This is a genomic window from Pseudoalteromonas sp. CO109Y (assembly GCF_004208935.1).
Lineage (GTDB): Bacteria > Pseudomonadota > Gammaproteobacteria > Enterobacterales > Alteromonadaceae > Pseudoalteromonas > Pseudoalteromonas shioyasakiensis.
Genome location: NZ_SGPD01000004.1, coordinates 1 through 57,671 on the forward strand (window position 1 = coordinate 1; position 57,671 = coordinate 57,671).

Annotated in this window: 58 protein-coding genes (1 of these 58 running past the window's edge); 32 read left to right on the forward strand and 26 right to left on the reverse strand. The window is 41.6% G+C overall.

Annotated elements, in window-relative coordinates:
- Positions 1 to 367: 367 nt before the first annotated feature.
- Complete coding sequence (locus EXT43_RS00330) at positions 368 to 901, forward strand: gamma carbonic anhydrase family protein (RefSeq protein ID WP_063529972.1); 534 nt, start codon at positions 368 to 370, stop codon at positions 899 to 901.
- Here the strand turns inward: EXT43_RS00330 and EXT43_RS00335 are convergent.
- Together EXT43_RS00335 and aroE are read right to left on the reverse strand one after the other, a co-directional pair.
- Positions 898 to 1,152, reverse strand: coding sequence for a DUF1488 domain-containing protein (locus tag EXT43_RS00335; protein WP_054563787.1), 255 nt, complete (start codon positions 1,150 to 1,152; stop codon positions 898 to 900). The genes EXT43_RS00330 and EXT43_RS00335 overlap by 4 nt on opposite strands.
- Positions 1,149 to 1,973 (reverse strand): shikimate dehydrogenase, encoded by an 825-nt coding sequence (gene aroE, locus EXT43_RS00340; RefSeq protein ID WP_063530508.1) that lies wholly within the window; start codon positions 1,971 to 1,973, stop codon positions 1,149 to 1,151. The genes EXT43_RS00335 and aroE overlap by 4 nt, the downstream gene beginning before the upstream one ends.
- A 41-nt stretch (positions 1,974 to 2,014) precedes the next feature.
- On the opposite strand from aroE, the gene EXT43_RS00345 reads away from it, so the two are divergent.
- The 3 genes from EXT43_RS00345 to EXT43_RS00355 all read left to right on the forward strand — a co-directional run bounded on the left by EXT43_RS00345 (position 2,015) and on the right by EXT43_RS00355 (position 4,642).
- Positions 2,015 to 2,446, forward strand: coding sequence for a group II truncated hemoglobin (locus EXT43_RS00345; RefSeq protein ID WP_054554758.1), 432 nt, complete (start codon positions 2,015 to 2,017; stop codon positions 2,444 to 2,446).
- 81 nt (positions 2,447 to 2,527) lie between these two features.
- Entirely contained in the window at positions 2,528 to 4,123 is a 1,596-nt protein-coding gene (locus EXT43_RS00350; RefSeq protein ID WP_063529457.1) for a methyl-accepting chemotaxis protein, read from the forward strand.
- A gap of 66 nt (positions 4,124 to 4,189) precedes the next feature.
- Positions 4,190 to 4,642, forward strand: coding sequence for a hypothetical protein (locus EXT43_RS00355; protein ID WP_130166132.1), 453 nt, complete (start codon positions 4,190 to 4,192; stop codon positions 4,640 to 4,642).
- Here the strand turns inward: EXT43_RS00355 and hemF are convergent.
- The 6 genes from hemF to EXT43_RS00385 all read right to left on the reverse strand — a co-directional run bounded on the left by hemF (position 4,639) and on the right by EXT43_RS00385 (position 9,546).
- Entirely contained in the window at positions 4,639 to 5,589 is a 951-nt protein-coding gene (gene hemF / locus EXT43_RS00360) for an oxygen-dependent coproporphyrinogen oxidase (RefSeq protein ID WP_130166133.1), read from the reverse strand. The genes EXT43_RS00355 and hemF overlap by 4 nt on opposite strands.
- A gap of 2 nt (positions 5,590 to 5,591) precedes the next feature.
- Positions 5,592 to 6,158 carry an L-threonylcarbamoyladenylate synthase gene (locus tag EXT43_RS00365; protein WP_062564610.1) on the reverse strand — a complete coding sequence of 189 codons (567 nt, stop codon included), beginning with the start codon at positions 6,156 to 6,158 and terminating at the stop codon, positions 5,592 to 5,594.
- A 34-nt stretch (positions 6,159 to 6,192) separates the two neighbouring features.
- Positions 6,193 to 6,762 (reverse strand): type I DNA topoisomerase, encoded by a 570-nt coding sequence (locus tag EXT43_RS00370; RefSeq protein WP_130166134.1) that lies wholly within the window; start codon positions 6,760 to 6,762, stop codon positions 6,193 to 6,195.
- Between the two features lie 71 nt (positions 6,763 to 6,833).
- Positions 6,834 to 7,307 (reverse strand): DUF494 family protein, encoded by a 474-nt coding sequence (locus tag EXT43_RS00375; RefSeq protein WP_054563780.1) that lies wholly within the window; start codon positions 7,305 to 7,307, stop codon positions 6,834 to 6,836.
- A complete protein-coding gene (dprA, locus tag EXT43_RS00380) occupies positions 7,300 to 8,397 on the reverse strand; it encodes a DNA-processing protein DprA (RefSeq protein WP_130166135.1) in 1,098 nt (365 codons plus the stop codon). Before dprA ends, EXT43_RS00375 begins: the two co-directional genes overlap by 8 nt.
- A gap of 30 nt (positions 8,398 to 8,427) precedes the next feature.
- On the reverse strand, positions 8,428 to 9,546 hold the full coding sequence (locus EXT43_RS00385) for a LysM peptidoglycan-binding domain-containing protein (protein ID WP_054563778.1): 1,119 nt from the start codon (positions 9,544 to 9,546) through the stop codon (positions 8,428 to 8,430).
- A gap of 118 nt (positions 9,547 to 9,664) precedes the next feature.
- Here EXT43_RS00385 and def point away from each other — a divergent pair, with 118 nt between their 5' ends.
- Genes def through trkA form a run of 4 tightly spaced genes read left to right on the forward strand, consistent with a single transcriptional unit; the run spans position 9,665 to position 13,816 of the window.
- Entirely contained in the window at positions 9,665 to 10,174 is a 510-nt protein-coding gene (gene def / locus EXT43_RS00390) for a peptide deformylase (RefSeq protein ID WP_054554770.1), read from the forward strand.
- 20 nt (positions 10,175 to 10,194) lie between these two features.
- Positions 10,195 to 11,148, forward strand: coding sequence for a methionyl-tRNA formyltransferase (fmt, locus tag EXT43_RS00395; RefSeq protein ID WP_055199321.1), 954 nt, complete (start codon positions 10,195 to 10,197; stop codon positions 11,146 to 11,148).
- Entirely contained in the window at positions 11,141 to 12,427 is a 1,287-nt protein-coding gene (gene rsmB / locus EXT43_RS00400; RefSeq protein WP_130166136.1) for a 16S rRNA (cytosine(967)-C(5))-methyltransferase RsmB, read from the forward strand. Before fmt ends, rsmB begins: the two co-directional genes overlap by 8 nt.
- Positions 12,428 to 12,439: 12 nt before the next feature.
- Positions 12,440 to 13,816 (forward strand): Trk system potassium transporter TrkA, encoded by a 1,377-nt coding sequence (gene trkA / locus EXT43_RS00405; protein ID WP_054563775.1) that lies wholly within the window; start codon positions 12,440 to 12,442, stop codon positions 13,814 to 13,816.
- An 82-nt stretch (positions 13,817 to 13,898) separates the two neighbouring features.
- Here trkA and EXT43_RS00410 read toward each other — a convergent pair whose 3' ends face one another.
- The 9 genes from EXT43_RS00410 to EXT43_RS00450 all read right to left on the reverse strand — a co-directional run bounded on the left by EXT43_RS00410 (position 13,899) and on the right by EXT43_RS00450 (position 21,737).
- Positions 13,899 to 14,117: an EF-hand domain-containing protein gene (locus tag EXT43_RS00410; RefSeq protein WP_054563774.1), complete on the reverse strand. Its 219-nt coding sequence runs from the start codon at positions 14,115 to 14,117 to the stop codon at positions 13,899 to 13,901.
- Between the two features lie 86 nt (positions 14,118 to 14,203).
- Positions 14,204 to 14,419, reverse strand: a complete 216-nt coding sequence (locus tag EXT43_RS00415; protein WP_055022185.1) for a calmodulin — start codon at positions 14,417 to 14,419, stop codon at positions 14,204 to 14,206.
- 140 nt (positions 14,420 to 14,559) lie between these two features.
- Positions 14,560 to 14,772, reverse strand: coding sequence for a calmodulin (locus tag EXT43_RS00420; protein WP_054554776.1), 213 nt, complete (start codon positions 14,770 to 14,772; stop codon positions 14,560 to 14,562).
- A gap of 67 nt (positions 14,773 to 14,839) precedes the next feature.
- Entirely contained in the window at positions 14,840 to 15,049 is a 210-nt protein-coding gene (locus EXT43_RS00425) for a calmodulin (protein ID WP_054563772.1), read from the reverse strand.
- 468 nt (positions 15,050 to 15,517) lie between these two features.
- Entirely contained in the window at positions 15,518 to 16,174 is a 657-nt protein-coding gene (locus tag EXT43_RS00430) for a flagellar brake protein (protein WP_130166137.1), read from the reverse strand.
- Between the two features lie 38 nt (positions 16,175 to 16,212).
- On the reverse strand, positions 16,213 to 17,664 hold the full coding sequence (locus EXT43_RS00435; RefSeq protein WP_054563770.1) for a TrkH family potassium uptake protein: 1,452 nt from the start codon (positions 17,662 to 17,664) through the stop codon (positions 16,213 to 16,215).
- A 95-nt stretch (positions 17,665 to 17,759) separates the two neighbouring features.
- Positions 17,760 to 18,377, reverse strand: coding sequence for a YigZ family protein (locus EXT43_RS00440; protein ID WP_062564605.1), 618 nt, complete (start codon positions 18,375 to 18,377; stop codon positions 17,760 to 17,762).
- Between the two features lie 57 nt (positions 18,378 to 18,434).
- The gene (pepQ, locus tag EXT43_RS00445; protein ID WP_130166138.1) at positions 18,435 to 19,757 is read right to left on the reverse strand and encodes a Xaa-Pro dipeptidase; all 1,323 of its coding nucleotides are present in this window, start codon (positions 19,755 to 19,757) and stop codon (positions 18,435 to 18,437) included.
- Positions 19,758 to 19,850: 93 nt separating this feature from the next.
- Entirely contained in the window at positions 19,851 to 21,737 is a 1,887-nt protein-coding gene (locus tag EXT43_RS00450) for a transglycosylase SLT domain-containing protein (RefSeq protein ID WP_130166139.1), read from the reverse strand.
- A gap of 195 nt (positions 21,738 to 21,932) precedes the next feature.
- Here EXT43_RS00450 and fadB point away from each other — a divergent pair, with 195 nt between their 5' ends.
- The 3 genes from fadB to tusA all read left to right on the forward strand — a co-directional run bounded on the left by fadB (position 21,933) and on the right by tusA (position 25,657).
- The gene (gene fadB, locus EXT43_RS00455) at positions 21,933 to 24,092 is read left to right on the forward strand and encodes a fatty acid oxidation complex subunit alpha FadB (protein ID WP_054554783.1); all 2,160 of its coding nucleotides are present in this window, start codon (positions 21,933 to 21,935) and stop codon (positions 24,090 to 24,092) included.
- Positions 24,093 to 24,097: 5 nt separating this feature from the next.
- Positions 24,098 to 25,264 (forward strand): acetyl-CoA C-acyltransferase FadA, encoded by a 1,167-nt coding sequence (gene fadA, locus EXT43_RS00460; RefSeq protein WP_054554784.1) that lies wholly within the window; start codon positions 24,098 to 24,100, stop codon positions 25,262 to 25,264.
- 153 nt (positions 25,265 to 25,417) lie between these two features.
- On the forward strand, positions 25,418 to 25,657 hold the full coding sequence (tusA, locus tag EXT43_RS00465) for a sulfurtransferase TusA (RefSeq protein ID WP_054554785.1): 240 nt from the start codon (positions 25,418 to 25,420) through the stop codon (positions 25,655 to 25,657).
- A gap of 162 nt (positions 25,658 to 25,819) precedes the next feature.
- Here the strand turns inward: tusA and EXT43_RS00470 are convergent, their stop codons facing one another.
- From EXT43_RS00470 to dnaA, 7 genes are all read right to left on the reverse strand, one after another.
- On the reverse strand, positions 25,820 to 26,269 hold the full coding sequence (locus tag EXT43_RS00470) for a hypothetical protein (RefSeq protein ID WP_054563764.1): 450 nt from the start codon (positions 26,267 to 26,269) through the stop codon (positions 25,820 to 25,822).
- Positions 26,270 to 26,330: 61 nt separating this feature from the next.
- Positions 26,331 to 28,400 (reverse strand): glycine--tRNA ligase subunit beta, encoded by a 2,070-nt coding sequence (gene glyS / locus EXT43_RS00475; protein ID WP_130166140.1) that lies wholly within the window; start codon positions 28,398 to 28,400, stop codon positions 26,331 to 26,333.
- Positions 28,401 to 28,408: 8 nt separating this feature from the next.
- Complete coding sequence (gene glyQ / locus EXT43_RS00480; protein ID WP_054554789.1) at positions 28,409 to 29,308, reverse strand: glycine--tRNA ligase subunit alpha; 900 nt, start codon at positions 29,306 to 29,308, stop codon at positions 28,409 to 28,411.
- 141 nt (positions 29,309 to 29,449) lie between these two features.
- A complete protein-coding gene (gene gyrB, locus EXT43_RS00485; RefSeq protein ID WP_054563762.1) occupies positions 29,450 to 31,876 on the reverse strand; it encodes a DNA topoisomerase (ATP-hydrolyzing) subunit B in 2,427 nt (808 codons plus the stop codon).
- A gap of 12 nt (positions 31,877 to 31,888) precedes the next feature.
- Positions 31,889 to 32,983, reverse strand: coding sequence for a DNA replication/repair protein RecF (gene recF, locus EXT43_RS00490; RefSeq protein WP_054563761.1), 1,095 nt, complete (start codon positions 32,981 to 32,983; stop codon positions 31,889 to 31,891).
- A gap of 6 nt (positions 32,984 to 32,989) precedes the next feature.
- On the reverse strand, positions 32,990 to 34,093 hold the full coding sequence (dnaN, locus tag EXT43_RS00495) for a DNA polymerase III subunit beta (RefSeq protein WP_054563760.1): 1,104 nt from the start codon (positions 34,091 to 34,093) through the stop codon (positions 32,990 to 32,992).
- A gap of 13 nt (positions 34,094 to 34,106) precedes the next feature.
- Positions 34,107 to 35,504 (reverse strand): chromosomal replication initiator protein DnaA, encoded by a 1,398-nt coding sequence (gene dnaA, locus EXT43_RS00500; protein WP_058583674.1) that lies wholly within the window; start codon positions 35,502 to 35,504, stop codon positions 34,107 to 34,109.
- A gap of 506 nt (positions 35,505 to 36,010) precedes the next feature.
- Here dnaA and rpmH point away from each other — a divergent pair.
- The 4 genes from rpmH (at position 36,011) to yidC (ending at position 38,616) form a co-directional block, all read left to right on the forward strand.
- Positions 36,011 to 36,145, forward strand: a complete 135-nt coding sequence (rpmH, locus tag EXT43_RS00505) for a 50S ribosomal protein L34 (RefSeq protein WP_008488847.1) — start codon at positions 36,011 to 36,013, stop codon at positions 36,143 to 36,145.
- A gap of 7 nt (positions 36,146 to 36,152) precedes the next feature.
- A complete protein-coding gene (gene rnpA, locus EXT43_RS00510; RefSeq protein ID WP_058583673.1) occupies positions 36,153 to 36,575 on the forward strand; it encodes a ribonuclease P protein component in 423 nt (140 codons plus the stop codon).
- A 128-nt stretch (positions 36,576 to 36,703) separates the two neighbouring features.
- Positions 36,704 to 36,976, forward strand: coding sequence for a membrane protein insertion efficiency factor YidD (gene yidD / locus EXT43_RS00515; protein WP_054563758.1), 273 nt, complete (start codon positions 36,704 to 36,706; stop codon positions 36,974 to 36,976).
- An 8-nt stretch (positions 36,977 to 36,984) separates the two neighbouring features.
- Positions 36,985 to 38,616 (forward strand): membrane protein insertase YidC, encoded by a 1,632-nt coding sequence (gene yidC, locus EXT43_RS00520; RefSeq protein ID WP_130166141.1) that lies wholly within the window; start codon positions 36,985 to 36,987, stop codon positions 38,614 to 38,616.
- 56 nt (positions 38,617 to 38,672) lie between these two features.
- Here the strand turns inward: yidC and EXT43_RS00525 are convergent, their stop codons facing one another.
- Positions 38,673 to 39,878 (reverse strand): PepSY-associated TM helix domain-containing protein, encoded by a 1,206-nt coding sequence (locus tag EXT43_RS00525; protein ID WP_062564599.1) that lies wholly within the window; start codon positions 39,876 to 39,878, stop codon positions 38,673 to 38,675.
- Positions 39,879 to 39,887: 9 nt separating this feature from the next.
- Positions 39,888 to 42,035, reverse strand: coding sequence for a TonB-dependent siderophore receptor (locus tag EXT43_RS00530; protein ID WP_130166142.1), 2,148 nt, complete (start codon positions 42,033 to 42,035; stop codon positions 39,888 to 39,890).
- 209 nt (positions 42,036 to 42,244) lie between these two features.
- Here EXT43_RS00530 and mnmE point away from each other — a divergent pair, with 209 nt between their 5' ends.
- From mnmE to glmU, 17 genes are all read left to right on the forward strand, one after another.
- Positions 42,245 to 43,609 carry a tRNA uridine-5-carboxymethylaminomethyl(34) synthesis GTPase MnmE gene (gene mnmE / locus EXT43_RS00535; RefSeq protein ID WP_130166143.1) on the forward strand — a complete coding sequence of 455 codons (1,365 nt, stop codon included), beginning with the start codon at positions 42,245 to 42,247 and terminating at the stop codon, positions 43,607 to 43,609.
- Positions 43,610 to 43,754: 145 nt separating this feature from the next.
- Positions 43,755 to 44,495 (forward strand): isocitrate lyase/phosphoenolpyruvate mutase family protein, encoded by a 741-nt coding sequence (locus EXT43_RS00540; RefSeq protein ID WP_062564596.1) that lies wholly within the window; start codon positions 43,755 to 43,757, stop codon positions 44,493 to 44,495.
- A 585-nt stretch (positions 44,496 to 45,080) separates the two neighbouring features.
- Positions 45,081 to 45,530 (forward strand): FMN-binding protein MioC, encoded by a 450-nt coding sequence (gene mioC, locus EXT43_RS00545; RefSeq protein WP_054554800.1) that lies wholly within the window; start codon positions 45,081 to 45,083, stop codon positions 45,528 to 45,530.
- Between the two features lie 429 nt (positions 45,531 to 45,959).
- Positions 45,960 to 47,849: a tRNA uridine-5-carboxymethylaminomethyl(34) synthesis enzyme MnmG gene (mnmG, locus tag EXT43_RS00550; RefSeq protein WP_054554801.1), complete on the forward strand. Its 1,890-nt coding sequence runs from the start codon at positions 45,960 to 45,962 to the stop codon at positions 47,847 to 47,849.
- Between the two features lie 15 nt (positions 47,850 to 47,864).
- Entirely contained in the window at positions 47,865 to 48,485 is a 621-nt protein-coding gene (rsmG, locus tag EXT43_RS00555) for a 16S rRNA (guanine(527)-N(7))-methyltransferase RsmG (protein ID WP_054554802.1), read from the forward strand.
- Between the two features lie 13 nt (positions 48,486 to 48,498).
- On the forward strand, positions 48,499 to 49,284 hold the full coding sequence (locus EXT43_RS00560; RefSeq protein ID WP_054554803.1) for a ParA family protein: 786 nt from the start codon (positions 48,499 to 48,501) through the stop codon (positions 49,282 to 49,284).
- Between the two features lie 20 nt (positions 49,285 to 49,304).
- Complete coding sequence (locus EXT43_RS00565; RefSeq protein ID WP_054554804.1) at positions 49,305 to 50,216, forward strand: ParB/RepB/Spo0J family partition protein; 912 nt, start codon at positions 49,305 to 49,307, stop codon at positions 50,214 to 50,216.
- Between the two features lie 159 nt (positions 50,217 to 50,375).
- On the forward strand, positions 50,376 to 50,756 hold the full coding sequence (locus tag EXT43_RS00570; protein ID WP_054554805.1) for an ATP synthase subunit I: 381 nt from the start codon (positions 50,376 to 50,378) through the stop codon (positions 50,754 to 50,756).
- Between the two features lie 15 nt (positions 50,757 to 50,771).
- Positions 50,772 to 51,629, forward strand: a complete 858-nt coding sequence (gene atpB / locus EXT43_RS00575; RefSeq protein ID WP_054554806.1) for a F0F1 ATP synthase subunit A — start codon at positions 50,772 to 50,774, stop codon at positions 51,627 to 51,629.
- Between the two features lie 56 nt (positions 51,630 to 51,685).
- Positions 51,686 to 51,919: a F0F1 ATP synthase subunit C gene (gene atpE / locus EXT43_RS00580; protein WP_004335261.1), complete on the forward strand. Its 234-nt coding sequence runs from the start codon at positions 51,686 to 51,688 to the stop codon at positions 51,917 to 51,919.
- Between the two features lie 42 nt (positions 51,920 to 51,961).
- On the forward strand, positions 51,962 to 52,432 hold the full coding sequence (gene atpF / locus EXT43_RS00585) for a F0F1 ATP synthase subunit B (RefSeq protein ID WP_054554807.1): 471 nt from the start codon (positions 51,962 to 51,964) through the stop codon (positions 52,430 to 52,432).
- A 16-nt stretch (positions 52,433 to 52,448) separates the two neighbouring features.
- Entirely contained in the window at positions 52,449 to 52,982 is a 534-nt protein-coding gene (gene atpH, locus EXT43_RS00590) for a F0F1 ATP synthase subunit delta (RefSeq protein ID WP_054554808.1), read from the forward strand.
- A 14-nt stretch (positions 52,983 to 52,996) separates the two neighbouring features.
- Complete coding sequence (gene atpA, locus EXT43_RS00595) at positions 52,997 to 54,538, forward strand: F0F1 ATP synthase subunit alpha (protein WP_054554809.1); 1,542 nt, start codon at positions 52,997 to 52,999, stop codon at positions 54,536 to 54,538.
- A 59-nt stretch (positions 54,539 to 54,597) separates the two neighbouring features.
- Positions 54,598 to 55,458 carry a F0F1 ATP synthase subunit gamma gene (gene atpG, locus EXT43_RS00600; RefSeq protein ID WP_054554810.1) on the forward strand — a complete coding sequence of 287 codons (861 nt, stop codon included), beginning with the start codon at positions 54,598 to 54,600 and terminating at the stop codon, positions 55,456 to 55,458.
- Between the two features lie 32 nt (positions 55,459 to 55,490).
- Positions 55,491 to 56,876 (forward strand): F0F1 ATP synthase subunit beta, encoded by a 1,386-nt coding sequence (gene atpD / locus EXT43_RS00605; RefSeq protein ID WP_054554811.1) that lies wholly within the window; start codon positions 55,491 to 55,493, stop codon positions 56,874 to 56,876.
- Positions 56,877 to 56,889: 13 nt separating this feature from the next.
- The gene (locus EXT43_RS00610; RefSeq protein WP_054554812.1) at positions 56,890 to 57,312 is read left to right on the forward strand and encodes a F0F1 ATP synthase subunit epsilon; all 423 of its coding nucleotides are present in this window, start codon (positions 56,890 to 56,892) and stop codon (positions 57,310 to 57,312) included.
- A 269-nt stretch (positions 57,313 to 57,581) separates the two neighbouring features.
- Positions 57,582 to 57,671, forward strand: the start of a protein-coding gene (glmU, locus tag EXT43_RS00615; protein WP_130166144.1) for a bifunctional UDP-N-acetylglucosamine diphosphorylase/glucosamine-1-phosphate N-acetyltransferase GlmU. 1,269 nt of this gene lie beyond the right edge of the window; only the first 90 of its 1,359 coding nucleotides appear in the window; its start codon is at positions 57,582 to 57,584; the stop codon falls past the right edge of the window.

Here is a 57,671-nt window from a genome sequence, read left to right on the forward strand (position 1 = left end):
TTGTTAAAGAACGTTGCGACGTTGTCGCTAGGGATGCGTATAATACATCCTTAATTTTTCGAGTCAACACTTAATTTCAAACTTTCTTTCGATTATTTGAAACTGAAGTTTCACTTAACTCTCTGCTACGTTGTTCAGCGTCTTTCGTTGCTGCCCGCCGTGTCAGTGGGGTCGCATTATAGGGAGATGGATTTTTTACGCAAGCACTTTTTTCAATAAAATTTAAAAAAACGTACTGTTCGCTCACCTTTTGAACTAAACACCCTAAAACTGGGTGTTTTGCAGTCAATTTAGGCCTGTTTTGGTGTATTTATTTGCTTCGCTGTTACACTAGACTGAGCGCATTTTAAAATTAAAAGGTGAATTTATGACTATCCGTTCTTATAAAGGGATCACTCCGACATACGATAATAGTGTTTATATTGATGAGTCATCGGTTTTAGTGGGTGATATTACGCTTGGTAAAGATTCAAGTGTATGGCCTCTTGTTGCTGCGCGAGGTGATGTTAACTATATACGTATTGGTGAACGTACGAACATTCAAGATGGCAGTGTTTTACATTTAACTCGTGCCTCTAAGTCAAACCCCGATGGCTACCCTCTTATTATTGGTGATGATGTCACTGTTGGTCATAAGGTTATGCTACACGGTTGCCAACTTGGTAATCGTATACTTGTTGGTATGGGCGCAATAGTAATGGATAACGCAGTTGTTGAAGATGATGTGATCATTGGTGGTGGTTCACTGGTACCACCTAACAAGCGTTTAGAGTCTGGTTACCTTTATGTAGGTAGCCCTGTTAAACAGGCTCGCCCTTTAACAGAGCAAGAGCGCGCCTTTTTAAAAATCTCTGCTGATAATTATGTTCAGCTTAAAGATGAATACTTAGCTGAGGGCTAAAACACTTCGGTTAATTCAATTTGTCCTGCCGAGTTATACTGCTCATCTTCGATCAGTTGCTCGGCGAGCTCTTCGTAATCGAAACGATAAGATTCAAAGTAATTAACCGCACTGCTTTGATCTGCAAAATCATACTTGCTGGTATCAATAACACACTCCACCATCAAACCACTTACTTGGGCAAAAAATACCAACTGCTTTTCTTCAGGCTTAAATTCGAGTCTGTCTATAAATTGGATAGCTTGATTCACGCAATTTCTCCTGCTTTAAGCGCGGTAACAACGGGAATAATTTCTGGCATTTTATTGCGCCATACAAAATAAGCTTGTGCTGCTTGACCAACTAGCATGCCACAACCATCGAGTGTTAAACATGTTGGGTTATTCGACTTAACCCAACTGATAAATGCGGTATCGTCATTGGCGTAAAACATATCGTAAGCGCACAGACACTTAGCAACATGGTCTTCAGCTATACCCGGCAGGTCTCCTGTTACACTACTTGAGGTTGAATTAATCACCACATCATAGTTGTTTGCTGGGATATCATTTAAAGCAAAGCCCTGCACATTTATTTCACCATTAAAATGACTCGCTAGCGCCTTTGCTTTTTCGGCGGTACGGTTGGCTATTGTTAAGCTTTCTATATGCTCATTCAATAATGGCTGAATGACACCTCGCGCTGCACCACCGGCGCCAATAAGAAGTACTCGCTGCCCTTTTAAGGTGACATTATTAGCTAAAAGATCTTTAACAAGTCCTACACCATCGGTGTTATCACCCAGTAGGCTGCCATCGTCAAGCTGTTTAATAGTGTTAACGGCTCCAGCAATTTTCGCTTGCTCTGTTAGTTCATCGACCATGGCAAACGCTTGCTCTTTAAACGGCAAAGTGACATTAGCCCCTTTACCACCAGCAGCGAAAAACTCAGCGACAGTTTTTTCAAATGCATCTGTTGGTGCTAAAATGGCGCTGTATTGTATTTGCTCGTTTAATGATGCAGCAAATTGTGCGTGTATTGCGGGTGATTTCGAATGTTTTATTGGATTTCCAAAAACCGCGTATTTGTCCATAGTGAAGCAACCTCTTCGCCCTGTAGAGCTTTATTAATATTATGATTAAACGACTTTTTTCTAAATCGAAACCAACGCCTGAAACACCTACCCCAGAAAAAACACCTTACGAAATTATTGGCGGTGAAGCAGGAGCTCGAGCAATTGCAAATCGATTTTACGACATAATGGCCACAGATGAATACGCCAAACCATTATATGATATGCATCCGCAGCCTTTAGATAGAATTCGCCAAGTCTTCTTTGAGTTTTTATCTGGCTGGCTGGGCGGTCCTGACCTATTCGTTGAAAAATATGGTCACCCAATGCTAAGAAAGCGTCACATGCCTTTCCCTATTGATCAAGACTTACGTGACCAATGGATGCACTGTATGAATAAAACGCTTGATATCGAGATTGATAACCCACTACTTCGCGAAGGGTTAAGACAGTCGTTATCGCAACTCGCCAGCCATATGATCAATCAAAACTAACTAAGCTTTGCGCTATATCAATGTACGCTTTTTCTAAATAAAGATAATAAATTTTCCTTAATTTAGAAAAAGCGTCGTCGAATGAAGTCTATCCAATTTAAAATTTATGCCTTGTTAGCACTAACAGGCGTATTGGTATTATTTGCCAGTATATTTAGTAGTGCCCAGCAACAACATGAATTAGCAAGAGATACCGTTGAAAGTAACATAAAACTGCTTGCCGATAATTACTTTGATTCTATTAATACCATGATGCTGACAGGCACTATGGCTAATCGCGAAATTCTAAGTACTAAATTAAGAAGTCATCCTAATATTGAAGACGCTCATATCATACGTAGTCCAATCGTTAATAAAATTTATGGGCCAGGAAATGCCAACCAAGTTGCGACTAACGATGCTGAGCGAAATGCACTAACAGGCACTGAAGCACTATTTATTGATAATCAAAAAAGTACGATGACTTATCTAAAGCCTATGTTTGCTCGCAGTGATTATAAAGGAACAAACTGCTTAGGCTGCCATCAAGCACAAGAAGGCGATGTGTTAGGTGTAGTAAAAATTAGTTATTCGCTGGCTGATATTGAGCAAGAAGTATCGCAAAACACCTTAATGAACACGCTACTATTAGCGGCTATTTTCATTTCGGCTTTCTCACTACTAGCAGTGATGTTTAGAAAAATTTTCATCAAACGCTTAAAAGTCATTAGCCATACCATGCACTTGGCAACCACCAATAAAGATTTAAGCCTCACGGTAGATGACAGTAATAATGACGAGCTTAGCTCTCTTGCCACCAGCTTTAATCACATGATTGGTGCGTTTAAAGATAATATTGCTCAAGTTTCTCATTCTTCTAAGGTATTGATCCACTCTGCCGAAAGCATTTATGCCTCAGCGGATGCAACCGAGCAAGCGATCTTAAAGCAAAAGCAAGGGACAGATTCGGTCGCTGCCGCCATCAATGAACTAGAAAGCTCATCAAGCGAAGTTAAAAACACCACCCATTTTGCATCTGAAAAGTCAGAGCACAGTAATCAACTTGCACAACAAAGCTTACATGTTGCTGAGCACACTGAGCAAAGTATTAATCAACTTGCGGCAGATGTTAGAGCAGCTGCCGAGCAAGTAAGTCAACTGCAAACCCAAACGTTAGACGTTGGTAAAGTACTCGAGGTGATCAGTAGCATTGCCGAACAAACAAACTTACTTGCACTTAATGCAGCCATTGAGGCGGCTCGTGCTGGTGAAGCTGGCCGAGGCTTTGCTGTGGTAGCCGATGAAGTACGTACTTTAGCGACCCGCACCCATGACTCAACCGACGAAATTCGCCGCACTATCGACAAGCTACAAAGTGAAGCAGCACAAACCGTTAATACCATGAATAACTCTTGCGAAGAAGCAGACGAAAGAGCAGTTCAAGTTAAGCAAGTAGCTAAAGCATTACGTGATATTTCTTCACAAATGAGTGAGATAAACCAACTTAACGTGCAAATTGCTGATGCTACTGAACAGCAAAACCTCGCGGCTGAAGAAATTAACCAAAGTGTTATTGCAATTAGTGACAATGCCGAGCACTCATTAGTCGATGCCCATGAAAACCAAAAAGTCAGTGAAGAGCTGTTGTCGTTAGCTCGTTCACTTGATGAGCAAGTAAGACGCTTTAAATTAAGCTAAATTGCGCGCTTTTCGTGCAACTGCTAGAGTTGTTATATGCATTTCATAGTAAATAAGGATGTTTAAATGAAATTTTTAACAACTCTTTTAGTCTGTATTGGGGTTATTGCGGCGTTACTATTTACCTATCAACACAGCGTGAATGAATCTGCTGATCAAATAAGCACTGTTAATGAATATATACATCGTGATGATATTCAACAGATTGCTCAATCTCTTCTCAGCCAAGATAAAACCTCACAAAGCGATAAGTATGAACAAAGTATTGTTGGTGGTTTTGATAAGCTTATTCAGCACCCTGAATATTTTGAGGTGAAACTTGATTTCTATGCCTGTGATATCAGTCAATGCTTAACACAGGTTAGCGCACCTATTGATACAACACCTGATAAGCTAAAAATATTAAAAGCAGAAGTGCTATTTAGTGTCTTGGCAGAGCTGCCAAGCAGTGACAGTGTTGCCACCCTCGTAGAGGGTGACAACACAATGTTGGTTCGAGTGGTTTCAATACTTGATTAAAGCTGCCATTGACGTGCAACTAAATCAGGTTCTTTGCTATTTAACCAATCTTGCGGGCGTAAATAGTACTGATATAGCTTAGCTTCTGGACTATCTGCAGCAGGTACATAGTTATATTCCCAACGAGCTAATGGTGGCATCGACATCAAAATTGATTCAGTACGTCCACCTGTTTGTAAGCCAAATAATGTGCCGCGGTCCCAAACAAGATTAAACTCAACATAACGACCACGACGATACAGTTGGAAATCGCGTTGCTGATCGGTTGTTGGCGTGTCTTTGCGGCGCTCAATTATAGGAAGGTAAGCATCTAAAAAACCATTTCCTACCGCCTGCATAAAGGCAAAGCTTTGTTCAAAGCCAAGCTCATTTAAATCATCAAAGAATAAGCCACCAACACCACGTGTTTCACTGCGGTGTTTTAGATAAAAGTAATCATCACACCAGTTTTTATATTTATCGTAAACCTCTGCACCGAATGGCTGACATAAATCGCTAGCCACCTGATGCCAATGTTGTACATCTTCAAAAACAGGGTAATAAGGGGTTAAATCAAAACCACCACCAAACCACCAAATTGGCTCTTCGCCTTCTTTTTCGGCAATAAAGAAACGGACATTGGCATGGCTAGTTGGAATATGTGGATTATTAGGGTGGATCACTAATGACACACCACATGCATGAAAACTACGACCAGCGAGCTCTGGACGATGTGCTGTTGCTGATGCTGGCATTGAAGCACCAAACACATGCGAGTAGTTTACCCCACCCTGTTCAATGACATTACCACCTTGGATAACACGCGTACGGCCACCGCCGCCTTCTGCACGTTGCCAATTATCTTCAACAAACTTTGCTTTGCCGTCAGCATTTTCAAGGCCCTGACAAATTGTATCTTGTAAGGCCATTAAATAGGTTTTAACTTGTTCGAGTAGCTCGCTTTGCATGTTTATCCTCTAAATACTTTACCGGTCGCTGCGTCTTTAATCACACTTGGTTGGCTGTTGCCACCTAACGGCTCATCAACATAAAAATCTACTGTGTCTGCAAATTCGCTTTTCGCTTGTGCGATAGTCATTACCGTTTCTTGACCGGTTAAGTTTGCACTTGTTGACACCAACGGCTTACCAAATTGCTGACACAGGGCTTTTACCGTTGGATGATCAGTAACACGTACCGCAATAGTATCAAACTGGCCTGTTAGCCACTTTGGCGTTTCTTTTGCTGCAGGCATCACCCAAGTGATAGCACCTGGCCATTGTGAAAAGATATCAGCACGTTTATCCATCGGGATTTTGGCATCATCTACATACTTTAATAACTGGCCATAATTGTCAGCAATTAAAATTAAGCCTTTTTCTACAGGGCGTTGTTTGATGGCTAAAAGCTTTTCAACCGCAGCTTGGTTATCAGGATCGCAACCAAGACCAAAAACAGCTTCGGTTGGGTAAACAATTACACCGCCTTGCTGCAAAGCGTCAATTGCATTGGCTGGTTGTGCAACAGGATCAGACAAAGAAACTCTCCTAAATAAACAAATTACAAGTGCATTAAGATTCGACTAACTTATGCATACACGACTTCTGCGGGCATTGTAACACAACACCTGAAGCTGTTTTCTTTTCGGTCATAATTGGCCACTGGCAGGCCGGGCACTCGGTCGCCACAGGTTTGTGATTAAGGGTATATTTACAGCGCGGATAGCCATCACAAGAATAAAAGGTTTTGCCAAACTTATTACTACGCGCAACCAGCAGGCCTTTTTTGCATTTAGGACAAGCAGGTAATTGAGGAGCATCGTCAGGCTCTTCATCATGAGCAATATAGTGGCACTCAGGATAGCCAGTACACCCAATAAACATACCGTAGCGGCCATTTTTAATTACTAATGGCTTACCACACTCTGGGCAGGCACTGTCTTCGAGTACTTTTATTTGTTGGCTATCGTGATGAGCTAATGGGCGGATAAAGTCACACTTTGGGTAACTGGCACAGCCTAAGAACGGCCCTGACTTTGAGTTGCGCATAACCAATTCAGAACCGCATTTAGGGCAAACCTCATACTCTTTTTCGAGTGCATGTTTATCTGCAGAAAAAAGAGAATGGTCGATTTTACTCATAAGATTCCTGTGGGGTTGGCTAATTTTCGCCTAATATACCCAAACTCAACAAAGATACAAGCAAAGTCGAATTAATGTAATACATCGGCTGGCTCGTCAAATATTAAGTCTTCCATTTGTGCGTAAGCTTGCTCTGACCCTGGTACATTAAATAACACCATTAGCACCACCCACTTTAGGTCTTCCAAAGAAATAAATGGTTTATCTAGAGCACAAAGTCTATCTATCACCATTTCGCGAGTTACGGTGTTAATTACACCTATTTGCTCGATAAACATTAAAAAGCCGCGACACTCAACACTTAACATTTGGCATTCACTATCAGTGTAAATACGCATAGCATGTTGTGGTTGGGCATTAAGGTACGGGTAGATATCGCTTTGTTGTAAGTCAGCAAGTTGCTCTAGCCAATCAAGGGCTTTGTAGATTTCAGGTTTATTGAAGCCAGCACGAACCAACTCATCGGTAAGTTCGTTCTCTTCAGTAAAGATTTCAGCTTCACTATGGATATAGTTTTCAAAAAGATACATGAGGATGTCAAACATGTTTATGTCCTCCTAGTCTTATATAACCATCTAGTACTCGTTCGATTTTATCTGCGAGCTCTAGGTCGAGTAACCGAGCTTGTACTTCGTCTACAGGTAATTGGCTGCGCTGTGTTATTTGATCAACACTTGTTACCTCATACCCTATACTTTTGAACACTGGGCAGTCGGGTTCATCTGCAATAGGCTGTTCTATACTATATAGACTGTTTTCACAGAAAAAGCTCACTTCATCAAGAATATCAGTAATATTTTCTGTCAATTTAGCGCCTTGCTTAATTAAAAAATGGCTTGCCTCTGATAGTGGGCTTTTTATCGAACCCGGCACGGCAAACACCTCTTTATTTTGCTCAAGCGCATAGCGCACTGTCACCAATGAGCCACTTTTAATTTGCGCTTCGACAATCAATACACCTAATGACAACCCAGAGATAATGCGGTTTCGGCGCGGAAAATTAGCGGCATTAGCTGCCGTTCCCGGTAAGAACTCAGAAACCAACAAGCCCCGCTCAGCAACCTGTTTAATGAGTAAGCGATGGCGTTTTGGATAAGCAATATCGATACCCGTACCAAGTACGGCAATGGTGTTTCCTGACCCTGCTAATGCGCCTTTATGGGCTGCACCATCAATTCCCATAGCCATACCTGACGTCACCGTCATGCCAACAGCAGATAATTGATGGGCAAACTCAGCAGCGACTTCAAGCCCTGTCGGTGTGGCATTACGACTACCGACAATTGCTATTTGCGGTGACAGTAATAGTTCTGTGTTACCTAAACAAAATAATAAGATAGGTGCATTGGCTATTTGCTTGAGTAAGGGCGGATAGCTGCTATCAAAATAGCTTATGACTTTGATTTTAAGTCTTGCTATTAACTCTTGGTAGTGGGCTACTAACTGCCAGTCAGTATTAACTAAGTTATCGGCTTGGCTTTGTGATAAACCCAGCTGCTGAAGCTCTAAACTAGATAGCTTAAATAGCTCATCCAGTGGCTGTCTTTGACTTAATGCAATAAGGCTTTTTATTCCAAGCCCTTTACATAAATAAAAGGCAAGCCAATGGGATAGCTTGCCTGAAACCTGTGCCATGCTCCCTCCTTAGAGCGCCCAAATTGTGAGTTAGTTTATAACTGCATAATCTCCAACTCGGATCGGGTGCTGATTCTTCACAATCAATGCGTAGCTAACGTTGTCATATACCTTAAACACCATTAACTCACCGACTTTTTCCTTTGGCATGTGCCATACATTGCTGTCTTCATCGCTTTCAATCCCTAACACATCATTTGCATCAGTCATGAATTTCTCAAGACTGTTAGAATCTTCGCGGTAACGCGGACCATTGCGGCCGTCATACACTTCAGGTGATTGACGCTGAATATCAAGTACAAAACCTGGTTTCACTTGGTCTGAACCTAAGTTTAGTACAACAATGTCCATGGTACTAAATTCACGCATTTCATTAGCTGCGGCGATAATAGTGCCATCTAAAGTAGCTTCAGGGCGTTTCATAGTGAAATAGGCTGGCAACATTTGCCCTTCCATCGCCGGCATTAAAAAGTCATGCGGCTTAATTTCTTGTTTTACCAGTTCAACTTTAACTGAGGCAGGTACGCCGTTTTCTACGTCACCGCTTCTAAATGCGCGAACAATCGCCACTAATTCCGCTTTATTCGCTAGTACTTCATTGGTATTTGGATCAACAAGATCATTGCCTTTACGGTATACGCCATAAGCTTCGTTAAGTGTTAAGTCACCTTTAACGTAAAGCGTATGGCCCATAGTATTCATTTTGGTATTAACACTGGCACCCAAAATATATGGTTTTTGTGCAATAACATCGGCGCTAATCGCTTGCTCATAACTCAAATATGGGCGCAGCAACTCCAAAGGCAACGTCGGCACTGCTTGCTTGCCTTTTGGTGTAATTCGCCCTTCTGGAGAGAGTTTTTTATAACGCGCATTTTTAACTAAACGAGGATTTCCGTCTTTATCGTAAATTAAAGTGAGCGCATCACCCGGGTATATTAAATGCGGATTCGCAATTTGCGGGTTCATTTGCCATAAATCAGGCCATTGCCAAGGTTCATCAAGATACACGCCCGAGATATCCCAAAGCGTATCGCCTTTTTTGACAACATATTGTTTTGGTGCATCTTTTTTAATTGTTAAAACATCAGCAGCTACCGGAAAAGCACAGCTAATGGCTAACAAAGCCGCAACTAGTGGGTATCTCATTTGGCTTCCTTGAGTTGTTTTTAGATTATTATCGACCAAAACCTGTTAAAGGTGAACACGAATGGCTAAAATAAGAGCATACAATACCCTAAATGAATCACAAGTGTAAAAGGTAACTATGGCTAGGTTAGAAGTTTTGAGATTTCCGGATGAGCGTTTACGTACAATCGCGAAAGAAGTACCAGAAGTAAACGATGAAGTTCGTCAAATCGTAAAAGACATGCTTGAAACTATGTATGACGAAAACGGTATCGGCTTAGCAGCGACGCAAGTAGATATCCACCAGCGAATTGTGGTGATCGACGTATCTGAAGAGCGCGACCAACCGTTAGTGTTAATCAACCCAGAAATCACCAAAAAAGATGGTTCAACGGTGAGTGAAGAAGGCTGTTTATCTGTTCCTTACTCATACGCAAAAGTTGACCGCGCAGAAACAGTTACTGTTAAAGCGCTTAATGAAAACGGTGAAGAGTTTAGCCTTGACGCTGACGAGCTATTAGCGATTTGTATTCAGCATGAGCTAGATCACCTTAAAGGCACCCTATTTATTGATTATCTATCGCCTTTAAAGCGCCAACGTATCCGTAAAAAGCTTGAGAAAGAAGCTAAGCTGGCTGCTAAATCATAAGTTAATCAATAGGAATATCTGTGACACAACCATTACGCATTATTTTTGCTGGTACGCCGGATTTCGCTGCGCGCCATTTACAAGCACTGATTGACTCAGAGCACGAAGTTGTTGGTGTATATAGCCAACCGGATCGACCAGCGGGCCGAGGTAAAAAGCTAAAAGCCAGTGAAGTTAAAGAACTGGCACTTGCTCATGATTTACCTGTATTTCAACCGCAATCACTAAAATCAGATGAAGCACTTGCAGAGCTTACCAGCCTGAACGCCGATATTATGATTGTGGTGGCGTACGGCTTACTGTTACCAAAAGCGATTTTAGATGCACCGCGCTTAGGCTGCTTAAACGTGCATGGCTCTATTTTACCGCGCTGGCGTGGTGCTGCACCGATCCAACGTGCTATTTGGGCTGGTGACAATGAAACCGGTGTAACAATAATGCAAATGGATGAAGGCTTAGATACCGGCGATATGCTGCATATCAGCCGTTGCCCGATTGATAGCACAGAAACCAGTAGCTCTTTATACGATAAATTAGCTGCACTTGGTCCTGATGCACTGATCAGTACAATCAATCGTCTTGCTGCAGGTGAAATCACCCCAGAAAAGCAAGATGACGCACAAGCAAATTACGCCAAGAAGCTATCAAAAGACGAAGCCAATATTGATTGGTCAATGGATGCTGCGCAAATTGAGCGTAATATCCGTGCCTTTAATCCATGGCCTGTTTGCTTTACTGAAATGGCAGGACAAACGGTAAAAATTTGGCAAGCCGAAGTTGTATCGCAAACTGCACAAGCCGGTAAAATCATTGCTGCTGATAAGCAAGGTATTACCGTTGGCTGTGGGCAAGATGCACTTAAAATCACCCTTCTTCAACCACAAGGTAAAAAACCAATGGCTGTTACTGACTTTTTAAATGGTCGCAGTGATTGGGTTGAACCTGGCTCAGTATTAGGTCAAAGCAATGAGTAATGTAAGAGCACTTGCTGCTGAAACCCTCTATAACGTGGTCGATAAAGGTGCGTCGCTAAATCAAGAACTACCTTTTGCAAGCCAAGGATTATCGCCGAAAGATAAAGCCCTACTACAACAAATTTGCTACGGTGTGCTGCGCTATTTACCTAGCCTAGAAAATTATTGTCAGCAACTTTTAGATCAACCACTTAAAGGTAAGCGCCGTATTTTTCAGTTCTTGTTGTATGTGGGTATTTACCAACTTCAACACATGCGTGTACCGCCTCATGCAGCAATCAGCGAAACGGTTAATGCGCTTCAGCAAATGCGCGCACTGGGTTTAAAAGGTCTGATTAACGCTATTTTACGCAGTTTCCAACGTGAACAAGCTGAGCTTGAAGAAAAAGCAAAGCAAATTCCTGTTTGCAAATTTAACCACCCAGGTTGGTTTATCAAACATGTAACCGCAGCTTACCCTGATAACTGGCAAGAAATTCTTGAAGAGAATCAGCTGCAAGCACCTATGTGGTTACGTGTAAACCAAGCGCAATATAGCACCCAAGAATACAGCGAAATGCTTAAAGCAAATGATATTGAGCATACCCTTAATGCTGATTTTCCTGATGGTATTAAACTAGCTAAACCGTGTGATGTGTACGCACTGCCAGAATTTGATACCGGTGCCTGCTCAGTTCAAGATGCTGCGGCACAATTAGCAGCACGCTTTTTAGATCCACAAAATGATGATGTCATTTTAGATGCGTGTGCAGCGCCAGGTGGTAAAACGTGTCATATCCTAGAGCTTGCTGATGCCGACGTATTAGCACTTGATAGCGACAGCGAGCGCCTAGAACGCGTTAAACAAAACTTAGTGCGTATTGGTTTAGCTGCTGATCTACAATGTGCCGATGCTTCACAACCTCACATCTGGTGGGATGAGCAGCAATTTGACCGTATTTTGCTTGATGTGCCTTGTTCAGCAACTGGCGTGATCCGTCGTCACCCTGATATTAAATGGTTACGTCGTGCATCTGATATTGAAGATCTGGCTAATTTACAAGGCGATATCTTAAATAGCATCTGGCCTCTACTTAAGCCTGGTGGTACGTTAGTTTATGCGACCTGCTCTGTATTACCGCAAGAGAACCAACAACAAGTTGCTAAGTTCCTTGCCAATAATCCAAGTGCTGAACACATACCTTTGCATGAAAACGACACCCCTACTTTACCTGGCCTGCAATTATTGCCTGGTGAAAGTGACGGTTTCTATTATGCAAAGCTAGTTAAAAAACACTAATAAGAACAAGCTATGAAAATAATCATACTCGGTGCCGGACAAGTTGGTGGCACACTGGCAGAAAACCTCGTAGGTGAGCAAAATGAGATCACCGTTGTCGATATCGACGGTAACCGTTTGCGTGAGCTACAAGATAAGTACGACTTACAAGGTGTTACTGGCCACAGTGCGCATCCCGATGTATTGCGTCGCGCAGGCGCAGAAGACGCCGATATGATTATTGCCGTAACCAGTTCAGATGAAGTGAACATGGTTGCTTGCCAGGTTGCTTATAGTATTTTTAACACGCCAACCAAAATTGCCCGTATTCGCTCAGAGCAATACTTAAAGTACCGTGAAAAGCTATTTCATAACGACGACTTACCTGTTGACCACTACATTGCTCCAGAAGCGCTGGTAACTAAGTATATTCGTCGCTTAATCGACTATCCGGGTGCTTTACAGGTATTACAATTTGCCGATGGCATGTTATCGCTAGTTGCAGTGAAAGCCTATTACGGTGGTTTGCTGGTGGGTTATGCACTTTCAGCCTTGAAAGAGCACATCCCGAATGTCGAAACCCGGGTAGCGGCTATTTATCGTCAAGGTAAAGCGATTAAACCACTTGGCACAACGGTTATCGAAGCGGACGATGAAGTGTTCTTTATCGCTGCAACAAAGCATATTCGAGCAGTCATGAATGAGCTGCAAAAACTCGAACGTTCATACAAAAAGATCATGATTGCTGGTGGTGGTAATATCGGTGCGGGCCTTGCGCGTTCACTTGAGAAAAACCACAGTGTGAAGCTGCTTGAGCGCAATAAAGAGCGCGCAGCACAGCTCTCTGAAATGCTTGATAACACCGTGGTATTTTGTGGCGATGCTTCTGATCAAGAACTGTTATCTGAAGAACATATTGAACAAGTGGATGTGTTCATCGCAGTGACTAACGACGATGAAGCAAACATTATGTCTGCGATGCTGGCAAAGCGTATGGGCGCACAAAAAACCATGGTGCTTATTCAGCGTGGCGCTTATGTTGACCTAGTACAAGGCGGTGAAATTGATATTGCTATTTCACCTCAGCAAGCCACTATCTCGGCGCTGTTAACACACGTTCGCCGTGGTGACATTGTTAATGTTTATTCGTTACGTAAGGGCGCAGCAGAAGCCATTGAGGCTGTCGCTCATGGTGATGAGCATACTTCTAAAGTTGTTGGCCGAGCAATTGCTGATATCAAACTACCTGCTGGAACAACCATTGGTGCAATTGTGCGTAACGATGATGTACTGATTGCCCATGACGATACGGTTATTCAGTCGGGCGACCATGTAATCATGTTCTTGATTGATAAAAAGCACATTACAGTTGTTGAAAAGCTGTTCCAAGTAAGTGCTATCTTCTTGTAAAAAAGCTTATAAACGAAAAAAGCAGCCATGACAGCTGCTTTACGACTCTTGAAGTGAAAGTACCTAACTTTTCTAAAAGATTCTATTGAATTTGAGCGAACTCTTCTTTTGAAAGTTCGCCATTACCATCACTATCTAGCTCTGGAAATAACTTTTCAAGCTGCATATTTGCAGACGCTTCCTCTTTGCTGATCACACCATCACCGTCAGTATCGAATGTTGAAAAGCTTACGCCTTGTGCAAAGGCTGCTGATGACGTTGCTAGTGCTAAAATTGCGATTGTTGTGCTTAACTGTTTCATAATAACTACCTTAAATTTGAAAAGAGTGAAATCCGTTTCTGAGATCCCTGTTTAGTGGAAATTGGTATAACTACGTATTAATTCAGTTATTCGGCTTCAGAGAACTCAGCTTCTGTAAGAACGCCGTCGCCATTCACGTCTAATGTTTTAAACTGCGACATAATTTTTGCGTCAACGGCTGCTTCACTTTTGCTAACCACGCCGTTACCGTCTACGTCTAAGGTGTCAAAATCAGTTGCTGCAAAAGCTGCTGAAGAAGATGCAAGTGCGATTAAAGCTAATGTTTTGTTTACTGTTTTCATAATCATATTCCTTCAATTTTAAGAGTGTTAGCTGATCACACTTCCAGTGTTGTCCTTTGTCACGGATTCCCTTATCCATTTAGGCTGTCTTTGGCAGCTCAGAACTAATCAGCTAAATAAACTGGTTTTGCTTAATCACATTAAGCTTTTGAAAATTCTTGTTTCGATAACTCACCGTTACCGTCAGTGTCTAATTCACTGAATTTGCTCATTAGCTCTGCATCTACCGATGCTTCGCTTTGGCTGATAACACCATTGCCATCAACATCTAGAGTATCGAAATCACTCATCGCAAACGCTGCAGATGAAGATACAAGTGCCATAAGTGCTAGTGTTTTATTTACTGTGTTCATAATGTCATTCCTTCAAAATGTGTTGTCTTGAGTTAGAAGTCCTTTTCAGCGTGTCCTTACAATGAAATTAAGCTTTTGAGTACTCTTGTTTAGACAGCTCACCGTTGCCGTCTGTATCAAGCTCTTTAAATTGGCTCATTAACGTTTCGCTTACTGATGCTTCGCTTTTGCTGATAGCGCCATCGCCATTAACATCCAGTGTGTCAAAGTCAGCGGCAAACGCTGCTGATGAAGTTGCAAGAGCTACAAGTGCTAAAGTTTTGTGTAACGTTTTCATAATCACTATTCCTTCAATGTTGTCTCAACTGTGATAAAGGATATGTTCCTGAATCAGTTTTTCTCTGTGTTCGCTAAGACTATTTCAACTTCGATGCCAAAGTTAAAAAGAACAATAAAATCAGTGTATTAAATTAAAATATCGAGAATTAGGGGGAAATAATGCGATTTATTTGTTGCTGTTTTGCAACAAGCTCGGTGGTTGGTTTTACGCTTCTTTTAAAATCAATAAGTTACAAAGATTAAAATGGAGACAATAGCGATTAACTCGGATTAGAAAACAGAAAAATTAGAAATTTGAAAATAAACTCTATCTGAACAACAAAACTTAAAGAAAAAAATCGAAATTAATTTAATTAATAAAACACTGATTTAATTGGTTATTTAAATTTATTTATAAATTAATTTTAATATTTATAGGGTTAAATCGGGGAAAATAGCCATTTTGTTGCAAAATGGCGAATTGCTATTAGTTATCCAACACTGAAAGGTCAATTAAGTGCTCTTTCATAAACGCTTTCATTTCATCTTCACTCGTATCAAGCTGTACACCGAACATAAAACCGCCTGCTCTTTTGCGCACGCTACATACTGTGCCATTAAACTCACGTTTACTAAGTGTGATTTGGCAGCTTTGCCCTTTAAAAGCGCTTAAGTCCTCCTTGCTATTAAGATCAAACTGCACGCCTGTTAGTGAAATATCTTTGATAAGCCCAGCCAATTTTTGCTCTGCAATGATTAAGTTTGCAGGGAATAACGTAGGTATACGCGCTTCACTACGTAAGCTATAAAGTTGTACTTGCTTAGGAAACTCGAGAAAAATTAAGCGATGTGGATGCGATGCCAAGGCGTTTATTTGCTGACGAAAAGCAATCACTTGCCCACCACCCGCTTCGAGTACAGCGCGAATAACAACCATCACTCCATCTTTGATGAAATCACTGCTATTAGCTAAACGCTTTGCTGATGGATAGTTAAGAATGATGTACTGATCATTCATCAGTCCAATAAATTCTGTTTTTACGCGTTTACTGTCGGTTGGTGTAGTAATTTCAACATCCACCAAGCTACCTGCAGGGATACAGGTTAGCTTTTCAAGATTACGTTGTTTTTGAGTTTTTGGCACAGTAATGCCTCCACTTCTAGATAATCACCTTACTATGGTTAGCCTCGCCAGAAGGTTGGCGTAAACAACACTAACAGGGTGAATATTTCTAAACGACCAAATACCATCGCAATAGTAAGTAGCCATTTTGCCGTATCAGAAATCGCTCCGTAATGAGCAGCGACTTCACCTAAACCTGGGCCTAAGTTATTTAAGCAAGCAGCTGTTGCTGAGAATGCACTGATGTTATCCATGCCAGTGCCCATCAGCGCCAACATAATAATGACGAACACTAACGCATACGCAGAGAAGAAGCCCCAAACCGCTTCAACAACTTTATCTGGGAGTGCTTTTCGGCCTAATTTAATTGAATAAATAGCCCTTGGATGCACAAGACGATTAAGTTCACGAATACCTTGTAAGTAAAGTAAGAACACCCGCACGACCTTCATACCACCACCGGTAGAGCCGGCACAGCCGCCAATAAAACTTGAGAAAATAAGTAAAATAGGTAAGAACAGTGGCCATGCTGAGAAGTTGTCTGTCGCAAAGCCCGCGGTAGTACTCATTGATACCGCTTGGAACATAGCTTGATCGAGAGTCTCATCACCATCGGCATAAATATTATTTGATGACAGCACAGTAAAGCAGACAATGACCAATGCTAATTGAATCAATAAGAACACTTTGAATTCAGGGTCGCGTAAATAAACGCGAATATTGCGCGAAGCTACCGCCGCATAGTGCAGCGAGAAGTTAATGGCTGCGATCAGCAAAAACACGACGCAAATAAAGTTAATTAATGGGCTATCAAACTGCCCCATTGATGCGTCGTAAGTAGAGAAGCCACCAATCGCAATCGTAGAGAACGCATGACAGATTGCATCAAACCAATCCATTCCTGCAGCCCAATAAGCAAGCGTACAGGCTATCGTCAGCGATACATAGATATACCAAAGATGCTTTGCGGTATCGGCAATACGCGGTGTCATTTTTGAGTCTTTAACCGGACCAGGTGTTTCTGCACGGTATAGCTGCATACCACCGACCCCTAGCATAGGCAGTACCGCGACTGCGAGTACGATGATCCCCATACCACCTAGCCATTGCAGTTGCTGGCGATAAAAGAGGACTGATTTAGGTAAATATTCTATGCCCGTAAGTACGGTAGCCCCTGTTGTTGTCAGCCCAGAAAAGGCCTCAAATACGGAGTCAGCTAAGGAAAGATTAGGCTCTTGTAAGAACACTAAAGGCACCGCAGCGAAGGTACCTAGTACCAACCAGAACAAGACTACAATCAAGAAGCCTTCACGGGCTTTAAGATCACCATGCTCATGACGGTTTGGATAATAAGCTGCTAAACCAATTACAACACTAAAAATGAAAGCGAGAACGAATGGCACACCACCACCGTCTTTGTAGATCAAAGACACCAGTGCCGGAGGCACCATAGTGATACTAAATAGCGCCACCAGCTGGCCGAGAATTTTTATTATGGTACGAAATTGCATCTAGGCGTATCGCTTTCTTATTAAATGTTTAGCTAATACAGTTTATTGTCTTACAGCCTTAATTGTAAGTAAACGGAATGTATTATTTTTACATTTCAAACTTTTCTGACTTTTAGGCTAACTTCGCCATGAGTCAATTCATGGATATCATCAATCGCTTGCTCTGCCTGACGGCTATCGATTTCAATTTGCCATGTGATGTTCTCTGCAAATTGTTTTTCGATATTAAGCACCTGATACTGATTTTTTAATAACTGCTCAATTGCACCTTGTACGCTGTAATCACTTTGACCAACTAGTTCAACACTCGGTACCTTGGTAATGGTTTTAAGCTCTCGCATGGCATTATTTAAACTACCGCCGTAAGCGCGAACTAGCCCACCTGTACCAAGCTTGATGCCCCCGAAATAACGGGTTACCACCGCTGTAATTTCACCAATACCAGAGCCTGTTAATACATTAAGCATTGGCTTACCTGCTGTGCCATTGGGCTCACCATCATCAGAAAAGCCATACACATGACTACCACCGGGATTACCCGCAACATGTGCCCAGCAATTATGACGAGCATCACTGTATTTATCTTGAATCTCTTTGATAAAGGCTTTTGCTGCCGCAAGATCTGGGGTGTGGGCAATATGCACAATAAAGGTGCTTTTCTTGATTTCTTCTTGGTAAAAAACCGGCTCAGCCGGATATTGGTATTCAGACATAATTGCTTATCTAAAAAAATGGGGCCTATTGGCCCCAATATTCACTAACCTTTATCGTTAATCTAAGTGTAGATCACGAGTCATGTTTTCTAGGCTATCTTCATGAACGATAATATTATCTTCAATACGGATACCGCCAAATGGCTTAAACTCTTCAACTTTTTCCCAGTTAATAAACTGTTTGTTGTCAGTTTGCGCAAGGTCACCTAATAACGAGTCGATAAAGTATAAACCAGGTTCAATAGTAAATACTTGGTTCTTTTCGATTAAGCGAGTGCAACGTAGGAACGGATGACCTTCAGGTGGTGCTTGGTGCGCACCTGTATCATCAGCCATAAAGCCACCCATATCGTGAACTTGTAAACCAAGATGATGACCAAGACCATGCGGGAAGAACGTCGACGTAATACCACGCTCAACAATTTCAGCGGCTGGTAACTTCACAATATTAAAGTCGCTTAGTACTTGCGCTACACGCTGGTGACAATCTAAATGCAATTCACCGTATAACAAGCCAGGCTTTAATGCTTTACCTAAAGCGATTTGATGCTCAGTCATTACTTTAATTAAGTCGCTAAACTCACCTGACTTTTTAAAGTCATAAGTACGTGTGATATCAGCAGCATAACCATTAAAGTTTGCACCTGCGTCAATAAGGAAAGAGTTATGCGTTTGCGGCGCTTTAGGCTCAAAATGCGTGTAATGTAAAATTGCACAATTCTCATTTAGTGCAACGATATTGCCGTAAGGCATCTCGTTTTCACTCTGGCGGGTAGCCATGAGGTAAGCTTGCTGAATATCAAACTCTGAACCACCAGCAAAAAACGTATCGCGTGCAGCTTTGTGGCCATCTACCGCGATACGGTTAGCTTGGCGTAAACACTCAAGCTCATACTGCGTTTTATAAGCACGATGAAAATGAAGGTAGTTCATAACTGGCTCTGGGTTCATAATACTAAAGCCCAGCGCTTGCGCTACTTCTAGGTATTCACCGATATAGGCAAACTTTTCTTTATCGTAAGGCAGTAGCTTTTCTACCTGATCTGGCTGTACTAATAATTCAATATCAAAATACTCAGCCCAAAAATCACGTGGTTCGTCAGGCACTTTATGCCAAAAGTCGACAGGACGATAAAAAATCAGTTTCGGCTTAGATGCACCATCAACCACAATCCAACAATGTGGGTTGTCGATCACTGGTAACCAAGCTTTAAATTGCGGATTCACCTTAAACGGATAATACATGTCATCTAAAAACTGACGTTTAGCCTGACCTGAGTGAATTACTAATCCTTCTAAACCTTCACGCTCTGTAATTGTTCGAGTGCGTTGTTGCAAGGTTGCAATATGTTCGGCGTATAACACCGCTAATTTATCCATAGTAAACCCATCTTTAGTAAATTTAACTTGTTGGCAGTCTATCATAGCCAGCACTATCCCCCAACTGAGGGAGGATAGTGTGACAAATCGAGTTTAACCACCCATCGACATATCAAGAATTGGCGCTAGAACATTGCCATCGCGTCCTAATCGAGTGTGATAAACCTGTCTGTAAGCAAATACATTCTTAACGTAGTTTCGTGTTTCTGTATAAGGAATTAACTCAATCCACAGCTCAGCTGGCATAGCTTGCTCTGGGATCCAGCGTTTAATACGATGATAACCCGCATTATAAGAAGCCGTTGCCAAGATTTCGTTGCCATGATTTTTCTTTTTCAAATACTGCAAATACTCACTACCTAGGCGAATATTAGTACGAGGCTGGTATAACTGTTTTCGTGATACAGAGCTTTTATTCATATACTTAGCAGTGCTTGGCAACAACTGCATTAAACCATGGGCATTGGCATGAGAACGCGCATCGGGCGCAAAAGAACTTTCACGGCGTGAAATTGCAATGCTCCAAGCAACATCAATATGGCTGCGACTGCTATATGTTGCAAATACATCTTTGAACGCAAATGGGAAACGTAAGTCGACATAGTCCCACTCTTTTAACTGCGCCAAGGTGTAGATAGTACTGTCGTACCAATCAAGTTCAGCAGCAAGCAATGACGCAGCAAGCTTTTCTTCTTTGGTTGATGTACCCGTTAAATAATTCCACTCACGACGCGCAGATGTAAAGCGCTCAAGCTCATATAAAGCACGAGCTCGCTTAAAGCCTGGAGCATTCGCCACTTCAAGCTTTAGCTTATTACTAATATTTATCTCTTTATTATTTAAGCTAACCGGAATACCTAAGCGTGCAGATGCTAAAAAGCCGTAATAATCACGCTCTTTAGCCACTGTTTGCCAGATTTCACGAGCACGCTCGACTTCACCACGTTGGTTTAAGCTATATGCCAACCAATATTGTTGACCTAGGCTCAGGTTTTCTTTGCCTGTAAAAAACGCCACAATACCAGACCAATCTTGTCTCTCTAACATATTGCCAAGTTGCCATTGCATTAACTTTCTAGTTTGACGGTCTTTAGGCACTTTATTTAACCAAAAGCGCGCTTGTTGGTGGCCACTTGAAGCAAGCGACAAGGCAAAACTGTAGTAAACATCCGCTTTTTGCTCGTCTGTGTAATCGAACATGGTTTCGAGCTTTTCCCAGGCACGCAGTGCAAGGTCTTTATCTCGCCATACTAGGCGCTTAACTCCATAAATCGCAATCTGCCCTTCTTTAGCAGATTTTTTCTTGTAGCGATAAAGGCCCGCTGAAGCACTCGGATCTTTGCGTACCTTTAAATATAAATCAGCTAAATATTGGTCAGCACGAGGCAGTAATGTTTTTAAGTATGGAATTAAACTTGATGAGCCCCCTTCGGCAGCCAAGCTAATGCGCTGCCAAACCCGCTCTTCGGTCTGGTAACCTTTTTTCTTCCAAAGAGAGAACAACTGATCGCACTCTTTTGGTTGTGATTTTCCTACCACCCATAAATCAGTCACTTGATTCATGATGGCTTTTTCAGGCGCACCTAAGTCCAATTGAAAACTTAAATAAGGACAGGTCAATTCGTTATTGCTTGTTTCGCGATAGTTACGAATATAAGCCGCTTTTTTGTTGTACTTTTTTAAGTAATTAAGCCATGCCTTACGTACAGGCCACTCTAGTGGCGTGTTTTGGTAAACATTGAGGTAGTTTTCGATTTCTGTCTGGTGTTTAAGGCTCGGATTACGTTGCCAATAAGCCTTTTCGACATAAGGCTTCAAAGGGTGATCAAGCCCACTTGCCGCCTCTTTCATGTCTTGATAATCACCGTAACGCGCCTTTTTTTCTGCTTTTAAAAAAGCGTCATGTTTATCGTTGGCTTCAGCTGCAAAAAAAGGAAAAAGTAATGCGGCAGCTGTCCAACCAAGGAGTTGTTTTTTCATGATGACCTTTAACAAAAATTAAAGAATTAATAACAAAAAACTTCTCCTACACCTTAGCACCAAACCAGCTATATTTTAACCAATCGCGATAAAGCGCAGTAAATTTTTCGTTGCATTTTCATTTTAAAGCAAGCACACTGATTGAAATGCAAACTCATCGTACCAGTCTTAGTTAATAAACTAGGGAGAATAATAATGTTATATAAAAGCGATTCATTTGAAGTTGCTTTCATCAAGGACAACATCGCCGAGTTTAAGTTCTGTGCAGACGGCTCAGTAAATAAACTTTCGCAGCAAACCTTGCAAGATTGCGCTTTAGCATTAAAAGAATTGGCAACAAACTCAGATATCAAAGGCATGGTGTTCACCAGCGATAAAGATCATTTCATTATCGGTGCCGACATTTTCGAATTTTTACCTACCTTCACTAAACCTCAAGAAGAACTTGTTGCATGGATCAAAAATGCAACTGACGTTTTTGATGCAATTGAAGATTTACCTTTCCCAACGCTAAGTGCTGTAAACGGCATGGCGCTTGGCGGTGGATGTGAGTGGGCACTTGCTACCGATTACCGCGTTGCTAGCTCTAACGCTAAAATTGGCCTACCTGAAGTTAAACTAGGCATCATGCCTGGTTTTGGTGGTACAGTTCGCCTTCCACGCCTTATTGGCGCTGATAATGCGATGACATGGATCACTACAGGTAAAGAAAACCGCGCTGCTGATGCCTTAAAAGTAGGTGCTTTTGACGCAGTAGTTAGTGCTGACAAACTTTTAGAGTCAAGTATAGCAACACTTGAGCAAGCAATTGCTGGCAAGCTAGATTGGCAAGCAAAACGACAAGTAAAATTACAGCCACTGAAAATGAACCGTGTTGAGCAAGGTATGAGCTTTGCGATGGCTGAAGGCATGGTAATGGGTCAGACAAAAGGTCACTACCCAGCACCTGTTATGGCTGTAAAAACAATCAAAGCTGCAGCAAACTGTGAACGCGCTGAAGCAATGGCGATTGAAAACGCTAACTTTGCTAAATTAGCAGCAACAAGCGAAGCTGCTGCACAAACAGGTATTTTCTTAGCTGACCAATACATTAAAGGTAAAGCGAAGAAGCAAGCTAAACACAGTGAACTTGAGATCAAACAAGCAGCTGTATTAGGCGCAGGTATTATGGGCGGCGGTATTGCATATCAGTCTGCTTATAAAGGTACACCTATTATCATGAAAGACATCAACCAAGATGCACTTGATTTAGGTATGGGTGAAGCATCTAAGCTACTTGGCAAAAAAGTACAACGTGGCCATATGGCGATGGATAAGATGGTTGCTACCTTAGGCAAGATCAAACCAACACTAAACGATGCGGACCTACAAAGCGCAGACATCGTTGTTGAAGCTGTGGTTGAAAACCCTAAAGTGAAGCAAGCTGTTCTTGCGGGCCTTGAAAAAGACTTACCAGCGGGCACTATCCTAACTTCAAATACCTCAACAATTCGTATTGACGAGTTAGCATCGGCACTTGAAAAACCAGAAAACTTCTGTGGTATGCACTTCTTTAACCCAGTGCCAAAAATGCCATTAGTAGAAATCATTCGTGGTGAAAAAACATCAGAAGCTACTATTAATGCGGTTGTTGATTACGCATTAAAACTTGGTAAATCACCAATCGTTGTAAACGACTGTCCTGGTTTCTTTGTAAACCGCGTACTATTCCCTTACTTTGCAGGTTTCAGCAAACTTGTTGTTGAAGGTGCTGACTTCACTAAAGTTGATAAAGTGATGGAAAATGTATTTGGTTGGCCTATGGGTCCTGCATATCTTCTTGATGTTGTAGGTATCGATACAGCTTACCACTGTACAGGTGTAATGGCTGACGGTTTCCCTGAGCGTATGGCTCGCCAAGATAAAGACCCTGTTACTGTATTTGCAAACGAAAAACGCTTTGGTCAGAAAAATGGTGCTGGTTTCTACCAATACGCGCCAGACCGTCGTGGTCGCCTGAAAAAAGCAAAAGATGCAACAGCAACAGAGTTACTAAGTGCTATCACTGATGCACCTAAAGATTTCGACAAACAAGAAATCATTGACCGTTGTATGATCCCTATGATCAACGAAGTACTACTTTGTTTACAAGAAGGTATCGTAGCGTCTCCACAAGAAGCTGACATGGCGCTAATTTACGGCATTGGTTTCCCTCCATTTAGAGGCGGTGCATTCCGTTACTTAGATCAAACTGGTTTAGCGAACTTTGTTGCGACAGCAGACAAGTACGCTCATTTAGGTGCGATTTACCAAGTATCAGATGAAACTCGCAAGTGGGCCGAAGAAGGCCGTGTATTCTATAAGGTGGAAGGATAAGAAACATGAATAATCCAGTAATCGTAGATTGTATCCGCACACCAATGGGTCGTTCAAAGAACGGCGTATTCAAAAATAAGCGTGCGGAAGATTTAAGTGCTCACTTAATGAAAGGTTTGTTAGACCGTAACCCAGCCGTTGATCCAGCATCAATTGATGATATTTACTGGGGCTGTGTACAACAAACTTTAGAGCAAGGTTTTAACATTGCTCGTAACGCAGCCCTACTAGCCGGTATCCCTCACTCAGTACCAGCTGTCACAGTTAACCGTTTATGTGGTTCATCAATGCAAGCATTACACGATGCAGCACGCGCTATTATGACTGGCGCTGGTGATACCTACATCATTGGTGGTGTTGAGCACATGGGTCACGTACCTATGACTCACGGTAATGATTTTCACCCAGGTTTATCAACGTCTGTAGCACAAGCTGCTGGCGTAATGGGTTTAACTGCCGAATACCTTGCTACGCTGCACGGCATTAGCCGCGAGCAACAAGACGAATTTGCTTACCGTTCACACCAACGTGCACACGCAGCAACTGTTGAAGGTCGTTTCCGTCGTGAAATCCTGCCAATGGAAGGTCACGATGCAGATGGTTCTTTAATCTTAGTTGAAGACGATGAAGTAATCCGTCCAGAGACAACTGTTGAAGGCCTATCGCAACTACGCCCTGTATTCAATCCAGCATCAGGTAGCGTAACGGCAGGTACTTCTTCTGCACTATCTGACGGCGCGTCAGCAATGCTTGTAATGAGCGAAGAGAAAGCAAAAGAACTTGGTTTACCAATTCGTGCGCGTATTAAATCAATGGCTGTTGCAGGTTGCGATCCATCAATCATGGGTTACGGCCCTGTTCCTGCATCGCAAAAAGCACTTCAACAAGCAGGTATCACTATTGACGATATCGATGTTGCAGAGCTTAACGAAGCATTCGCAGCACAATCTCTACCAGTGTTAAAAGACCTAGGTCTGATGGATGTGGTAGATGAAAAAGTTAACCTAAATGGTGGTGCAATTGCACTTGGTCACCCACTTGGTTGTTCTGGTTCACGTATTAGCACAACGCTTGTTCACCTAATGGAAGACAAGAACGCTAAATACGGTCTAGCAACTATGTGTATTGGTTTAGGCCAAGGTATTGCAACTGTATTTGAGCGCGTAGAATAACGAGCTCACACCAAACATCTTGGTGATAAAAAGGCGCACTGAATTGCTCAGTGCGCCTTTTTTATTTGCTTTGCTTTCACTTATTGAAACTGGCGGCAATAGAAAGTTAAAATAGCCGCTTAATAATCGTCTCTTTCACCTAAAAGGTCAGCCATGAGTTTTGATAATCCCGATCACCAATTAGATGCACTTGGCCTACGTTGTCCAGAACCTGTTATGATGGTGCGTGGCGCAGTACGAAAAATGAAAGATGGCGAAACATTACTGATCATCGCCGATGACCCATCAACCACCCGCGATATCCCAAGCTTTTGTACTTTTATGGATCACACACTTGTGGCAAAAGATGTAGAACAAGCACCGTACCGATACTTGGTGAAGAAAGGGTTATAACAACGAGTTTCGAGTTTCGAGTTTCGAGTTTCGAGTTTCGAGTTTCGAGTTTCGAGTTTCGAGTTTCGAGTTTCGAGTTAATCAATTAAAATTAAAAGTGAGCATTTATCAATATTAAACGCTCACTCGATCGGCTTAAAACTGACAGCTGAAAGCTTAAAGCTATTTCTTTGTTACTGTCACTTTTGGTTGATTACTATTGCGGTAATCAAAGCTCACTACATACACACCTTTTGCAGCGGGTTTAAAGCTGAAATAATTGTAGATGGTATTACAGTCGGCATTGGCGGCTTGGCCTAGCACTAATGATTGCCCTGCTGGGTCCATATCACTGTAACCACAGTTATAGCCTTCGCTAAAATCAGCATCCGCTACTTTGAATTCATAAACCTTACCTGGTGTTGAAAACTTAACGTCGGTTTGAAATATGCCCGGTGCAACTTGCTCTAATTGATACTGCGGCTCGGCATCCCACAAGGTAAAATCACCACGTAAGTACATAGTACGGTCAAGCTCTTTGCTTGGCAGAATATCGTCGATGCTTGGCATTTGCATTTGGCTAGAACAGGCAGTTAATAAGCCTGCTAATGCTAAAGTAATTACACGTTTCATTACTGTTCCTTTTGCTACAAAAAAGCCAGCACAGAGCTGGCTTTTATTAATTGGCTACTGCTTACTTCTGAAGTACAGAAATATCAGCAATATCTAAAAACAGACGGCTTAGTTGGCTTAACAATGCTAAACGGTTTTGTTTAACCGCTTCGTCATCAGCCATTACCATAACGTTATCGAAGAAGTTATCAACACTCTCACGGATACCCGCAAGTTGTGACAATGCTTCTTGGTAATCGCCATTTGCATATAAAGGTGCAAGCTCAGTTGCAAACTTAGCAACGTGTGACGCTAATACTTTTTCTGCATCATCGCTTAATAGGCTCTCATTCACATCACCTTGTGTTGTGATGTCATTTTTAGCCAAGATGTTGCTTACACGTTTATTTGCTGCTGCAAGCGCTTCTGATGCGTCTAATGTACGGAAGTGACTTACCGCTTTAACACGGCGGTCGAAATCAACTGGTTTAGTTGGGCGACGTGCTAGCACTGCTTGAATGACATCAACTTCGATACCTTCATCTTGATACCATGCGCGGAAACGACCTAGCATAAACTCAAACACATCTGTTGATACGTTTAGGTTCGTTAGCTTTTCACCGAATAGCGTTTGTGATTTAGCAACAAGGTCTAAGATATCTAGCGGTAATGATTTTTCAACCATGATGCGTAATGCACCAATTGCTGCACGGCGAAGTGCAAATGGGTCTTTGTCGCCTTTTGGTGCTTGACCAATACCAAAAATACCCACCAGCGTATCAAACTTATCAGCAATAGCTACCGCACAGCTGATCACATTTGTTGGTAAGTTATCACCCGCGAAGCGAGGCATATATTGTTCGTTTTGCGCGAGTGCAACTTCTTCAGCTTCACCGTCGTGACGAGCGTAATGCATACCCATTACACCTTGTACGTCGGTAAACTCCATAACCATTTCGGTCATTAAGTCTGTCTTACTTAATAAACCTGCTCGCTTAGCCAGCTCGGCATCAGCACCTAATTGCTCAGCAATGTAACCTGCAAGTTCACTAATACGCTCAGATTTGTCTTTCAGCGTACCAAGTTGCTTTTGGAATAAAACAGTATCTAGAGACTCTAAGCGACTCTCTAGCGTTTTCTTCTTATCTGTTTCGTAGAAGAACTGCGCATCAGCTAAACGAGGACGAACAACTTTTTCGTTACCAGCAATTACCACGCTTGGATCTTTACTTTCGATATTAGAAACAAATAGGAACTTGTTAAGTAAGTTGCCATCTTGGTCTAATAACGGGAAGTACTTTTGGTCGTCCTTCATGGTATAGATAAGCGCTTCTGAAGGAACATCTAAGAATGCTTCTTCGAATGTTGCAGTCAACGTTACTGGCCATTCAACCAAGGATGTTACTTCTTCAAGTAAGTCTTCATCCATCGCTACTTTTGCATTTACAGCGCTAGCTGCTGCTTCAATTTGTTCGCGAATTTGTGCTTTACGCGCTTCGAAGTCAGCGACAACGTAAGCAGATTTAAGAACATCAAACACATCATCAGCGTGGTTGATTGTTACTTTTTCTGGATGATGGAAACGGTGACCTTGTAATTGGTTGCCAACTTGCTTACCAAGGATTTCGCCTTCGATTAGCGTGCTACCAAACAAAATAGTTGCAGTGTGTACTGGGCGAATAAATTGTGTTTTATTTGCCCCCCAACGCATTGGTTTAGGGATAGGTAATTTTGCAAGAGCTTTGTTTACTGCATCACTCATAAGCGATGTAGTTGCTTGACCTTCAACCTGTGCTTTATGTAATAACCAAGCGCCTTTATCTGTCTCAAGTGTTTGTGCATCGCTTACATCGATACCACAACCACGAGCCCAACCCATTGCTGCTTTAGTTGGATTACCATCGGCATCAAAAGCTGCTGAAACTGCAGGACCACGCTTTTCTACAACCTTGTCACTTTGTTTTGCTTCAAGTGCACTAACACGTAAACCTAAACGACGTGGTGATGCGTACCAGTTAACGCCTTGGTGATTTAATTCTAAGCTTGAAAGCTCAGTTGCTAAGTTCTCAGCAAACGACTCAGCAAGTTTACGAAGTGCTTTCGGTGGCAACTCTTCAGTGCCAATTTCTACTAATAAATTTTCTGCTGACATGCTAATTCTTAATCCTTACAAAGCGGGAAACCAAGAGCTTCACGGGCATCATAGTAACTTTGCGCACATGCTTTAGATAAAGCACGAACACGTAAGATATAACGTTGACGTTCTGTTACTGAGATAGCGTGACGAGCGTCTAATAAGTTAAACGCATGTGATGCTTTCATTACTTGCTCATAAGCTGGTAATGGTAAGCCTGCTTCAATTAGCTTTTCGCTTTCTTTTTCACAGTGATCGAACTGTGCAAATAAGAACTCAACATCCGCTTGTTCGAAGTTATAAGCTGACTGCTCTACTTCGTTTTGATGGAATACATCACCGTATGTCACACGACCCATAGGACCGTCTGCCCATACTAGGTCATAGATACTATCTACGCCCTGAATATACATAGCTAAACGCTCAAGACCATAAGTGATTTCACCGGTTACTGGTGAGCACTCTAAGCCACCTACTTGCTGGAAGTAAGTGAACTGAGTTACTTCCATGCCGTTTAACCAGATCTCCCAACCTAAACCCCATGCACCTAATGTAGGCGACTCCCAGTTGTCTTCTACGAAGCGAACTTCATCAGTTAGTGTATCAATACCAACAGCAGCTAAAGAGCCTAAATAGAGCTCCTGAATGTTTTCTGGTGATGGCTTTAATACAACTTGGAATTGGTAGTAATGCTGTAAACGGTTCGGGTTTTCACCATAGCGACCATCAGTTGGACGGCGGCATGGTTGAACATACGCGCTCGACATTGGCTCTGGGCCAATCGACTTTAAGAAAGTTAACGGATGAAATGTCCCTGCTCCCACTTCCATATCGAGTGGTTGAGCAATCACACAGCCTTGCTGTGCCCAATAGTCCTGTAAAGCCAGGATCAAACCTTGAAAGGTTTTAACGTCATATTTTTGCATATTTGGCTTATAGTATCTGGTGCGTTTAGTCTGAAAATTGCTCTCAGTATACCTTGTGTGCAGTAAGGTTTTAAGCAGTTTGTGCTTTTTCAGCAATAAAAAAAGGAGCCAGTTGGCTCCTTTTTAATTCTTAATTTCGCGTTATACGTCTAGGTTAACTACACGTAGCGCATTCGTTTCGATGAAGTCACGACGCGGCTCAACTTGGTCACCCATTAGAGTCGCAAACAATTGGTCTGCCGCTACTGCATCTTCAATTGTTACTTTCAACATACGACGAGCATCTGGGTCCATAGTGGTTTCCCAAAGCTGATCTGGGTTCATCTCACCAAGTCCTTTATAGCGTTGGATATAAAGGCCACGCTTCGATTCATTGATTAACCACTCTAATGCATCCACAAAGTTATCAACAGCAAGAGTTTTCTCACCGCGTTGAACATATGCCCCTTCTTCAAGTAAGTTAGCAATGTTTACGCCTGTCGCTGCAATGCGTTTGTAGTCACGCGATGTGATGAAGTCATGGTTTAGTACATGAGCTTTATCCACACCATGCTGACGAATATTCACAACAGGATAATACATGTTGCGCTCAGTATCGTGCTCAGTGCCCGCATGGAAGATAGTTGCATCTTCATCACGTGCAATTAAGTCGTCAACTAGAGTATTAGTCCACTCTTTAACTTTTGCTTCATCTGCTAAATCAGCTTCGGTAATTTCGCTTTGATAAATTAAACGTTCCATAACCGAGTTTGGATATTTACGTTTTAAGCGCTCAATCACTTTAACTGTATTTTGATAGTCGTGAACGATTCTTTCTAGCTCTTCACCTTCAAGTGCAGATGCACCTTCGCTTGTATAAAGTGCAGCATTGTTTAATGCTAATGATGTTAAGTAATCAACAAGCGCTGGATCATCTTTAATGTAGCGTTCTTGCTTACCTTTTTTCACTTTATAAAGTGGTGGTTGCGCAATATAGATAAAGCCTTTTTCTACAATCTCTGGCATTTGACGGTAGAAGAAAGTCAGTAGTAAGGTACGAATGTGAGAACCATCCACGTCCGCATCGGTCATGATAATGATACGATGATAACGTAGCTTTTCTGGGTCATATTCATCACGACCAATACCACAGCCTAATGCAGTGATTAGAGTTGCGACTTCTTGAGAAGAAAGCATCTTATCAAAGCGTGCTTTTTCTACGTTAAGAATCTTACCTTTAAGTGGCAAAATTGCTTGGTTTTTACGGTTACGACCCTGCTTAGCTGAACCACCTGCAGAGTCACCCTCCACTATGTATAGTTCAGAAAGTGCTGGATCTTTTTCTTGGCAGTCTGCCAATTTACCTGGTAAGCCAGCTAAATCCATTGCACCTTTACGGCGTGTCATTTCACGTGCTTTACGTGCTGCTTCACGAGCTCGTGCTGCATCAATAATTTTGCCAACAACTGTTTTAGCATCAACAGGGTTTTCTAATAAGAACTCTGTTAATTTTTCTGCCATTGCTTGTTCTACAGCAGACTTAACTTCACTTGATACTAGTTTGTCTTTAGTTTGTGATGAGAACTTAGGATCAGGAACTTTAACACTTACAACCGCAGTTAAGCCTTCACGAGCATCATCACCCGTTGCATTACTTGTTGTTTTCGCTTTTTTGTTAAAGCCTTCTTTTTCCATGTAGTTATTTAGCGTACGTGTTAATGCTGCTCTAAAGCCAGCTAAGTGCGTACCACCATCACGTTGTGGAATGTTGTTTGTGAAACAGTAAATGCTCTCTTGGAAGCCATCGTTCCATTGCATTGAAACTTCTACACTAATACCGTCTTCTTCACGCTCATGGGTAAAGTGGAAAACACTTTTATGTACAGGTGTTTTGTTACGGTTTAGATATTCTACGAATGCTTGGATACCACCGTCATATTTGAAGTGGTCATTCTTAGATTCTTCGCGCTCATCAGTAAGAATGATACTTACACCAGAGTTTAAGAACGAAAGCTCACGTAAACGCTTTGCTAAAATATCGTAGTGGAAGTTAAGGTCAGTGAATGTTTCACCACTTGGCCAGAAACGTAATTCAGTACCTGTGTCTGTTGCATCACCAATTATAGCTAATGGCGCATCTGGTACACCCATAGTATATGTTTGTTGGTGAATTTTTCCTTCACGACGAATGGTCAGTTGCAGCTTTTCAGATAGTGCATTTACTACCGAAACACCTACACCGTGTAAGCCACCAGATACTTTATATGAGTTATCATCGAACTTACCACCAGCATGAAGTACCGTCATGATAACTTCAGCCGCTGAAACACCTTCTTCTTCATGAATAGACGTAGGAATACCACGACCGTTATCTCTTACAGACACTGAACCGTCTAAGTGAATCGTTACAAAAATATCATCACAATGACCAGCTAAGGCTTCATCGATAGAGTTATCAACAACCTCAAACACCATATGGTGAAGGCCTGTACCGTCATCGGTGTCCCCTATATACATTCCTGGACGCTTTCTTACTGCGTCTAATCCTTTAAGTACTTTAATACTCGACGAATCGTAATTCTCAGACATGGTTAATCCCACTTATCTTGTTATTAGGTTGCCATGTTTCACGTGGAACATTTTTAGTTCTCGTTGCATGGGTTCCACCACAGCAGAAATACTTTCAGATAAAATTGAAGAGATAAAAAGTTGCGAATCGCAATGAGTCAGAAGTTGACCCACTTTTTCTTTTGTATCTTCACCTAGTTCTGAAGGTAAGTCATCTATTAGCAATATAGATTGCTTATCTGTTTCTGACTCAATTAAGCTATTTTGCGTTACTTTTAACGCATAAAGCAAGAGCTTCAATTGACCGCGAGAAAAGGTATTTTCTACACTGTTACCAGAAACACTAAAACTAAAATCAGCTTTATGCGGACCTTTACTTGTGAAACCTTGTTTGGCATCACGTTCAAAGCTTTGCTCAAGCGCCTCTGAGAGCGTTTCACTCTCTTTCCAACCCGCATGAAAGTTAATTTCTAAATCGCTTACAAGCGTTAATTCTGCACACATTTTATCAAAAAACTGCTGCTTAAACCTACTTATATACGCGATTCTTAGATTATTTATTTGTTCAGCTAGTCTAACAAATTCTTTATCCCAAAACTTGATCTGTTCGAAATAATCTCTAGGTTTACTTTTTAATAAAGCATTACGTTGTTTCAGTACTTTATTAAAAGACTGCCACAAGTAAAAAAAGTCATGTTCCACGTGGAACAATCCTAAATCGAGAAATTTTCTACGCTCTTTTGGGCCACCAAAAAACAACGAATAGCTTTCTGGAGTAATCACTTGCACCGGCACTAGTTGAGCTAATTCAGAGATTTTACGGCTCGTTTTTCCCTGAATTTTTAAAGACGTTTCACCCGCTTGGTTTTTGCTTATACCAATCGGAATAGACAAATCATGCAGCGCTTTGCGACCATGAATAACAAACTTGTCTTGTTGATGCTGAATGATATTTTTATGTTTGGCGGTACGAAATGATTTACCGTGAGAAAGGAAATATATCGCCTCAAGGAGACTGGTTTTTCCGCTGCCATTTTCGCCATAGATAATGTTAATGCCATTAACCGGCTCAAGTGTCAGCGCCTCAATATTCCGAAAATTATTGAGGCTTAAATGACTTAAACTCATATAAGCTTATAGGCGCATCGGCATTACAACGTACATAGCTTCTTCGTCACCTGCACCTTCAATTAGCGCACTGCTATTAGAGTCTGCAAGCGTAAAGGTTACATCTTCTGTTTTTAATGTATTAAGTACATCAAGCACATAAGAAACGTTAAAGCCAATTTCAAGTTCGCCGCCTTGGTACATTACTTCAACCACCTCTTCAGCTTGTTCTTGCTCAGGGTTGTTTGCTGTAATTTTTAATAAACCTTCAGACAGATTTAAACGTACACCACGGAATTTTTCATTCGATAAAATAGACACACGTTGGAAAGCACTACGAAGCCATTCACGGTTAGCAGTAATCACTTTATCACCACCACGTGGCAATACTCGACGATAATCAGGGAAACGACCATCAACTAGTTTACTAGTAAATGTAAACTCAGTATCAATAATACGAATATGGTTAGCACCAAATTGAATGGTAACTAGTTCATCATCAGCCACCATTAGGCGCATAATTTCTTGTACACCTTTACGTGGAATAATTAACTGACGTTGTGTATTTAAAGACTGTGGCAATTGCTTTTGTGCAATTGCCAAACGGTGACCATCTGTAGCCACTGTTTTAATATCTGCGTTATCAACTTCAAATGACATACCGTTTAAGTAATAACGTACATCTTGATTCGCCATAGAAAAGTGTGTGCTTTCTAAAAGTTTACGCAATTCTAAACGCGTTAGTTGAAATTCAACTTCACCATCCCACTGCTCAAGATTCGGAAAATCTTCAGCGGCCAGCGTAGTTAAAGAAAAACGGCTTTTACCACTTGTTAGTAGTAACTGATGATCTTGGCTACTTAACGTAAGGTCTGAGCCATCAGGTAAACTTTTACAAATATCGAGTAACTTTTTAGCTGGTAAAGTGAGTTGCGTATCTGTGGTGTCTTCACCGACAAACACACTCGCTACTAATTCAATTTCAAGATCGGTTCCCGTCATCGAAAGTTGTCCGTTTTCAACAACTAACAGTACGTTCGATAAAATCGGTAAGGTGTGCTTACGCTCAATCGCACCAGACACTTGAACTAAAGGTTTTAAAAATTGCTCTCTTGATATTGTTATTTGCATAATAAAGTCGGCCTTAAGATGACAAGGTTCTTATTAAGTTTTGATAATCTTCTTTCACTTCGTGGCTTTCGTCACGTAGTGATTTAACTTTACGACAAGCGTGTAATACAGTTGTGTGATCACGACCACCAAAGGCGTCGCCAATCTCAGGTAAACTGTGATTTGTAAGTTCTTTTGATAATGCCATGGCCACTTGACGTGGTCTTGCTACTGAACGGCTACGGCGTTTAGATAGTAAATCTGATACACGAATACGGTAATACTCCGCAACAGTGCGTTGAATATTATCTATCGTTACCAGTTTATCTTGCAGCGCAAGTAAGTCACGTAGCGCTTCTTTTACAAAGTCGATTGAAATCGGACGACCAGTAAAGTTTGCATTAGCAATAACGCGGTTTAAAGCCCCTTCTAATTCACGCACATTTGAGCGTAATTTTTTCGCGATAAAAAAGGCAACTTCGTGAGGTAAATTAATTTTACTTTGCTGCGCTTTTTTCATCAAAATAGCAACGCGCGTTTCAAGTTCTGGCGGCTCAATAGCAATGGTTAAGCCCCAACCAAAACGTGATTTAAGGCGATCTTCAACCCCTTCTATCTCTTTTGGATAGCGGTCTGAAGTTAAAATAATCTGTTGATTTCCTTCAAGTAAAGCGTTGAAGGTATGAAAGAACTCTTCTTGTGAGCGTTCTTTATTAGCGAAAAATTGAATGTCATCAATCATCAATGCATCAACACTTCGGTAATAACGTTTAAATTCTTCGATAGCATTATTTTGTAGCGCTTTAACCATGTCTTGCACAAATCGCTCTGAGTGCATATAAACAATTTTCGCGTCTGGCTTATTAGCCATAATACCGTTGCCAACAGCATGTAATAAGTGAGTTTTACCTAAGCCAGTACCACCGTATATAAATACAGGGTTAAATGCAGAACCTGGGTTATCTGCAACTTGAGTCGCTGCGGCTTTTGCTAATTGATTTGATTTACCTTCAACAAAGCTATCAAAGGTATAATTTTCTTTAATGTTTGATTTATAGCCTGATTTTGGTGCAGGTTCGACCGCTGCTTTTTCAGGTTTTGGCTGTTGCTTTTCAGCAGTTTGTTGTGGAACAGATGCGCTTGTTTCTGCTGCAGCCGGTGCAGATGCCACTTGGGCATTTAAAATAGGTTTACTACCAACATCAAAACGTAATTCAGGTGCTTCATCACCACAAATTTCAACGAGTAGTTCATTAATACGGTTTAAATACTTTTCTCTCACCCAATCCAAAACAAAACGGTTAGGTGCATATATAGTCAACGTATCTTCGGTACTTTCTGCTTGAAGTGGTCTTACCCACATACTGAATTGCTGTGAAGGCAATTCATCTTGCAATACATATAAACAACTTTGCCAAACCGACAGATACACAGTTAAACTCCCAGAGATTTAATTTTTATTCCCGTTCATCTTTAATGATGGAAAATCAAACATTTATTGCTAATCTTTGACCAACTTTCTTGGCCCAGACCGACTATTATGAAGGTACTTTATCCACAAGTACAAGATTGATTTTTATGAAAAATATGATCTCAGCAACATAAAAGAATAAAACACTGATTTTTAAGAAAATTATTTTTTAAGCTCGAACAGTGATCATAACAAATTTGCAGCCAGATCGCGATCAAATTCTACGATCGAATTGGCTTTTCCCAAGCTTTTATTCACTTTTTATACAGAGGCTGTGGAAAACTTCTTATTTATGATGATCCTATATGATCAGTTAAAAGGATCCTTTATAATTACGGCCTCTGCAGCGTTTTAATGATTGACTTTTGTTGTCTTCATCTATAATATCTCGCGCTCGCAATGGCACCTGTGCCAGGATCGCGACCTGCATAGGATGTTTTAACCTTAACCGATCGGATGGAATTGTTATGAAAAGAACTTTTCAACCTAGCGTTTTAAAACGCAAACGTACACACGGTTTCCGTGCTCGTATGGCAACAGCAAATGGCCGTAAAGTATTAGCTCGTCGTCGTGCTAAAGGCCGTAAAGTTCTTTCTGCTTAATATATAAGTGGAAGACTTTAGCTTCAGCAGGGAGTTACGTCTGTTAACTCCCTCGCATTACTCTCGAATCTTTAATGAACCAGCACGCGCTGCGACTCCTTTCTTTACCCTATTAGCTAAACGCAATGACCAAACTAATCCTCGATTAGGTCTTACGGTCGCAAAAAAACGAGTTAAAAAAGCCTGTCAACGTAATCGAATTAAACGACTTGCTCGCGAAAGTTTCCGTTTAAATCAACATAAACTCGATAACATTGATATTGTGCTTATGGTTAAAAGTGGTATTGATGAACAGTCCAACGAAGAGCTAACAAAGCAACTAAATAAATTGTGGCGAAAAATTAACGAACGCTGCAAGCCTGGTGCACCTAAACCACCACCATTTAAAAAACGCCCGAATAAATCAGCTAAATCTAATAAACAAGCCTGATAGCAATAGAATTACAGGCTTAATTAAGGTATCTTTAGCTCACCTTTTAATCATGCATTTAAAATTCTACGATGGGAATTTAAATTCATGGTATCCATTGACTAAATTAACGCAGGGGCAGACACATCATGAGGTTACTTAAACCACTTGTTGCTATTCCAAAGCGCTGTTTAGTCATGCTAATACGCGGCTATCAAAAATGGATAAGCCCACTATTAGGCCCGCATTGTCGTTTTAATCCAACCTGCTCTAGTTACGCTATTCAAGCAATTAATTTGCATGGAAGTGTAAAAGGCAGTTGGTTAGCTGTTAAACGCATATTAAAATGCCACCCTTTACATGCTGGAGGGGATGATCCCGTACCGGCAAAAAATCATATTAACCACCAACACGAGAAATAAGAGCTGTTATGGAATCGCAACGCACGTTTTTATTAATCGGCTTGATGCTTGTGTCGTTTTTATTATTTCAAGAATGGAATAACGACTACAACGCACCAAAGGCTGATCCAAGTGCCACAACACAAACACTAGGCGCAACAACACCAGAATCTGATGACTTTATTCCTGCATCATCTGACGGTGAAGTTCCAGCTGTAACGACAGCAAAGCGCTCAGTTATCGATGTAACAACTGACGTATTCACTGTTAAAATTGACACCCGTGGTGGTGACATCATTGAAACAGACTTACTTCAGTACGAAGAAGAAAAAGGCAGTAACACACCTTACATGCTATTAGGTGAGTTCGATGGTAAGCAATACTTCTCGCAAAGTGGCTTAATTGGTTTAAATGGTCCTGACGCAACTGTTGCTGGTCGCCCTGTTTATAAAACCACACAAAAAGCATTTACTTTAACGGGTGATGAGCTACGTGTACCACTTGAGTTTACTGACAGTAAAGGTGTGACGTTTACTAAAACTTATATCTTCAGAAAAGGCGACTACGCTGTAGATTTAGAGTACACAGTAAACAACGTAACAGCTGATCCAATTCAAGTTCAGTTATACACGCAAGTAAAACGCACAGTACAAGAAAAAGGTAGCTTAGTAGATCAAAACTACTTAGGCGCAGCATTTGGTACTGAAGAAGAGCCATACGAAAAGTACAGCTTCTCAGACATGGCTGATAAAAACCTTAACATCACTACAGCTGGCGGCTACATTGCATTTATCCAACACTACTTTGTAAGTGCGTGGGTACCAAAGCAAGACCAACAAAATACCCTTTACAGCAAATTAGTTGCTGGTAATGCGGCAATTATTGGTACTAAAGGTGAAGCAGTTAACGTACAAGCTGGTACGCAAGCAACACTTAGCTCAACTTATTACATGGGCCCGAAAGAGTCTGACGTACTAGAAGCAATCCACCCAGACTTAGACCTAACTGTAGACTATGGTTGGTTATGGTTTATCTCACAACCATTATTCGTACTACTTAAGTGGTTACACAGCATCCTAGGTAACTGGGGTCTAGCTATCATTGCAATCACGGTTATCGTTAAAACGGCAATGTACCCGCTTACTAAAGCACAATACACGTCAATGGCTAAGATGCGTGCCTTACAGCCTAAAATGGCTGCACTAAAAGAGAAGTATGGTGATGACCGTCAAAAATTCGGTCAAGCTATGATGGAAATGTACCGCAAAGAAAAAGTGAACCCTATGGGTGGCTGTTTCCCACTGTTACTACAAATGCCAATCTTCTTAGCGTTATTCTACGTATTCTTAGAATCAACTGAGCTACGTCATGCTGAATTCGTTTTATGGTTAAATGACTTATCAGCAATGGACCCATACTACGTATTACCTGTTTTATTTGGTTTAAGTATGTTCATCACTCAAAAGCTGCAACCTATGACGGTTACTGACCCTATGCAGCAAAAAATGATGACCTTTATGCCAGTTGTATTCTCTATTTTCTTCTTATGGTTCCCATCTGGCCTAGTACTTTACTGGTTAGTATCGAACCTTATCTCAATCGCACAGATGCTAATCATCTACCGCGGTATGGAGAAAAAAGGTATTAAGGTAAGAGGCTAAACTCTTAACCCAATAAAAAGGCGCTAACTGCGCCTTTTTTAATGCCTGAAAAAAAACTAACCGAGAATAGGAGAATAAACTTGATTGGGCACACTGCGTTCAGTAAAGCTCAAACTTGTTGTTAGTAACGAAGCAACTACCAAACCGATTGCAACCACCCCAGATAAACCAAGCCACTTTACAGCCGTTGATTTACGCTTAACCCTAAGCCAACTCATATAGATGCCAGCAGCGCTTACAAAGCTCATCAATGCACCAAATAGCCCCCAAATAAGCTTGGTACCAATTCCTGCAAAGTTACCAAAGTGCAGCGGATCAGCGGTGTCTTTAATTCGTGGAAGCAGGTTGAGTTCTTCCCCTTTTTGTATGCCTAGAACTTCACCGGAACTTGGTTTTAAATAAACCCGGTTAGCACGAAGGCGTAGTAAAATATCATCGTTATAACCACGTACTTCAATAGGCTGTTCCGCTTTATTAGGATAACGAATATAGCGAATATCAAGGCTAGGAAATGCCTGTTGAGCAGCTGTATAAGCTGTAGCTAAACTAATTGGCGATAGATCTTTGCGAGGGCTTTGTTTCTTAAACTCACTCACGGCTGGTGGACTAGAGACATAGTGAGGTACCTTCGCGGTTTGCAGCCCATGTTCTACCAGATACCAAATCCCTGTGATGGCCATCACAGCAATAAACCATAAACTCCAAAGCCCTAACAGCTTATGCCAATCAGACCAACTACTACGTTTATCTAGGCTTAGCGCAGCAGGCTTTTTCATAAAGCCTTGCCACCAGCGCCGATACACATAAAAACTCGAGACCAATAAAATAACGAGTAAAATACTCAAACTGGTGACGATTAGTTTACCCATCCAGCCCATCGACAAGTTCATATGCCAGTTACGTAAAAACCGCGATATCCGCGCCCACTCTCCTTCACCTAGTAAGCGACCCGTTGCAGCATCTAAATAAACAAAGCGAAATGAATCACCGACTTTAAGAGCCGCTTCAATGGCAAGGTAATCTTGCTTATGACGTTGGATATAAAGTAACTGAGCTTGCGGATAATGCTTATTAAGAGTGTTTTCGAGAGCTGGGTAGTTAGTCGAAGCAGAAGAAGTTAAAGCACGGTATTTAGCGTCTGTTAAGTACTCGAGTTCATGACTTAACGTAGCGAGTGTTCCCGATACACAGGTAACAAAAAGCAGGACTCCAACGAAGAGTCCTGCCCAAGAATGTAAGTTAAACCAACTTTTAGCGTTCACACGCCACCATTAAAAACTGTATTTAGCACTTAAATAGACACGGCGTGGCTCACCAGGAAAGTGCCCTGTTCGCTCGATAAAGCCACTGCTTGCGTATTCTTTATCAAATAGGTTCTTAACTGATAGCTGCCATTGCCAGTTATCAACGGTTGTTTGCCACGCCATGTTGTAAACAGTGTAAGGTTTAACACGTTGACCACCTAAACTAAGCTGTTCATCAACATAATCTAAGCCAGCAGAAATAGATGACGATAAGCTAGGTAGCTCATAGCGTGTCCATATACCTAGGGTATTTTGCGGCGCGTTAGCAAATTTATCGCTATCTGGAATTTGGTTACGAATGCTGTCGTTGGCTTTAGTTATACGGGTATCATTATAAGCGTAGCTTGCAGTAACTACCCAGCGCTCAGTGATGTCACCAACCACTTCAAGTTCAAAGCCCTTACTTTGTACTTCACCAACAGCAACTAAGTCATCAACGCCGTCACCTGCAACATCACCTAATAAGCTAGGCTGCAGGATGTTTTCGCGGACAATATCGTACACAGCCATATTAACAGCAAGTGTGTCTGCTAATAGCTTGGTTCTTAAACCTAACTCGTTAATGCGGCTAGTCTCCGGCGAGAACGGACCGCCCTTTGCTGTTTCTTGATTACTCGCACTTTGCGGCACAAAGCCAGTGCCATGTAGCGCATAAGGGAAGAACATATTATTAATATTATAGCTGGTACCAATACGGTAGGTTAAGTCGCTATCAGAAAACTCGGTTTGATTTAACAGATCTTTATCTTCAAAACGATCATACCTTAAGCCAGCTGTCACACTCCAATTAGCGGTGATATCTAGTTGATCTTGCAAGTAAGCACCAAAGCGGGTGCTATTCGTTTTACCAAGCCGTGGGGTAATACTATCAAGATCATAATCATCTGCAGAGGTTAAACCATACTCAGGGTTGTTAAGATCAAGTCCTGGTACTGGGCCACCTTTACTTTGTTGCGTAGCTGTACGGTAGACGCTTTCAAAATCATGTTCATACCAATCACTACCAAACAGCACTTGATGCTGCATGTCTGCAACTATAAATTCTGCAATCGCATTAGCTGTTAAGCTAAAGCCTTCGTTCTCACGTACTTGATCACGAAACTCACGATGGCTCCAATCAACAATACCGTCGTCATCTGTATCAACGAGGCCTCTTGGTTCATGGTAGTTTTGCACTTCTTTGTTATCAAAATAACGTGCTGTGACATCTGTGCGCCAAACATCATTAAACTCATGTTTTAAAGTTGCCTGATAGACATGGGCTTCAACATTTTGAAAGTCTGTCGCCTCGTTATGATTCCAGCTAATATCAGTTAAAAAATTGCCATTATCATCAGCAGGTACACCACGTAAACGTGCCCCACCCAACTCTTGCTCTATATAGGTATACTGAGTGGTCAATTCGGTTGCACTGTTGATAAGCCACGTATAACCAAGATCAACAATGGTATTATCGCTGCTAGTATTAGCACGGAATGGCTTTTCAGTATCACGGTAAAGACCAACACGGTAAGCATGATTATCAAGTGATTCACTCAATGTTCCAGTGCTTTCTAATGCACCACTGAAGAAGTCATCATTACCTACTTCAACTTCAATACTATGTTCACTGGTGAATTTAGGCTTCTTAGTTACATAGTTAATAATACCACCCGGATTACCACTACCGTATATAGCGCCAGCAGGTCCTTTTAAAACCGCAACTTGTTCAATATTAAATAATTGCGGTACAGCAAAGCCATTGAAAGGGTCGCCCTTTACACCATCATATAAAATCTCATCTTGGCGAAAGCCACGGAATGTCACGCCTGAATAACTAAAGGCATTAACACCAGCTATATTGCTATAAAGGTCGGTAATTTGGCGAGCAGCCTGATCACTGATCAGCTCCTGCGGCAAAATTTGAATTGACTGAGGAATTTTCTCTAAAGGTGTATTGGTACGAGTAGCAAAGCTAGACTCGGTTGGGCGATATAAAGAAAACGCACGGCCAACAACTTCTATTTTTTCGAGTTCTTTAGAATCACTTTGATCAGAAGTAGTCACTTCAGTTTGAGCATGGGCAACGCCCGAAAAACCAGCAGCAAGTGCAATAAAAACAGCAGAAAGACGCATAATAAAAAACGATAAGATTTAGAATGCGCAACATGGTAATGAATATAATTATCATTTGCAATGGTCGTTTATTATTAATTAAAGCTAAATAAAGTATTACTTACATCAAACTTTTGCTACTTCATTACTCAAACAGCTATTCGCATGAAATTAAGCCATAGGTTACAATAGAGCCAGCATTCATTCTTTTATTGGCATTATTTCATCGCATGATTAATCAAGACACAATTGCAGCACAAGCGACCGCACCAGGACGTGGTGGGGTTGGTATTATTCGCGTCTCTGGCAGCTTAGCTAAAACAGTGGCAGAACAGATTATTGGCCGTTGTCCTAAAACACGTTACGCAGACTATGTACCATTTAAGAGCTTGAGCGGTGAACAGCTTGACCAAGGTATTGCTATTTACTTCCAAGGGCCAAATTCATTTACCGGCGAAGACGTACTAGAACTACAAGGTCACGGCGGCCCTGTCGTATTAGATATGCTATTAAAAGAAATTAGCCAAATTGACGGTGTACGTTTAGCAAAACCAGGTGAGTTCTCTGAGCGCGCATTTATGAATGATAAGCTTGATTTAACTCAAGCAGAGGCAATTGCCGATTTAATTAATGCAACCAGTGAACAGGCAGCAAAAAGCGCCCTCCAATCACTGCAAGGTGAATTCTCTAAACATATTGAAACGCTGGTGGAGAAAGTCATTCACCTACGTATGTATGTTGAAGCTGCAATTGATTTTCCTGATGAAGAAATCGACTTTTTATCAGACGGTAAAGTATCAACAGATCTCAATGCCATTATTGATCAGTTAGAGAATGTAACTCAGCAAGCTAAACAAGGTAGCATCATGCGTGAAGGTATGCGTGTTGTTATTGCGGGTCGCCCTAACGCAGGTAAATCAAGCCTACTTAATGCGTTAGCTGGCCGTGATGCAGCCATCGTTACCGAAATAGCTGGTACAACACGTGACGTATTACGCGAACATATCCACATTGATGGTATGCCACTACATATTATTGATACCGCAGGCCTGCGTGAAAGCCCAGATAAAGTAGAGCAAATTGGTATTGAACGCGCATGGGATGAAATTAACCAAGCCGATCGCGTACTATTTATGTTAGACGGCACAGACACATCAGCCACTGATCCTCATGATATTTGGCCAGAGTTTATGGCCAAGTTACCAGAGGGGATGGGTGTTACTGTGATCCGAAATAAAGCCGATATTTCCGGTGAAAATGTCGGTATGGATGAACATGATCAATATCCGGTGATCCGTTTAAGCGCCAAAAATGCTGAGGGTATAGAGTTAGTTCGTACTCACTTAAAGGCATGTATAGGTTTTCAAGGTGCCACAGAAGGTGGATTCATGGCACGCCGTCGTCACTTAGATGCACTTGATCATGCAGCCTATCATTTAAACACAGGTAAAGAGCAACTAGAGATGCATATTGCCGGTGAGATCTTGGCTGAAGAATTACGCCTAACTCAACAGTTCTTAAATGAGATAACAGGTGAATTTACCTCTGATGACCTACTAGGGAAAATCTTTAGTTCGTTCTGTATCGGTAAATAAATTCCGGTCATCAATATTATAAAAAAGAGTCTTGCGACTCTTTTTTGTTTTTAGTCCAGTAAGCAATTATCGGTTCAGGGCCGAAACCAGCCAGTAATTAACCTCATATCAATTAGTCTAGCGATGTCATTAAACGGAGGACATCATGGACAAATATCAACTCTTTCACCAATTACACCACCAGCATGGGGGCTTTGTACTCGCTAATGCGTGGGATCTTAGTTCAGCACAATTCATCCAAGCTGCGGGAGCTAAAGCAGTAGCAACAACCAGCTGGGGTATTGCGGCAAGTTTAGGGTTAGCTGATGGTGAAAACATTTCTTTTAAAACTCAATTAGCACTAGCTAAAAGCTTAACCGAACACCTTCATATTCCACTCTCTGTGGATTTAGAGTCAGGCTACAGTAATGATCCGCTGCAAATTAGCGAAAACGTTTTGGCGTTAGCAAGATTAGGAGTTGTAGGCATCAACATAGAGGACTCAGATAAAGACACTAATGCACTGAGATCTATCGAACAACAATGCACTATTATTAGTGAGATAAAAAAAGCACTTAACGAAAATGGCTTCGGTGGTTTATTTATAAACGCCAGAACCGATACCTACTTTGTTAGTGACTCCCCTTTTCAAGCAACATTAGAGCGTGCGAAAGCGTATCAAGATGCAGGTGCAGACGGTCTGTTTGTGCCCGGCTTAACTAACATAGAGCACATAACCAGCTTAGCTAACACAATAGATATGCCATTAAATGTGATGGCAATGAGCAATTTTAACTCAGCAAAAGCCGCTTTCGCTGGTGGTGCAAAACGGTTTTCATTGGGTAATTCACTCTATGATCTAGTCGGTAATACGATAAAAACCAGTTTAACTCAGATCGAAAACTAACTTAGCGAGCTAAAAATTAGATCAAAACAGCTTTTAAGATCGAATTTAGCTAAAAATGTTATCCACATTTGGGGCTTTTTTAGATCTAAAGGCTGATTTGATCATAAAAAAACGCGGAAATTTGAATTTATTTTCATACAACAGCCCTTTTTGATAACTAATTTTCTTAAAAACAGCCTTTATTAGCGCTTATTTAAGTTTTTTCCGATCTATTTTATTGATCGCAAATTGCAAACCGATCGTTATCAACAAGCGATCTATCCACAAAACGATCATACTCACTATTTTTATCAGATCTGAAAAATTAAGCGCTTACACATAATTAAAGATCAACAACTTAGCAAAGTTATACAGTTTCCAATATTTAGCTTGATCAGAACTTTCCCCAAATTTATTAACAGCTTGATCAAAGGGTTTAATTTATGAATAAATATAAAAAACTATTAAAAACAGTAGATTATAAAAAACAATGAATTAAAGCTGTCATTTTAAGCAGAAAAACTTATTCAGATCGTAATTCAACGCTTTACTCACACCCTAACTTAGTTATCATGTGGCCACTTATTTCTATACATGATCAATCACATGCAATCAGTAAATATCATCGTTGGCAGCCAAATGGGATCTGCAGAATACGTGGCAGAGCAACTAGCAGAAGCCCTTGAACAACAAGGGATCCAAGTGCAGCTTCATGAACAGCCTGTATTTGATGATATTGATCAGCAAGATACTATTTGGTTGTTATGTACTTCTACATACGGCGCGGGAGACTACCCAGAGAACCTACTGCCATTTGTTGAGTCTATTAACCAACAGGCTGATCTTAAAGGATTAAACTACAGTGTGATCGGATTAGGTGACACTAGTTACGACACCTATAACTATGCAGGCCGTAATCTAGATGAGTTATTAGCTAATAAAGGCGCAAACCGCGTGGCAGAACGCTTAGAGCTAAATATTCTTGATGAAGCATTGCCAGAAGACACGGCATTAGCCTGGTTACCAAGCTGGATCGAATCAGCAGGGCTCAATTAAGCCGATCGGTGTTGATCGTTGTTATAAAAGTTACCCACAATTTACTGATAATTTAGATCGGATTGTGGATAAACACTGATCTAACTGCGATTTTAACCTAGTTTATCCCTTGGATAAGATCCAATCGATATTGCCCTGTGTATAAATACCCCTTTTGATCAAAGCTTTTACGCGGGAAGATCCGATCATATTAACACCTTTAGATCTGCGTTAAGATCATGTTTTAAATAGTAAAGCAAACATTATCAACAGATCTAGCCGTTACTAGTAGTAAGAGTAATAAAAGATCTCTTTAAAAGATCCTTTATATTATTAGAGATCACCCACTTAGATCTTGAGCACTGTTTAATCATTTATCTTCTCTAAATTTCTAGGTAGAATACGCTCCCTTTACAAAGTTTTGCTGGTCGATTAAGTAGGATCCCATAAATGATTTTTCACGAACGTTTTGATGTTATTGTTGTAGGTGGTGGACATGCAGGTACTGAAGCTGCATTAGCATCTGCTCGCATGGGCATGAATACCCTATTGCTAACTCATAATATGGATACCCTTGGTCAAATGTCTTGTAACCCGGCAATTGGCGGTATTGGTAAAGGCCATTTAGTTAAAGAGATCGATGCTCTTGGTGGTGCAATGGCTCAGGCTATTGATAAAGGCGGTATTCAATTTCGTACTTTAAACTCATCTAAAGGCCCTGCAGTACGTGCTACGCGTGCACAAGCTGACCGTGCTTTGTATAAAGCAGCTATTCAACACACTTTACAACATCAAGAAAACTTAAAGATCTTCCAACAATCATGTGACGATCTAATCGTTGAAGGTGATCGAGTAATCGGTGTTGTAACGCAAATGGGTCTTCGTTTTAGTGCGCCTTCTGTGGTTCTTACCGTAGGTACTTTCTTAGGTGGTCAGATCCATATTGGTTTAGAGAACTTCAAAGGTGGTCGTGCCGGTGATCCACCTTCAATTGCACTTGCAGAGCGATTACGTGAATTACCTTTCCGTGTTGATCGCTTAAAAACAGGCACGCCTCCTCGTATTGATGCGCGAACTGTTGATTTTAGCAAGATGCAAGAACAGCCTGGTGATACCCCTACGCCTGTATTCTCATTTATGGGTAAACAATCGGATCACCCACAGCAGATCCCGTGTTACATCACTTATACAAATGAAAAAACACATGATGTGATCCGCAATAACTTACATCGCTCACCTATGTATTCAGGTGTAATTGAAGGTATTGGTCCACGTTACTGCCCTTCAATCGAAGATAAGATCGTGCGTTTTGCTGATAAAGACAAACATCAAATCTTTGTTGAGCCTGAAGGTTTAACATCATACGAATTATATCCAAATGGTATTTCAACGAGCTTACCGTTTGATGTACAGCTTGAAATTGTGCAATCAATCACTGGTTTTGAAAATGCACATATTTGTCGTCCTGGTTATGCGATTGAGTATGACTTCTTTGATCCGCGCGACTTAAAGCAATCATTAGAAACTAAGTTTATTAATGGTTTATTCTTCGCAGGCCAAATCAATGGTACAACCGGTTACGAAGAAGCAGGCGCACAAGGTTTAATTGCGGGTATGAACGCCGCATTACAAGTACAAGGTAAAGAGTCTTGGACACCTCGTCGTGATGAAGCATACACAGGTGTACTCATTGACGACCTAGCAACATTAGGTACTAAAGAACCGTACCGTATGTTTACTAGCCGTGCTGAATACCGTTTATTACTTCGTGAAGATAATGCCGACATTCGTTTAACTGAGAAAGGCCGTGAACTTGGCTTAGTTGACGATGCTCGTTGGGCTGCCTTTAACGAAAAAATGGAAATCATCGAAAAAGAAACGCAACGTTTAAAAGAAACATGGATCCACAAAGATCACGTTGCTGTTGATCAAGTAAATGCATTATTAAAAACACCACTGACTCGTGAAGCGAGCCTTGAAGATCTGATCCGCCGTCCTGAAATTCGTTATAACGACTTAATGGCGATCGATGGTTTAGGTTCTGAGTTTGATAACCAAGCTGCACTTGAGCAAGTTGAGATCCATACTAAGTACGCAGGCTATATTGCTCGTCAGCAAGATGAGATCAATAAGCAGCTACGTCATGAACAAACTGTATTACCAAAAGACTTTGATTATTCAACTGTTTCTGGTTTATCAAATGAGGTTATCGCAAAGCTTACTGATAGTCGTCCAGATACAATTGGCCAAGCGTCACGTATTTCAGGTATCACCCCTGCTGCTATTTCGCTATTATTAGTCTATCTGAAAAAGCAAGGCTTACTGCGCAAGACTGCGTAGTTGGTGAGGAATACAGTGTTACAACAACAATTAACTTCGCTGTTAGCGCAAACTGATATTGCGCTAACAGAAAAACAGCAACAACAACTTGTGCAATATGTTGAATTATTAGACAAGTGGAACAAAGCGTATAACTTAACCTCTGTTCGTTTACCTGAAGAAATGATGGTTAAACATATTATGGATAGCTTAGTTGTTGCACCACACCTTAAAGGCAAACATTACATTGATGTAGGTACGGGTCCTGGTTTACCGGGTATCGTATTAGCCATCGCTTTACCTGATACACAATTTGTATTGTTAGATAGTTTAGGTAAACGCGTGCGCTTTTTGATGCAGGTAAAACATGCACTTGGTCTTGAAAATGTAACCCCAGTGCAGTCTAGAGTTGAAGAATATCAACCAAGTGTTAAATTAGATGGTGTATTAAGTCGTGCATTCGCCTCTTTACAAGATATGGTTGACTGGTGTGCGCACTTGATTGATCATTCAGGTAAATTTATCGCCTTAAAAGGCGTATTTCCAAGCGAAGAACTAGACTCATTACCTAAAGGTATTAAGTTTGATGAAAAAATCAGCTTGGAAGTACCTGAGTTAGATGCGCAAAGACATCTAATCATTCTATCTAAAGACTAGGGATCAGAGCACTGTGGCAAAAGTCATCGCATTAGCAAACCAAAAAGGTGGTGTTGGTAAAACAACCACCGCTGTGAATCTCGCGGCATCGATGGCCGCGACGAAGCGTAAAGTGTTATTAATCGATCTTGATCCGCAAGGAAACGCTACCATGGGTAGTGGTGTCGATAAATACGGTGATGTTGCGACTATTTACGATTTATTGATTGAAGAAACACCAATCGATGAAGTGATCAATAAAGAAACCTCAGGTGAGTATCACTTAATTGCTGCTAATGGCGATGTGACTGCCGCTGAAGTTAAACTAATGGAATTGTTTGCTCGTGAAGTGCGTTTACGTAATGCGCTTGAACAAATTCAAGATCAATACGATTTCATTTTTATCGACTGCCCGCCTTCACTTAACATGCTTACTGTTAATGCAATGGCTGCCGCAGATTCGATTTTAGTTCCGATGCAATGTGAGTATTATGCCCTTGAAGGTTTAACGGCATTAATGGATACCATTACGCAGCTATCTAAGCTAGTAAATCCAGCGTTAACAATTGAAGGGATTTTGCGCACCATGTATGATCCGCGCAATCGCCTTGCAAATGATGTATCAGAACAACTCAAACAACATTTTGGCGATAAAGTATATCGTACCGTTATCCCACGTAATGTCCGTTTAGCAGAAGCGCCGAGTTTTGGTGCCCCTGCCATGTATTATGACCGTGCATCAAGTGGTGCTAAAGCTTACTTAGCCCTAGCCGGCGAAATGTTACGTAGAAAAGAGAAAACATCTTCAGCAGTAGCCTAACTTCGAGGTAAAAAAATAACATGTCTGCTAAAAAACGCGGTTTAGGCCGAGGACTCGACGCTTTATTAAGTTCATCAAAACCTGCCCCAAGTGCAAATAATCAGCAACAAGCGACAGCAACACCAGAGCAAGTCTCTGAAGTTGTTGCAGAGCAAAGCAAAGGTGAGCTGCAAAAATTAGCGATTGAGTTTTTACAATCGGGTAAATATCAACCGCGTAAAGACATGTCTGAAGAAGCGCTAGAAGAGTTAGCCAGCTCAATTCGTGCTCAAGGCATCATTCAGCCAATTGTTGTGCGCCAAATTGGTGCAGACAAATATGAAATTATTGCTGGTGAACGTCGTTGGCGTGCTGCTCAACTTGCAAAATTAGATGCTGTTCCATGTATCATCAAAGATGTACCAGATGAAGCCGCCGTTGCAATCGCATTGATTGAAAATATCCAACGTGAAGACCTAAACGCGATGGAAGAAGCGATTGCATTGAATCGTTTACTTAACGAATTTGAACTCACTCATCAACAAGTCGCCGAAGCTGTTGGTAAATCGCGTACGACTGTGACTAATTTACTACGTCTAAATAATCTTAACGAAGATGTTAAAATTTTGTTAGAGCATGGCGACATCGAAATGGGTCATGCACGTTGTTTATTGGCACTTGAAGGCGAAGCGCAGTCAGATGCTGCTAGATTAGCCGTTGCTAAAGCGTTGACTGTTCGTGAAACTGAAAAATTAGTTCGCTCTATCTTAGAACCAGCTCCGAAAAAAGAAGTGCAAGAAAAAGATCCGGATGTCAAACAGTTAGAACAAAAACTTGCTGAAAATTTAGGCGCCAAAGTAGAAATAAACTACAATAAAAAAGGCAAAGGCAAACTGGTTATCTCTTATACAACTCTTGATGAGTTGGATGGCATTTTAAGCCGTATAAATTAAGACTATTCCCGTCATTAATTAATAACATGTCCAAAAAGAGACATTTGTGGTGTTTTTGCACTACAAAGGGTCGACTCAAGTTGCAAAACTGGTAGGAATCAGTATAATTTCGCCAGTTTTCATACCCTGACAATTTAACGTTCTAAAGGTTAACAAAACGTGACTAATAGGTTAGCAAGGCCGTATAGGCTTGCCGCATTTAAATTAATTTGTCTTCAGGGTATCGTAGCATTAATCGCTGCAGTAATTGTTTTTATAGGTTGGGGAGTCAATGCCGGCCAGTCAGCGCTTGCTGGCGGAGCTGTTGCACTACTCCCTAATTTTGTATTTGCTGTCTATGCATTCCGTTATATGGGTGCAAGTCGAGTAAATCAAGTGTATGCCTCGCTAAAGCGCGGCAACGGATTAAAATTTATGCTAACAATCGTTTTGTTTGCACTGATACTGAAGTCTTACACGGTCGTTTTATTACCGTTTTTCTGTGTTTATGTATTGGTGTTATTTAGCGGATTGTTTGCGCCCGTTTTTTTTAATCATTAACTTTTGGGATATAACATGGCTGCAGAAGAAGTAACTCTATCAAGCCATATTCAGCACCACTTAACTAACGCTAAGATGTGCTCGACCGACGCTGGTCTTGCCTTCAACAAAGCGTGTGCAGACAGTGGTTTCTGGACATGGAATATAGATACCCTCGCATGGTCAATCGGTCTAGGTCTTGTATTTTTATGGATCTTCCGTAGTGCCGCTAAGAAAGCAAATACCGGTGTACCTGGTAAATTTCAGTGTTTCATTGAAATGATTGTTGAGTTCGTTGGCGACAACGTACGTGACACATACCACGGTAAAAGCGCATTAATCGCTCCATTAGCTCTAACGATTTTCGTTTGGGTGTTCTTAATGAACTTAATGGACTTGATTCCGGTTGATTTCCTACCTGCATTCGCTGGCTTCGTTGGCGAGCAAGCATTTGGTATGGATTCTCACGACGTTTACATGAAGATTGTACCTACAACAGACATCAACATGACTGCTGCACTTGCTATTGGTGTATTCATTCTGATGATCGGTTACGCAATCAAAATCAAAGGGATTGGCGGATTCTTAGCTGAATTAACGCTTCACCCGTTTAGCTCTAATAACAAGCTAGCAATGGTGTTCTTAATCCCATGTAACTTATTACTAGAAACAATCGCTTTAGTTGCTAAGCCGTTCTCGTTAGCACTGCGTTTATTCGGTAACTTATATGCTGGTGAGTTGATTTTCATCTTGATCGGCGCAGTTGGTTTAATGCAACTACCGTTGCACTTTATTTGGGCTGTATTCCACATCTTAGTAATCGTACTGCAAGCATTCGTATTCATGATGCTTACAATCGTATACCTAAGCATGGCAAGCTCAGATAATCACTAATTTTTTACACTTTTAAAATTTAATTTTAATTTACAATTGAAACTTTGGAGAAAAAAATGGAACTAGTATTAGGTCTTAAGTATATCGCTGTTGCTCTACTTATCGGCTTCGGTGCAATCGGTACTGCAATCGGCTTCGGTAACATGGGTGGTAAATTCCTAGAAGCTTGTGCTCGTCAACCTGAACTTGCACCTTCATTACAAGTTAAGATGTTCATCCTTGCTGGTCTAATCGATGCCGTAGCTATGATCGGTGTTGGTATCGCAATGGTATTGTTGTTCGTACTTTAATATTATTTTTTGAACAGCTTACTATTTTAAGGAGGAGCGGTCGTGAACTTAACAGCCACTCTTATCGGTGAATTAATTGCATTTACGGTTTTCGTACTTTTCTGTATGAAATACGTATGGCCACCACTAAATGGTGCAATTGAAGCTCGCCAGAAGAAAATCGAAGATGGTTTAGCTGCCTCTGATAGAGCCGAAAAAGACTTAGAACTTGCGCAAAAGAAAGCTGCTGAGCAGCTTAAAGAGGCAAAAGCTCAAGCGGCTGATATCATTGAACAAGCTAAAAAGCGTGCCACGCTAATCGTTGACGAAGAAACTGTTCGTGGTCAACAAGAGCGTGAAAAAATTATTGCTCAAGGGCACTCTGAAATCGAAGCAGAGCGTAACCGTGTAACAGAAGAACTACGTAAACAAGTAGCGACGCTGGCAGTGGTTGGTGCTGAGAAGATTTTAGAGCGCGAAATCAATCAAGCCGCACACAGTGACATCGTTGAAAAACTTGTCGCTGAGCTGTAATTAGGAGGGTATGAGCATGTCTGAATTGGCTACTATCGCTCGCCCATACGCTAAAGCGGCTTTTGAACTTGCCGTTGAAAAAGGCACTGTTGAAAGTTGGAACGACATGCTGTTCTTTGCTGGCCACGTTGCCAGCAACGAGCAAGCCGCTGCCGCGCTAGCTGGATTGCCTACTGCTACTGAACAAGCAGATCTGTTTATCAAGATCTGTGCAGAGCAGCTCAACGAACAAGGTCAGAACCTAATCAAGGTGATGGCTGAAAATGGACGTTTAGTTGCACTGCCTGCTGTTGCTGAGTTATTCGCTGAATTTAAAGCGGACTACGACAAAGAAATCGACGTTGACGTGATTTCTGCAACACCGCTTGCTGCTGAGCAGCAAGCAACATTGGTAGCGGCACTTGAAAAACGTTTCGCACGCAAAGTTAAGCTGAATTGTAGTGAAGATACTACAGTTGTTGGCGGTCTTATCATTAAGGCGGGTGACACTGTAATCGACGGCTCAGTACGTGGCAAATTAGCCCGCTTAGCTACATCACTACAATCGTAATTGGGAAAAAGAGCATGCAACTTAATTCCACTGAAATTTCAGATCTGATCAAACAACGTATTGAGCAGTTCGAAGTTGTAAGTGAAGCTCGTAACGAAGGTACTATCGTATCTGTTACTGACGGTATCATCCGCATCCACGGTCTTGCTGACTGTATGCAAGGTGAGATGATCGAGCTTCCTGGCAACCGTTATGCTATCGCACTAAACCTTGAGCGTGACTCAGTAGGTGCTGTAGTAATGGGTCCTTACGCTGACCTTAAAGAAGGCGTAAAAGTTAAATCAACTGGTCGTATCCTAGAGGTTCCTGTTGGTCGTGGTCTACTTGGTCGTGTTGTTAACACACTAGGTGCACCTATCGACGGTAAAGGCGCTTTAGATAACGACGGTTTTGAACCTGTTGAGAAAATCGCACCAGGCGTTATCGAACGTCAATCAGTAGATGAGCCAGTACAAACTGGTTATAAATCTATCGATGCGATGATCCCAGTAGGTCGTGGTCAACGTGAGCTTGTGATCGGTGACCGCCAAACTGGTAAAACTGCATTAGCAATCGATGCTATCATCAACCAAAAAGGTACAGGCGTTAAGTGTGTGTACGTTGCAGTTGGTCAAAAAGCATCTACTATCGCTAACGTAGTACGTAAATTAGAAGAGCACGGTGCATTAGAAAACACGATTGTTGTTGTTGCATCTGCTTCTGAATCTGCGGCACTTCAGTACCTAGCACCATTCTCTGGTTGTACTATGGGTGAATACTTCCGTGACCGTGGTGAAGACGCGCTAATCGTATATGATGATTTATCTAAGCAAGCTGTTGCTTACCGTCAAATCTCATTACTACTTAAGCGTCCACCAGGCCGTGAAGCATACCCAGGTGACGTATTCTACCTTCACTCACGTCTTCTAGAGCGTGCATCACGTGTAAACGCTGATTACGTTGAGAAGTTCACTAATGGTGAAGTGAAAGGTAAAACAGGTTCATTGACGGCATTGCCAATCATTGAAACTCAAGGCGGCGACGTTTCTGCGTTCGTACCGACAAACGTTATCTCTATCACCGATGGTCAGATCTTCTTAGAAACTGACTTATTCAACTCAGGTATCCGTCCAGCTGTTAACGCTGGTATCTCGGTATCTCGTGTTGGTGGTGCAGCGCAAACTAAAATCGTTAAGAAACTAGGTGGTGGTATCCGTCTAGCGTTAGCTCAGTACCGTGAATTAGCTGCGTTCTCGCAGTTCGCGTCTGACCTTGACGATGCAACACGTGCTCAATTAGAGCATGGTGAGCGCGTAACAGAGCTAATGAAGCAGAAACAGTACGCACCAATGTCTGTTGCTGAAATGTCTCTGTCGCTATTTGCTGCTGAAAAAGGCTACCTAAAAGACATCGAAATCGCGAAAATCATGGATTTCGAAGCTGGCCTAATTTCTTATGCAAACAGCACATACGCAGAGCTAATGGCTCAAATCAATGAAACTGGTAACTACAACGCTGAGATTGAAGCTCAACTTAAAGAACTTCTAGAGAAGTTCAAGTCGACGCAAACTTGGTAATTTAGTTATGAATGGTGAGCTTTAGGCAACTAAAGCCCACCTGATTCGGAGAGAGAGTCATGGCCAGCGGAAAAGAGATTAAAAGCAAGATCGGGAGTATCAAGAATACTCAAAAGATCACCAGCGCAATGGAAATGGTTGCTGCGTCTAAAATGAAAAAAGCGCAGGAACGTGTGGCGTCAAGCCGTCCATACGCTGAAAACTTACGCCAAGTGATTGGTCGTGTTGCTCAAGCAAATCTTGATTTTACTCACCCTTTCTTAGAAGAGCGTGAAGTAAAACGAGTTGGTTATATTGTTATCTCTACTGACCGTGGTCTATGTGGTGGCTTGAACTCAAACGAGTTCAAAAAAGTTGCCCTAGATGTTAAAGCGTGGAAAGAAAAAGGCGTTGAAGCTGAATTTACTACTTTAGGTAGCAAAGCAGCTGGCTTTTTCCAACGTTTTGGCGGTAAGTTAGTCGCTAAAAAAGCGAACTTAGGAGATACACCTTCACTACAAGACGTTATTGGTCCTGTAAAGACAATGCTAGATGCATACTCTGAAGGTAAAATTGACCGCTTATACGTAGTATTTAACAAGTTCGTTAATACTATGAAGCAAGAGCCAACAATCGATCAGTTACTCCCTTTGCCAAAAGCTGAAGAAGAAGTATCTCAACATTCTTGGGATTACTTATATGAGCCAAACCCAGAAGCGATTTTAGAAGCTCTGTTAGTACGCTTTATTGAGTCTCAAGTATACCAAGGTGTAGTTGAGAACGCTGCCTCTGAACAGGCTGCCCGTATGGTTGCAATGAAAGCTGCAACTGATAACGCTGGCGACCTTATGGATGAGTTACAGCTTGTTTATAACAAGGCTCGTCAAGCTGCAATCACACAAGAAATTAGTGAGATTGTTGGCGGTTCGGCAGCAGTTTAACGCTTCGGCAAAGTTTAATGAGAGGAATAGACATGAGTTTAGGTAAGGTCGTCCAAATTATCGGCGCCGTTGTGGATATCGAATTTCCACAAGACAACGTGCCAGCCGTATATGACGCACTAAAAGTAACAGATGGCGACTTAGCTGGTTTAACTTTAGAAGTTCAACAACAGCTAGGTGGCGGTGTGGTACGTGGTATCGCACTTGGTACTACTGACGGTTTACGTCGTGGTACTGCAGTAGAAGGTACAGGTCAGCCAATCCACGTTCCAGTAGGTACGAAGACACTAGGTCGTATCATGGACGTTTTAGGTAACCCTATTGATGAAGCTGGTCCAATTGGTGAAGAAGAGCGTATGTCTATTCACCGTGCAGCACCTTCTTATGAAGAACAATCAAGTTCAGTAGAACTTTTAGAGACTGGTATCAAGGTAATCGACCTTGTATGTCCATTCGCTAAAGGTGGTAAAGTTGGTCTATTCGGTGGTGCCGGTGTTGGTAAAACCGTAAACATGATGGAACTTATCCGTAACATCGCAATCGAGCACAGCGGTTACTCAGTATTCGCAGGTGTTGGTGAGCGTACTCGTGAGGGTAATGACTTCTACCATGAGATGAACGACTCAAACGTACTAGACAAAGTATCTCTAGTATACGGTCAAATGAATGAGCCACCGGGTAACCGTTTACGCGTAGCGTTAACTGGTCTTACTATGGCTGAGAAGTTCCGTGACGAAGGTCGTGACGTTCTTTTCTTCGTTGATAACATCTACCGTTATACTCTAGCGGGTACAGAGGTATCAGCACTTCTAGGTCGTATGCCTTCAGCAGTAGGTTACCAACCAACTCTTGCTGAAGAAATGGGTGTACTTCAAGAGCGTATCGCATCTACTAAGACGGGTTCAATCACTTCAATCCAAGCGGTATACGTACCTGCGGATGACTTAACTGACCCATCTCCAGCAACAACGTTTGCTCACTTAGATGCAACAGTAGTACTTTCTCGTGATATCGCTTCACTTGGTATCTACCCTGCGGTAGACCCACTTGATTCATCTTCACGTCAACTTGACCCACTAGTAATCGGTCAAGAGCACTACGATACAGCGCGTGGCGTTCAAACAGTTCTTCAACGTTATAAAGAACTTAAAGACATCATCGCAATCCTAGGTATGGACGAGCTTTCTGACGAAGATAAGCAAGTTGTATCTCGTGCACGTAAAATCCAGCGTTTCCTATCTCAGCCGTTCTTCGTTGCTGAGGTATTCACAGGCGCGCCTGGTAAATACGTGTCACTTAAAGACACAATTGCTGGCTTCAAAGGTATCTTAAACGGTGAGTTTGATGATATGCCAGAGCAAGCGTTCTACATGGTTGGCTCTATTGAAGAAGCTCAAGAAAAAGCCAAAAGCATGTAATTAGGAGGGTAGTATGGCGGCTATGACTGTACATCTTGACGTAGTAAGCGCAGAAGAGAGCTTGTTCTCTGGTCTGGTTGAATCGATTCAAGTGAGTGGTAGTGAAGGTGACCTTGGTGTTAACTATGGTCACGCTCCATTATTAACTGCCCTAAAACCTGGTATGGTACGTTTAGTTAAGCAATTTGGTCACGAAGACGTGATGTATATTGCTGGCGGCACGCTAGAAGTTCAACCGGATCGCATCACGATTCTTGCAGATACTGCAGTACGTGGTGAAGACCTAGACGAGCAAGCGGCTGAAAAAGCTAAACGTGATGCTGAAGAGCAAATGGCGAATACGTCAACTGCTGAGTTAGATTATCAACAAGCTGCAGTGCAACTTGCTGAAGCAATCGCTCAACTTCGCGTAATTCAACAATTACGTAAAAAGTAAGCCTACTCGGTTTTCGAAAAGCCCACTTAATGTGGGCTTTTTTGTGTCTAAAATTCACTGTTTTATACCCTATTCTGATCATTGTACTTATAACCTGCACTTTTCCCCGCTACAATGTGTTAATTGATAATGAGCTAAGCTTTTATACAAGGTTCTTTCCTTCAAGCTAGGATTGAGTATTTGCACATGATGTGACTTGCGCAACTTTGCATGTTTATAGCTAAATTCATTACGTCCCACTAAAACAAAGAAAGAAGGATATTGTTTTAATGTCTCTGACTACCGTTATTCTCGCTGCGGGTAAAGGCACCCGTATGCGCTCTGCTCTACCTAAGGTATTACACAAAGTTGCTGGCAAA

What these genes read in the sequence shown, in the direction of transcription:
- EXT43_RS00330 (WP_063529972.1), top strand. Translation starts at nt 368, where the DNA reads ATGACTATCCGTTCTTATAAAGGGATCACTCCGACATACGATAATAGT.
- aroE (WP_063530508.1), bottom strand. Translation starts at nt 1,973, where the DNA reads ATGGACAAATACGCGGTTTTTGGAAATCCAATAAAACATTCGAAATCA.
- EXT43_RS00345 (WP_054554758.1), top strand. Translation starts at nt 2,015, where the DNA reads ATGATTAAACGACTTTTTTCTAAATCGAAACCAACGCCTGAAACACCT.
- EXT43_RS00350 (WP_063529457.1), top strand. Translation starts at nt 2,528, where the DNA reads ATGAAGTCTATCCAATTTAAAATTTATGCCTTGTTAGCACTAACAGGC.
- EXT43_RS00355 (WP_130166132.1), top strand. Translation starts at nt 4,190, where the DNA reads ATGAAATTTTTAACAACTCTTTTAGTCTGTATTGGGGTTATTGCGGCG.
- hemF (WP_130166133.1), bottom strand. Translation starts at nt 5,589, where the DNA reads ATGCAAAGCGAGCTACTCGAACAAGTTAAAACCTATTTAATGGCCTTA.
- EXT43_RS00370 (WP_130166134.1), bottom strand. Translation starts at nt 6,762, where the DNA reads ATGAGTAAAATCGACCATTCTCTTTTTTCTGCAGATAAACATGCACTC.
- EXT43_RS00375 (WP_054563780.1), bottom strand. Translation starts at nt 7,307, where the DNA reads ATGTTTGACATCCTCATGTATCTTTTTGAAAACTATATCCATAGTGAA.
- dprA (WP_130166135.1), bottom strand. Translation starts at nt 8,397, where the DNA reads ATGGCACAGGTTTCAGGCAAGCTATCCCATTGGCTTGCCTTTTATTTA.
- EXT43_RS00385 (WP_054563778.1), bottom strand. Translation starts at nt 9,546, where the DNA reads ATGAGATACCCACTAGTTGCGGCTTTGTTAGCCATTAGCTGTGCTTTT.
- def (WP_054554770.1), top strand. Translation starts at nt 9,665, where the DNA reads ATGGCTAGGTTAGAAGTTTTGAGATTTCCGGATGAGCGTTTACGTACA.
- rsmB (WP_130166136.1), top strand. Translation starts at nt 11,141, where the DNA reads ATGAGTAATGTAAGAGCACTTGCTGCTGAAACCCTCTATAACGTGGTC.
- trkA (WP_054563775.1), top strand. Translation starts at nt 12,440, where the DNA reads ATGAAAATAATCATACTCGGTGCCGGACAAGTTGGTGGCACACTGGCA.
- EXT43_RS00410 (WP_054563774.1), bottom strand. Translation starts at nt 14,117, where the DNA reads ATGAAACAGTTAAGCACAACAATCGCAATTTTAGCACTAGCAACGTCA.
- EXT43_RS00415 (WP_055022185.1), bottom strand. Translation starts at nt 14,419, where the DNA reads ATGAAAACAGTAAACAAAACATTAGCTTTAATCGCACTTGCATCTTCT.
- EXT43_RS00420 (WP_054554776.1), bottom strand. Translation starts at nt 14,772, where the DNA reads ATGAACACAGTAAATAAAACACTAGCACTTATGGCACTTGTATCTTCA.
- EXT43_RS00425 (WP_054563772.1), bottom strand. Translation starts at nt 15,049, where the DNA reads ATGAAAACGTTACACAAAACTTTAGCACTTGTAGCTCTTGCAACTTCA.
- EXT43_RS00435 (WP_054563770.1), bottom strand. Translation starts at nt 17,664, where the DNA reads ATGCAATTTCGTACCATAATAAAAATTCTCGGCCAGCTGGTGGCGCTA.
- EXT43_RS00440 (WP_062564605.1), bottom strand. Translation starts at nt 18,377, where the DNA reads ATGTCTGAATACCAATATCCGGCTGAGCCGGTTTTTTACCAAGAAGAA.
- pepQ (WP_130166138.1), bottom strand. Translation starts at nt 19,757, where the DNA reads ATGGATAAATTAGCGGTGTTATACGCCGAACATATTGCAACCTTGCAA.
- EXT43_RS00450 (WP_130166139.1), bottom strand. Translation starts at nt 21,737, where the DNA reads ATGAAAAAACAACTCCTTGGTTGGACAGCTGCCGCATTACTTTTTCCT.
- fadB (WP_054554783.1), top strand. Translation starts at nt 21,933, where the DNA reads ATGTTATATAAAAGCGATTCATTTGAAGTTGCTTTCATCAAGGACAAC.
- fadA (WP_054554784.1), top strand. Translation starts at nt 24,098, where the DNA reads ATGAATAATCCAGTAATCGTAGATTGTATCCGCACACCAATGGGTCGT.
- tusA (WP_054554785.1), top strand. Translation starts at nt 25,418, where the DNA reads ATGAGTTTTGATAATCCCGATCACCAATTAGATGCACTTGGCCTACGT.
- EXT43_RS00470 (WP_054563764.1), bottom strand. Translation starts at nt 26,269, where the DNA reads ATGAAACGTGTAATTACTTTAGCATTAGCAGGCTTATTAACTGCCTGT.
- glyS (WP_130166140.1), bottom strand. Translation starts at nt 28,400, where the DNA reads ATGTCAGCAGAAAATTTATTAGTAGAAATTGGCACTGAAGAGTTGCCA.
- glyQ (WP_054554789.1), bottom strand. Translation starts at nt 29,308, where the DNA reads ATGCAAAAATATGACGTTAAAACCTTTCAAGGTTTGATCCTGGCTTTA.
- gyrB (WP_054563762.1), bottom strand. Translation starts at nt 31,876, where the DNA reads ATGTCTGAGAATTACGATTCGTCGAGTATTAAAGTACTTAAAGGATTA.
- recF (WP_054563761.1), bottom strand. Translation starts at nt 32,983, where the DNA reads ATGAGTTTAAGTCATTTAAGCCTCAATAATTTTCGGAATATTGAGGCG.
- dnaN (WP_054563760.1), bottom strand. Translation starts at nt 34,093, where the DNA reads ATGCAAATAACAATATCAAGAGAGCAATTTTTAAAACCTTTAGTTCAA.
- rpmH (WP_008488847.1), top strand. Translation starts at nt 36,011, where the DNA reads ATGAAAAGAACTTTTCAACCTAGCGTTTTAAAACGCAAACGTACACAC.
- yidD (WP_054563758.1), top strand. Translation starts at nt 36,704, where the DNA reads ATGAGGTTACTTAAACCACTTGTTGCTATTCCAAAGCGCTGTTTAGTC.
- yidC (WP_130166141.1), top strand. Translation starts at nt 36,985, where the DNA reads ATGGAATCGCAACGCACGTTTTTATTAATCGGCTTGATGCTTGTGTCG.
- EXT43_RS00530 (WP_130166142.1), bottom strand. Translation starts at nt 42,035, where the DNA reads ATGCGTCTTTCTGCTGTTTTTATTGCACTTGCTGCTGGTTTTTCGGGC.
- mnmE (WP_130166143.1), top strand. Translation starts at nt 42,245, where the DNA reads ATGATTAATCAAGACACAATTGCAGCACAAGCGACCGCACCAGGACGT.
- EXT43_RS00540 (WP_062564596.1), top strand. Translation starts at nt 43,755, where the DNA reads ATGGACAAATATCAACTCTTTCACCAATTACACCACCAGCATGGGGGC.
- mioC (WP_054554800.1), top strand. Translation starts at nt 45,081, where the DNA reads ATGCAATCAGTAAATATCATCGTTGGCAGCCAAATGGGATCTGCAGAA.
- mnmG (WP_054554801.1), top strand. Translation starts at nt 45,960, where the DNA reads ATGATTTTTCACGAACGTTTTGATGTTATTGTTGTAGGTGGTGGACAT.
- EXT43_RS00565 (WP_054554804.1), top strand. Translation starts at nt 49,305, where the DNA reads ATGTCTGCTAAAAAACGCGGTTTAGGCCGAGGACTCGACGCTTTATTA.
- atpB (WP_054554806.1), top strand. Translation starts at nt 50,772, where the DNA reads ATGGCTGCAGAAGAAGTAACTCTATCAAGCCATATTCAGCACCACTTA.
- atpE (WP_004335261.1), top strand. Translation starts at nt 51,686, where the DNA reads ATGGAACTAGTATTAGGTCTTAAGTATATCGCTGTTGCTCTACTTATC.
- atpH (WP_054554808.1), top strand. Translation starts at nt 52,449, where the DNA reads ATGTCTGAATTGGCTACTATCGCTCGCCCATACGCTAAAGCGGCTTTT.
- atpA (WP_054554809.1), top strand. Translation starts at nt 52,997, where the DNA reads ATGCAACTTAATTCCACTGAAATTTCAGATCTGATCAAACAACGTATT.
- atpG (WP_054554810.1), top strand. Translation starts at nt 54,598, where the DNA reads ATGGCCAGCGGAAAAGAGATTAAAAGCAAGATCGGGAGTATCAAGAAT.
- atpD (WP_054554811.1), top strand. Translation starts at nt 55,491, where the DNA reads ATGAGTTTAGGTAAGGTCGTCCAAATTATCGGCGCCGTTGTGGATATC.
- EXT43_RS00610 (WP_054554812.1), top strand. Translation starts at nt 56,890, where the DNA reads ATGGCGGCTATGACTGTACATCTTGACGTAGTAAGCGCAGAAGAGAGC.